The organism is Bacillus cereus group sp. MYBK101-2 (assembly GCF_051918845.1).
GTDB lineage: Bacteria > Bacillota > Bacilli > Bacillales > Bacillaceae_G > Bacillus_A > Bacillus_A paranthracis.
The window spans coordinates 229,216-275,271 of the sequence record NZ_JBQAIE010000005.1; the positions used below are offsets into that span (position 1 = coordinate 229,216).

Genomic DNA, 46,056 nt, shown 5'->3' on the forward strand with positions numbered 1-46,056 from the left:
TTTTACCTTTAAAGTCTTCTACATACACCTTATCATTTTTAGCTAAACCTTCTTTTTTGTTGTATTGATAAAAAGCAATAGTAATTAGAACGATACCTATAAGTAAAGTACTTATTTTCTTCATCACACTCATCCTCATATAAATTTTCTCCTTAGCTACTCTTCGAATAATCTATGGCTTTTATATTTAGGTGATAATTATTTTGCTGTGTATGATAGATTAAGATTCTTACTTTTTATAATGGAATTATATTATCTATAGAGTTGTCCTGCTTAGCTAATTCTTTATTCCTATAATCTATTAATTTATGATTAGATAAAATAAAATTATGCTCTAATATGAATTCATTGTGGAGCACTTCAACTAAAAATTTAGGTATCATCTCTCCTACGCCGTAATTATAATCACTAAGAATCCAAGAAATCTCTTTCCAATCTAGAATTCCTTCTGAGACTTTTTTTGGAGTGTGATATATAAATTCATGAAGTAACTCTACTAGATAAACATACATTCCGCCAGAATATGAAGAATCCTCCCATTTAATGATGCCTTTAAATTGAATTTGATCATGCGTAACTTTTATATTAGTCTCTTCTTTTATTTCACGAATTGCATTTTCTAAAGGTGTTTCTCCCTTTTCTATCTTTCCTCCTACACCATTCCATAACCCTTTTACAGGGTCATATTTTCTATTTAGCATAAGTATCTCTTCATTTCTTTTTATGAAACATAAAGTGTGCTTGTACATAATTTGATTCCTTCCTCCGTTTTTAATAAGCTCTTACTGGAGATATAAGATGGATTGCTGCAGAGTGTGTCCCTGCTTCAACTAATATCGGTCTCATAGAACCGCTGAAACTTAAAGTAACCGTTTCTTCTTTTATTGCCCTTAAAGCATCCAACATAAATCGTCCATCGAAAGATATATTTAATTGTTTTTTACCTTGAATTACATCTATCTGTTGAGTCTCAGATATTTTTCCAATCTGAGAAGCATTAGAAGAAACTTTAATTGTAGATTCATTTACAATTTCTAAGTTAACATTGTTATTTGCCCGTTCACTTGCTAATAAGCTTGATCGATCTCCCCCTTGTAACATTCTTTGTCTATCTATGTTAATGACTGTTTGAAATTCATTTGGAATTAAACTAGATATATTAGGATATTTCCCTTCAATTAATCTTGAATATAATGTAGTTGTACCGAATGTAAAAATAATGTGGCTTTCTGATAGATAAATAGAAACGAATTCTAAATTGCTGTTCATTAATTTTAAAAGTTCATTAATGGTTGCACTTGGTACAATACAATTCGCTTTCACATTAGTAGAAATTAATGTTTCACGTATAGCTAGTCTATGAGAGTCAGTTGCAGCGCATATTAATTTGTTGTGGTCTAACTTGATATGTACTCCAGTAAGAACGGGTCTAGATTCATTTTTCGCTACTGCAAAGACTGTTTGTTTAAACGCATCAATCAATTGTTTTGTTTCTATTTGTATTTCTGCATGATCGTCTATTTGTGGTACGTTAGGAAATTCATTCGCTGGAAAGCCATTTAAGTTTAATGTGATTTCTCCTGATTGTATGGTAATTGTTTGCTCATTCTTACTTTTTATTACTATATCGCTTGGCATTTTCTTTATAATTTCAATGAAGTATTTTGCAGGTACAACAATTGTTCCTACTTTTAAAATAGTCGTAATTTGTTCGTCATCTATGGAACTAGGGATAAATTTTTTGATGAAAATATTTGAATTACTTGCGATTAAAGTAATTCCAGATTGATCTGCAGTTATTTTTATACCGGATAGTATAGGAATTACAGCTTTCGTAGATATTGCTTTACTTACTTCTGAAAGTGCTTGAGTAAACTGTTTATGATTGACGATAAACTCCATTTTTTCCCCGCCTTACATGAAATGATAATTTTATGAAGATTGATGAATGATTGTTCCATTAAAAAAGTAAGGTACTGTTTCTTTCCTTTGTAATGTATTTAATAAGTGTACTGGTATACGTAAATGCGGTGCTGCTCTATGTAATTCCATCCAAGTAATCTCTTCAATTTCTTTTGGCCTTGTTATATTTGTTTCCCCGCCAATTATTTCACCTAAAAAATTAAAGAATATTGCATGGTGTCCTCTCTCCTCGAAAAAAGCTTCGCTAATGTAACAAATACCGTTTACAGTTATATGTAGACCGGTTTCTTCTTTCACTTCCCGAATGACTGCCTCTTCTAACGTTTCTCCCAATTTAACCGCGCCACCTGGTAGTGTGTAATAAGAACCATTCTTCCCTTTGTTTTTAACCATTAAGATCTTTTCGTTTGTTTTATCGTATAAAAGTGCATATGTAACATTTACTTTCTTCATCTAAGTCCACCTCTAATAATGGGAATTTTCTATCTTTGTTACATTCTACCATTTAATCGTTTTAAAATATAAAAAAATTAATAGAGTATTTCATTTATCTATCCTTAGTAAAGGTAATAATTGATCCCCCTTCATTTCTAAATAAAAAGAACGTATTTTGAAAGTAATTATTCAACGTACGCTCTTTATGGTTTGATTGATTTTGGGATTCTATATATTTTCTAACCTTTTTTCCAAATAGTATCGATTATGCCCTTTAGGGTGATCTTCACTTACTCCAATTACTTTATACCCATGTTTTTTATAAAAAGCAGGTGCCTGAAAGCTAAAAGTATCTAAATTGATTAGGCTACACTCTTTTTCAATTGCAAATTCTTCAATAAGTTTTATTAACTTGGTTCCATAACCTTCGTGTCTATATTCTTCAGAAACCCACAGAAAATCAACATGTACGTGATGCCAAAATGTAATTGCAGTTATTCCACCTACTATTTCTTCATCTTCATTTTTCACTATAAAACTAATTTTTTCTGAAGGCTTTTTCTCTTCATCTGAAATATGTTTTTGATTATATTCAATTACTTTTTCTCTTATGTAATCACTATCTTCTTGGACCCATTGTTTTACTATTTTCATTGTAATCATCACGCTCCTTTTAAAGTATCTATTCAATTTAATAATCGTAATATCCTGTCTAACTTAATAGTCGTAGTGCACTGTTTCATTTCACTAAAATTGTAAAAAGCCGTACTACATTTTATTTGTAGTACGGCTTTTTACCGCGTTTGATTCTTTTTAATTAAAACTTCCGTTAGTTTGAACGTATTAGTAAAATAATTCTATTGTATTACTGCGAAAAAGAATGAACATTCCTAAACCAATTAGAACGATTGGAACGATATTATGAGGACTCTTTTTAAAATTAAGCTACTTTCCGATATAAATGTTGTGTTTCTTTTTTCTTCTCTGCTTTAGGTGGACGAATTAATATCGAAATGATGAAGGAAATAACGCTTAAAACACCGATTATAATGAAGGTCGGTCGAAATCCACCAAGTAACGCTCCAATGAACGCTCCTGCAAGTGCACCAAACCCGAAACCTTGATATACAATCCCGTAATTTGTACTATGGTTTTTTAATCCGAAGAAATCCCCGACAATTGCTGGGAATATAGTGATATTACCACCGAAACAAAAGGCGACACTTGCTACACAAGTAAAATAAATTCCATAATTTAGAGGAATGTAACTTAAAGTAAAGACTGACAATCCAATAATAATAAACGTTGCAGAAACGATTTTCATGCGGCCAATTTTATCTGATAACGTTCCAAGAACAATACGACCTACTGTATTAAAAATTGCAATCATTGCAACGGCGTTAGCAGCAGTTGCTGCACTAAGTCCAACGAGTTGTACCCCAATATCTTTTACCATACCGATTAAATACAGACCACCCATACACGACGTAAATAGCATAAAAAACAAAAGATATACTTGTTTCGTTCTCATCATTTCACGCGGAGTATAGTCATTGTGTAATGTTTCAGTTACAGCATTACTTACAATTGCCTCACGTAAGAAGAACGATCCGATTAATACTAAAAGCAAAACGATAATGCCCCAATATAAAAAGGCTTGTGATACACCAAGGCTGTCGATAAGATTTCCGTTTATATATCTAAAGATTAAGCTGCCCATTCCATATGCTGATACAGATATACCTGAAATAAGCCCTTTCCGATTCGGAAACCATTTAATTAAATTAGATAGTGATGTAATATAAGCAGTCCCATCTGCATAACCAACTACGACTCCGGCTAATAAATATAGTAATGGTAAGGAAGAAACTTGCGAACTAAGTATTAAACCGAGTCCCAGCACAATCCCTGCAGTAGCGATAAGTTTTCGAAGCCCTAATTTTTGCTGTAACTTTCCTGCAAATAATGTTGAAAATGATAAAGAGAAGCTTGTAATGGAGAAAGTTATAGCAACTGAATTAAGGTTCCATCCAAACTTACTGACAAGGGGCTGATTAAATAAACTCCATGTATAAATTGTTCCAAGGCCAATTTGAACAATGATTGTACCTAGAACAATTAGTAACGGATTTGTAGAAGTTTGTTTCATACTAACTGTCCCCTTCTTTTATCGTGACATGAAGTTTCACAGTTAGTATAACCATCATAAAAAGCAAGATACTGCATGAAAAATGGAAATTGAATTCATGTACACAAAAAGACACTCCATTATGAAGTGTCTTTCTGCAGGTTATATTAGATTTACTTAAAGAAAGCTTTGTTAAGATAAGACATTTTCAAATGCTTATGTATATAGAGTACCAAAATTTTTCAATCATGTGATGGGACTTAAGATGTATTTTTGATTCATCATATGGTCGGATAAACGAAAAATTAATATTCAATTTCATCAAAATCTTTCGGCTGCGGTACCGTTTGCATATTAGCTGCATCTTTTGGATCGCTATAGATCGCATTTTGCTCTGTATTTACATCTTTTATATTTTGCTTTTTATTTTTGTTCACTTTATCTTTCACTTTCAATCACTCCTTTTTGTTATAGGAGTAATTATGCCCTATTACCGTTACGAAATGTATCAGCGACTAAATTACTAAATTCACGTAAATAATATAAATAATTATCACCGCCGTAGTTGTATCTTTTATTATACATTTTCGCAACAACTACATTATATTCAGGTATTACTAATATAGTTGGTCCCGTAATTCCTAATATTTGATACGAGCCTTTTGGTACACGTTCACCTAGTTCACTTAATTGTGCAGGTTCATTTTGAACGAACCAAAACAAGCCATTTTGCGGTAGCTCTTTATTTGCATATGTTGGACTCTGTAAATTCGTAGCGATTTTTATAACTTCTTTTGGAACAATTTGTTTATCATCTATCATACCTTGATTTAAATGAAGATTGCCCCACTGCGCAAATTCTTTAGCTGAGACAAATAGATTTTTTTCAGTACCGTCATCTACTGTACCAATTTCACTAATCGCGTCTTCATTTGGATTATTAACAACGTCAACTAAATTTTCATCTTGCTGTATTCTCCATCCTGTTTCTTGGAAATTAGCAGGTTTAAACACACGCTCTTTTAACAATTCAGGAAAACTTTTGTTATATAGCTGATAAATAAGACGTGTCATCATTCTTACATTAATATCTCTATACGCCCATCCTTGCCCCGGTTCAAATTCACGAAAAATTGTCCCGTCATTCGTTTCTTCTAATCCGTGCGAATGTGTTACTAAATGTTTTATCGTTGTTTTACCGAGCAATACAGGATCAAAGTCTTTAAAATATTTTACCGCTTCATCATCAATAGAGTTTATTTTCCCCTCGTAAAGTGCATACGCTATCATTAATCCTAAATAACTTTTTCTAGCAGAAGCAACGTTAAATTGTGAAGATGCTGTTACTCTCTTGTTTGTAGATGTATTTGAGTGATAACCACTATAATACTCTAGTACGATTTTATTATCTTTTATAATACAAAGTGCTGCTGCAGAGCTATGGTTTTGTTCTTTTATATTCTCTACCCAAGAAATCAACTTATCATATGTATACAAATAAATCCCCCTTAATACACATAAAAACTACAGCTTGAAAGAAAAGTGCAAAATAGTTTTCACACCTTTCCTTCAAGCAAAATATCTTTGATGTTCTATACTTAAATGATCCACCAGTTCCAGCAGTTAAAACAACCGAAACATCCAGCGCATCCTATGCATCCGCCGCAACGACCTGCACAACCACCACATCTGCCGCCACATCCGCCACAGCGTCCACCACAACCTCCGCATCCACCGCAACGACGTGCATCGTCTTGAATGTAGTAGTATGGATATTGATTTTGTTGTTGATCCCAATACACAACATTACCAGTTTGATAATCATTAAGGTTCAATGATTGTAATTCTTGTTGAAACTGATTCATTATGAAACCCTCCATTTATAAATGTAAATTCCGCTCAAATATGAAAAGTAATATATTTTTGCAACCAAAGTAGAAACAAGGCTATAGACTAAATGCGTACATCAACAAAATATGAAATTACTCTAGGTGATGTACCTTGTTTTTTAGCCTATTTTCTTACTTTCCTTTTGGCAGACGGATTTACTATTGATAGAGGCGTTTAAAAATTGCTAATCCAACAGTTTAATAGTTCATCACTTAACTTTCTTTCTAGTAACTCTTTAACTGAAGGTGCGGGCATGATTTTATACGTATGTAAAGCTTCTTGATTATAATCTATCCAGTGAAACGCTAAATGGGATTCTTTAGATTTTGGTATGAAATCAATGTGTAACTCTTGTGAATCTATTTCAAAAATGTGGTTAATTTCATGATGAAGAACTTCTCGGCCTTCCCATTTGTTTTCTATTACGCCTAAAAATTGTTTTATACTACATTTAACTCCGAGTTCTTCTCGCAATTCTCTTATTAATGCATTCTCAGCAGATTCGCCAACTTCAACGTGACCACCTGGTAAAAAATAATGATGGCCGATATATTCTGCCACTAACAATTTTTTATCCTTTACCATAACAGCTCGAACAATATGATGAAATTTATTTTCCAATTGTTATTCCTCCCATTCATTTACTGTATATTTGATTAAAATATTCATTTAATATCGGGATAATATAAATCATAGGTGTTTCATACGGATGAATTTTATTGATAACTTCAAGAGCATTTTTTACAAGTTCTCGTTTACACTTTATTTCAATTTTACATTCTTGTCCTTCGCATATTTGACCAATTTCTCCGTTAAAAGGTGCTGCATCGTCTAATGGTCTCCAGTATCCTTTCACGGAACTATAGGAAAGACAATGGTCATATTTTCCTGTTTTACAAGCACCAATTTTATTTAACTCATTCCTCAACATTTCAATGTATTCTTCAGGGGTGAATACTTCAATTTTCACTTCAGTAAATTGCATAATTCATTTCACCCCTTTACTACATCATAGTTAAACGAATAAACGATATACTTGCTCACCATCATAATCATGTCCCAATGATTGAAAACCGTAACTTTCATATAGTTTCTTTGCAGAGATATTATCTTTATGTACTGTTAATCTAATTTCTTTACACGCCTTAAACGTATTTTTTATTAAATAGATACTTTCCTGTAAGGCCGCTTTTCCGTAGCCATTCCCTTGCTGATTTTGATCGATAATAAATCCATTTATCCAATACATATCAGTTGTTTCTTTTACAACAGCATGCATAACAAAACCAACCATTAGATCGCCGTTGTATATCGCAAATGGTATATATTCTACATTATCACCATCTGGTTTTATATATACCTTAGCAAGTGAAACTGCTACAGATGGAACAAATTTCGTCTGATTATCTTTAACTTGCAGCTTTAAAGCATCTTCCCAATTCTCTCTCGTAACAACCTTTAACTGGATATTCAATATGGTAAGCTCCTTTATAAAAAGAATGTATTTATATATTCAACGCAGTAAAATAATTCCCTGTTTCTTAATTTTAAGAAATGTGTTGAATTATCACTTCTAAAAAATCTATCCAGTTATATCGCTGTACATTTCACTTCGAGTATCTTTCTTTAATGATACATGCGCTATTAAAACTCCAAGTATAGTAATTACTCCACCAACTACCGAAATAAAAGTAGGTACTTCACCTAACCATACCCAAGCTATAAAACACGCAATTACTGGCGTTAAATATAAAGAACTTGTTGCCTCGGAAGCGCCAGTATGAGATATAATATAGGCCAATGCAATATACGGGAGTACTGTTGGGAATAAACCTAAATATATAACGCTCAAATTCACTTCAAGAGGAGCTACTAGTATTTCTTGATACATTCCTGGTAAGAAAATAAGCATACATACCGTACTAGATAAAATTGTATATATGGTAAATGGTAAGAAGCCGTACTTTTTTAAGTAAGATGTTTGAAAAACGAAAAATAGGCTTTCTGAAACGGCTGCTAATAATATAAATAATCCCCCGCTATTAAATTGAATAGAACCCCCTTGACTAAATGATATGAAAGCAATTCCTATAAAGCTAATTACACCACCGATCCATCCATTTAATTTCATTTTTTCATTCAAAAAAACAAAAGCAAGAATTGCCGTTACTATAGGTGTGACGGAAACGATTAAACTTGCCGATCCAGCATTTACTGTTTTTTCACCATAGTTTAGTGCAATGTGATAAAAAGTAAATCCTAAAGCACCAAATAAAAAAATCGCTGGAATATCTTTTAGATCAGGTAATCGTAGTTTGTATATAAACGAAAACAAAAGAAGTATGAATGAAGCAATTAACAAACGAAGTAAAGTAAGATGTTCAGGTGTGTAAGATTCAAGACCCATACGAATTGCCGGAAAGGCCGTTCCCCAAATTAAAATTGTAAAAGAATGAGCACATATAATTCGATAATCCCATTTTTTATAATTCATGTTTTCTCTCCCCCTTCAAACCAACCACTTTATAATTACCAATTATTTCTTTTCATCATATTTAATAGTTGATACAATGTCTTCAACCAGTTTATTATCGTAAAAACCAACCACTTGGTATTTTTCAAGTGAACGAAGGAGTTTTTTGATGACAACTAGTAAAAAACTGCCTAAGTATCGGCAAATAGTAGATTATATGAAAGAAAAAATTGAAAATGGAGAATGGCCAATTGGAAGTAAGACCCCTAGTCAAAGGCAGTTAGCGAAATTATTTCAAGTAAATCGTAGTACTGTAATAACTGCACTAGATGAACTTATGGCTGATGGATTGATTCAAGGGAAAATTGGAGCAGGAACAATTGTAACGAATAATACATGGTCACTATTAGCGACGAATCCCCCGCCCGATTGGAGTGAATATGTAAAAGCCGGTATTCATAAACCAAGCAAGTTAATGGTACGAGAAATAAATGAAGCAGAAGCAAATAACAAACTTATCCATCTTAGTAAAGGCGAACTTGCTCCTCATCTTTTTCCGCTAGAAACGATGCAGTCCATTATGAAAAAAGTAAGTGAGGAATTAGATTATTTTGGATATGAGGAACAAAAAGGGTTTTATCCGTTACGTAAAGCAATAAGTAAATACGTAAAATCATTTGGAATACATGCATCACCGAGTTCTATATTAATCGTCTCGGGTGCATTACAAGCATTACAATTAATATCAATTGGTCTTTTACATAGAGAGTCCACCGTTTTACTTGAACAACCTTCTTACTTATATTCGCTTCATGTATTTCAATCAGCAAATATAAATTTATCTGGTATAGCTATGGATTATCACGGTGTTTTACCTAACGAATTATTAAAACGCATTAAATATAGTAAAAAGAAAAACATTTTATATTCTATCCCTAGTTTTCAAAACCCAACTGGGATATTAATGTCTCAAGAACGAAGAAAAGAAATAATAAAAATATGTGAAAAGGAACAGTTACCTATTATTGAAGATGATATTTACCGCGAGTTATGGATTGATGAACCACCTCCAGCTCCTTTAAAGTCGATAGATAAACATGGACATGTATTATATATTGGGAGCCTATCTAAAACACTTAGCCCAGGACTTAGAATTGGGTGGATTATTGGACCTGAACCAGTTATTGAAAGATTGTCAGATATAAAAATGCAAACAGACTATGGATCAAGCTCTTTATCCCAAAGAGTTGCTGCTGAATGGATAAAAAAAGGTTTTTATGAAGAACATGTAGCAAATGTAAGAATTCAATTAAAAGAACGAAGACAAATCATGATACAAGCTTTACATAAGTATTGTGCAGATATTGCCACCTGGGATATACCTAGTGGTGGAGTTTTTATATGGCTAAAGGTAATACCTAGCATTCCGATGAAGAAATTATTTTCAGAGGCGCTATCAAAAGGAGTTCTTTTAAACCCGGGACGTATCTATGAAGAAGAATCAGATCGATACATTCGTTTATCATACGGATATGCTTCTCCAGAGCAAATGACTAACGGGGTTAAATTACTGAGTGAATTAATTCGTAAGCTAACGGCATAACAAAAACTCCTCTTTTTCTATAGAGGAGTTTTTGTGTATTTTATTTACCACAACCGCATTTCCTGCCCCAACACAATAAGTCCTTCATAAGGATCCCCGTCAATGTTTAATACTTGAGCAAAAGCAGGTTCTGTTTTTAAACCGTTCTCTTTTAAGAGAAGAATTTCTTCCCTTATATGAGGATGCTGCATTAATAACATGTGCTCTACTATCATATGTCTATATGCATTTTGGTTACGAACTGGCTTAGGCTGAGCAAATAATTCAAATTCAAAACCTTCAAATTTAAAATTTACCTTTATCGATTCAGTATTTTTAATTTTTTTCTTTTTTATTTTGAACCCTTCATAAGAACCATATAAAGATCTCATTTCTTGTTCAAAAACATCAAAGTTATGTACTTCCATTACTATATCTAAGTCAGATTGAAGCGTATCAATTCTTATAGGGATTGTCCCACAAAGTACGGGACTATACAAAGCTAAATCCTCCATTATATTTAGTTTGTTCAAAACATTATACACTTTTTGTTGCTTTTCATTCCCTGATTGTAAATATGTAATAGATGTAAACATGGAAGTCTCTCCTTCATTTCACGTAATACGTATCTCACTAAATGCAAGAAAAATTTGTCCGTTTAAACTTGTTCTTGGAGTACCTTTATTTCAATATATTAAAGTGAACAAACAATATGTTTCAACTTTTCTCCTATGCTGCAATACTATAAAAATAAAAAGGGAGGAATTATGATGAGCATTTTTAACATTCTTTTAACCATCCACATATTATTCGGAACAATATGCTTAATTACCGGTATTGTAGCGATGGTTGCTCAAAAGAAGAAAGGAAAACATACGGAATGGGGTGAAATATATCATGCATCCTATGTTGTGATCACCCTTACTGCAATTATACTATCCATTATAAACTGGGATAAAATCGCATATTTATTTTATGTAGCAATTTTCTCTTATTCATTTGCGATTTATGGCTACCTTGCACGAAAAAAACGTTGGAAAAATTGGCTTCATCACCATATTAGAGGTATGTTAGGTTCTTATATTGGTGCCGTTACCGCGTTATTAGTAAACATCGGTATTCATATTCCAATTATTAATTTATTGCCGCCTATATGGTTTTGGTTTTTACCTACATTAATCGGTATTCCTCTCGTAGCCAGTGTATCAAAAAAATATAAAAAGCGTAGTTAAAATTCATTACATTTTCGTTACTTTCTGATGATTATTATAAAAAATTATACTCAATGTAATATTTTATTAATAAATTCAAAATTGTACTGCTTTAAGTTAGTCACTTACAGCTAAATAAAAAGAATCCAATACTTTTATTGGATTCTTTTTCGGATTTCATTTCAATGTCGGCTCTATATATTCAATGATATTACCATCTGGATGACGAACTATCATTTTTATACCTGTGGGTACTTGTATTCGTTCAGTAATCATTACGCCGTTATAGTTTAAGATTAGTTTTCTTACTTCGTTGAGATCATCAATTATAATCGTTGCAGCAACATGATTCTTAATTGTTTCATTTAATTCTTCAATTAAAAGTAAATTTGTAAATCTAATCACATGCGTTCCATTCATTTGAAATTCATGTGGTGTTTCTTGTTCCAATAGTATTTTGTAAAATTCTAGATGAGTTTGTAAGTCTGAAACATAGAGGCGTGGAACAACAGCTAATATATTCATCCTACTTACACTCCTCTTTAGTTTAAATAGATTAATTTAATTATATATTACTCGGAAACCTCTATAAACTATTACATTAAAAATAATATCTTTAATTAAGACTTTAATAATGAATATAATCGATCCGGATAATTCGTAAACATCCCGTCAACGCCCCATAAAATTAGCTTTTTCATGTCTGTTTCATTATCTACAGTAAATGGATGAACTTCTAATCCATGTTTCTTTATTTTCTTTACATAAGCTGCATCAATATATTTGTAGTTCATACCAAGACCAATGCAGTATGTTTTATACTTTTTTATCTCTGATTCAGTTAATTGAACTACCTTTTTGTAGGATAATAATTGTACTAGAGGTATATTAACATTTAAACTATGAACCTTTTGCAGACTTTCTTCACTAAATGATTGAATAATAACTTTATCCGGTATTTCATAGTGATTGATAATTTCTAATAACTTTTCTTCCATTCCTGGATATTCATCAGGTGATTTGGTTTCAATATAATAGTTCGCGTCATGCCCAAACACTTCAATTACTTCTTCTAGTGTTGGAACTTTAGCATTTTCATATTCTTTCTTTGCTAAAGTTGGATGTTTTTCATTAAAAAAAGAACCTGCATTTAATCTCTTTAATTCTTCTAATGTATGTTCCTTAACTAGCCCTGTACCGTTTGTAGTACGATTTACTGTTTCATCATGCATAGCTACTAAATGTCCATCTTTTGTCATTTGAAGATCTATTTCTATATAATCGCCTTTTAATTGTTGTCCCAATTTATACGCAACAATTGTATGTTCCGGTGCATACGCCGAAGCCCCTCTATGTGCAATGTTTTTTATATAATTCGATTGATTAATAGCTTTTGTGTACTTAAGTTCATTTACTTTATGAAAAACAAAAGTACATGTACAAATGATTGTAACGATATATATCTTTTTCATAATGATGTATTAACCCCTACATGAAAGCAATTTGGCTTGGATAATTTATTCAAATAAATGTCGATTTTCAAATACCGTCATTTGTCCAACAGATTGAAAACCAGCCTTTTTATAAATAGTAATCCCATCAGGTGAAGCTTGTAATACGCATTGAGCAACGTTTAATTCCTTTGCTTCTTGCAGCAAGTAATGAAACATAGTAGAGCCAAATCCTTTTCCTCTCATTTCTTCTTTCGTTGCTATATCATAAATACCAATACTATCTTTTGTACATACTAATGAACCAACCGATATGACTTCATCTTTATAAAGTCCTAAGTACAGGTTCATATTCCCACTATTCCATAAGTCGAAAGAAGCAGTTTGATTGTAGAATGCTTGTACATGTATACCTTCCTCTGATGAACCAAACAAATTAGCTAACGTTTCTCCAAACTTTTTAATTTGTTCTGGTGAAGATGCTTTTTGTATTGTAAAACCTTCTGGCATGTTTATTGTCGGATGAATTGTATTTAATTCTGCGACCATTGCAATATTTTGTTCTGCTTCTTTTAAGTCCAGTTTTATTAATTCGCTTTTTATAGTCTGCTCGTACCTATCATCCCAAAACCAAACACTCATTGGAAATTTCTTTTGATTATAGTTGTTTACCTCTTTATATAATTTCTCGATCCCTTCTGTTACATTATTGTTTAGTAAAGTAATGATATTAAATGTATCTGCAGGTAAACCACAGTCGACAGCAATGTAATCCTTCGTTTCTTTCACATTCATTCCCTGTGCCTGCCGCGCAATATATGAAGTTTTATATGTAAAATTATCTATTAGTAACTTTTTAAAATTCATTCATTTTGCCCCTTTCATAAAAATTCAAATTCGAATCTTTCAGTATTAAATATAACATATAAGAAATATACCTATTTCTATAAAAATATCTCTATAAATCACACTTTGTCTTCTAAAAGAATTAAATATGATATAACGTTGTCGGAATGAAAAAAGTGGTATATAATAAATATTAACATTACTAGTAATTATTTTAGGTATTCCTAGAATAAAGGAGCGATACATATGAAAATTACTATTTATTTCGGAAGTCATGAAGATCAAGATGTTCGTACAATGGACTGTCATTTAGATGTAGAAGATACGGAAGAGATCGTTTCTGTATCATAATATAAATAGTTGGGATGAACCCTCTTCCCTACAACGTTTAAGGCACCTTTTATAGGTGTCTTTTTTGTTGTTTTTTCGTCAAAAACCCTTTACTTTATAGCGTTTTAATAGTAAAATATAAATATACGAACAAACGTTCTTTTTTATTTTAATTGTACATGAAGGGATGATTTTTACAATGGCTCAAGCAAAGCGCAGAGGAAGAAAAAAGCAAACACCTATCATTTCAAATACAGGCTTTATCGGCTCTGTCTTTATTGATACATTGGAGTTACAAAAGAAATCCTATTATTTCGCTCGTAAAAAACTTCAAATTGTGCATCACGTACTAGATGGTCTCTCTGGAGCAACGAGTTCTCTATTTAAAGAACATAACATTTCAGCATATATGTCTTGTGTGTATTTACATAAACAAAAGAAAATCGGCTTTGTTCTTTCAACGAAGCCTTTTGAACAAAGTGACGGTGTTGCTTACTTTATAAATTATTTAATCGAAAAGAATTTTTACGGTAACGAGGAAGTAGAATATCAAGAAGTATATAATACAGGTTTTATTGGTGTAGTATTCGCTGATTTATGTAGTATAGATCGATTTAATTTCGAGTTTGAAATGGGTATGTTAACAAAATTAATGAAAGATATGATTATTCCGGTTAAAGAACTCTTTTTACGCCACAATGTACCGGCATACATTTCCACTTCTCATTTAGAGGAACAAAACAAATTAGGTTTCGTTCTATCTGTAAAACCATATGATGAACGTGCAGAAGCAGATTTATATTTTGAGGCGTATTTAAAAGAACGTGGGTTATTTATTGGTGATGAAGAAGATGATATTGATAAGATTGTGATAAGAAAAACAGCTGAATTACGATAGAAAAGCGCAGGATGATGATCCTGCGCTTTTTATAATTTATGAAACCGATTTACCAAATAAATTTTCGTTTTATAGTATTTGTTTTTCTTAGCTTGAAAGAAGTAGCAGTATCCATTCTAAAAATAATCTAAGAATCTATTAAGCACTATAATCTTTCGAATGAACCTCTAATATGAAACGATTTGATGAAACTTTAATTACTATTAAATATAAGAATCCCCCTACAATTGGAATGGTGTACGCTGGGATATAATTTAATAATAGACCGGATAGTGCCATTGCTATAGGGAGCATCATTTTACCTATACTTATTCCAATACTGAGAACCCTTCCCCTGTATTCATCGGGAATCTCATTTTGCATGAAATAAATTAAAGGAATATCAATTAGCGCTATAATAAACCCTAAAAAGATCATAACAAAACAATACGTAATAACGAATACTAAATCATTCACTTCAAAACTTTTGAATAAAACTGGAATTCCTAAAATAATCATAAAAACTGACAACATAGAACTTAGTTTTTTCAAAAGATAAGAGTAAGAAAAACGATCAGTTATCTTTTTTACTACAATTGCACCGATTATCATCCCTACTGGAAAAGTCCCTTGAATGATACCAAATTGCTTAGAACCAAGATTGAGTACTGTGTTAATAATATATGGCAATGGAACAGTTACAGCAAAGCCTAAGAAGAAATTAAACGAAATTAAAATATGAAACGTATTCTTTAAGCTTTCCTTTTCAAGTAAGTAAGAAAACCCCTCTTTTATATCTTTAATAAAATTAACTTCTCTTTTTGAATTTCGCTCATTTATATTGTACTCGAACAGTCTAAAATGAATAAATAGTAATGCTATCCCTGAAAGAATAAAAGAAATACCGTTTATAATTATAAAAGTTTTAATATTAAATATTGAAAAAACGATACCACCTAACATAGGGCCAAGAATTAAAGATACAGAATCGATAATTTTACTTATAGAATTAATACTCATAAGCCTCTCTTTAGAGACGATATTCGGTTTCGCAGCTTCTAACCCTATTCCAAAAAAGGTTGTAAATACCGTCATAAGAAAGGTTGTAGTATAAATGATGAATAAGTTTAATCCATAGTGGCTGCTTACTACATAAACAGTTATTAATGAGCAGCCACTAAGTAGATCCATACAAACGACGAGTTTCTTTTTATCAACTTTATCAGCAATGACACCAGCAAATGGATTCAAAACAATCATAGGAATTGTTCCTAAAATGAGCGTAATCGCGAAATTCAACGCAGATCCGGTGATTTGTAAAACATATAATCCTAATGCGAAACTATAAATAGAGCTACCGAGTATTGATACTGTTTTCCCAATGGAATAGAGACAAATATTTTTTAGTTCTTGGTTGCTTTTTTTATTTTCTATATGTAATCGTAAACTTCTCATCACTTTTCCCCCTGCCTAACTATATGTTACGTACATTGTAAGTTCTTGGGTCAACCCAATAGCAATATGTACAATTTGAAAAGTTTTAAGGGAAAATAAATAAAAGATAGGGTTAACCCCATCTTTATCAACTAAAGATTTTTGTCGTTCTCTATGTTGGTAAAAATAAATAATAGGATTACGTGTACAAATACAAAATTTTTTATTGAAATATAGAATTTAATATGGTATCTTCTATTACATTGATTAATTACATATGAGAATCATGTATAACTCCAAGAATATGGCTTGGGGGTCTCTACCAGGAACCAATAACTCCTGACTACAAAATGCGTATTATAGCGTTTGTAGTCAGGAGTTTTTTTGTTCTACGGTAAATAATGACGAGAAGGGAATACATAAAATGAATTTCAAAGTATTTATATTAGCTCTAGCAACAATAGCAGTAGGACTTGTAGAGCTTATTGTTGGAGGAATATTGCCAGACATCGCTAAAGATTTTAATGTTTCATTAAGTTCCGCTGGGCAATTAATTACAATTTTCGCCTTTACTTATGCAATAGCAGGTCCTGCATTATTAATTTTCACAAGTAAAGTGGAAAGAAAAAAATTGTATGTTATTTCACTTTATATTTTTCTAATTGGTAATATACTTACGTATTTCAGTCCAAACTTTACTTTTATGATGATAGCAAGAATTTTAACTGCTATGAGTACAGCTTTAGTTGTAGTACTTTCCCTTACAATTGCAGCAAAGATTGTTCATCCCTCTTACCGAGCAAAAGCATTAGGATTAATTTATATGGGTATTAGCTCTTCACTTGTTCTAGGAGTACCACTAGGGATTTTAATTTCAAACACATTTGGCTGGAGAGTTATTTTTTTATGTATTGCTATTTTATCATTGGGATCCATCATCTTAATCTCAGTATTTTTAGAGAAAATACCTGGAGAGGAAAACCGAACTCCTCTATCTATTCAATTAAAGGCCGTGTGTAGTCCAAAACTAGGCGCTGCTCATCTAGCTACCATGTTTATGTTAGCGGGACACTATACTTTATATGCTTATTTTACTCCTTTTTTAGAAGATAAGTTTCACCTAAGCCCTTATTGGATTAGCATATTTTATTTAGTGTTTGGTATAGCTGCAGTAAGTGGCGGAGCGTTCGGTGGTGTTTTATCAGATAAAATAGGCGCACCAAAAAGTATTGTGATAGTTATTACTTTATTTGCTCTAATCTTATTTATATTACCATTCACGGCAGTTTCTATTATCCTGTTTATTCCTGTTATGATAGTTTGGGCTGCTTTGAGTTGGGGGCTTGCACCACCTCAACAAAGTTATTTAATCCAAACTGCCCCAGATACGTCAGATATACAGCAAAGTTTTAATAATTCAGCCCTACAAATAGGAATTTCACTCGGCTCTGCAGTTGGAGGTATAGCATTAAAACAAGTACATAATGTCGCCAATATGGCCTGGGTTGGTGGATCTCTAGTTTTATTATCTTTAGGTTTGGCTATCTTTTCTCTTACTAGACATATACCGACAAGAGACTGTCCAGTGAGTGCTAAACATTTAAATTAACATTCTCTTTTTCTTTTAATCACTAAAGTATAAATATGTATCGTCATAAAAAGTTCAGTGATAAAAACGGACTTTTTATGACAGGTTTAACCTCATCTTTTTCCAAAAAATGAATATGTATAAATTTCTTCTCCTTCAATAAAGAAATTCTCGTACTTTCCGCCTCGTTTCAAATAATTTGAAGTACTTTCATCAATGGATTGAAACTGTAGATTTTGGAGTTCTTTCTTTATTTTTGAAAGTGTAAAATTTGCTCGAAAGTTATTTGTAATTTGGCTATTTAAGCTGAAATTTTTAAATAAAATAAATAAACTTAATAAATAACAATCAGATTTAAAAAGTGGGTTTAATTCGTGAAGTAAAAAATCCTCATGTTCAAAACTATAATTGCTCGTACCAGAGTGATCAATTACAATATCTACTGACCGATTTTGAATAGGGATGTTCAAAAAATCCGCACAGATAAAGAGAATATTTCTTCTCGGATTTCTTCTCGCTAATACATCTTTTAAAAATAAAAGTTTATTGAAATCTCGATCCACTGCGATATATAGGCAATCTTCGGGTAGTTCTTCATAAATGCTCCTCAAAAAGAACCCAAGTCCTGATCCTATATCTAGTATTAATTTGTTATTTAAATCTAAATGTATTAGTTTCTTTTTCGCCCATTCCCCTTCTCTATGCATATTTTCCAAATATGCATTATCAGTTTCATGAATATAATCCGAAATAATATTTTCAAGTGACGTTTGCTCATTTGCTTTAAATAATTTACCAGCAGATATAATTCCTGAAGTAATAATGTATTCTTCTCCACAATTACAAATTAACTTTCCTTCAATAATTTGATTGTTATTAATAATTCCATCTTGAAGAATTAATTTTTTGCTACACTTAGAACATGTGAGTAAATGTAGTACACTTAAATCTATCCCTATCATTGTATTGGAAGTTTCATTTGTTAATAATAAATCATGTAACACTCCCTTTAATTTATCCCGTTTCTTCTCCAAAAGTTCTATTTCCTGTTCCATCTTGTCATATTTCAGTTTAAATAAAGATTGGTAAAAAGTATCTTTTTCGTAATTCATAGATTTCGCTAAATTTTTATAAAAAAATAGTTCTTTAATTTCATTCAAGCTAAACCCTAGGTCTTTGTAATGTAAAATAAGTTCTAAATCTGTTTGACAATACTCATCAAAAAAATAGTGGCCTCCCTTTTTTTCAGGAATAATAAGACTGAGATCCATATAATGTCTAATCGTATCAATACTTATATTATTTACTTCTCCAAACTTACCGATTTTCATAATATCCCTACCATTTAAATATTTTTTTATATAGATTTCTATTTTTACCTTTAAAAATCCTTTCCCCTTTTTTTATCAACATTATTTATGGAATGAAAAGAGGGTATTTTTTATATAGGTGTACCTAATAATATAGTACCAAGCTTTAAAGCTTGGTCAATTCTTTCCGAGATAGGTTGATGAATTTCTTCACTCCAGTAATTTGTATGTGTAATAAATTACACCTATTTCCTTGAGAATTTTAAAGATTCTCATCCCCAATACCTTACGAGTTATTGCTACAGATCTTGGTTTTGTACACAAAATCTATAGAAACCAAGAAAAAGATTTTATATCTTTTTATGTTTAGAGGCGTTAAAAAATCACTACACCTCCTTCATATACGTGTAATATACAGGGATTTATAACTGGATATAGAACATAAAAAAGAGATGTTTATATTATTAATAAAATGATATACATAAGTGGAGGGTTAGAAAATGAAAATTGCAATAGTCTGTTTCGATAACTTTACCGATATAGATGTTTTTCTACCATGGGATTTATTAAATCGTGTACGTTTAGTCGGTGGTATTTCCGATTGGGATGTCCAGCTTTTAGGGACAGAACAATCTCATATATCTATGTCTGGCTTGCGTATTCCCATGACAGGAAGCATATCTGATATCCCTTTTGCCGATGCTGTAATATTTGCAAGCGGTAAAGGTGTAAAGGATTTATATAAAAATCAACAATATATTAATAGCATTCATGTAGATCCTCAAAGACAATTAATAGGATCTATGTGTTCTGGTTCACTACTATTAGGAGCTAAAAAATTACTAACTGGTAAAAAAGCTACTACATATCCCTCAGCAGTAGAACAGCTAAAAGAATTTGGTGTAGACGTTATTGAGAAAAGTTTCGTAAACGAAGGAAATATATCGACTGCTGCGGGTTGTTTTGCTGCTCAAGAACTATCGGCTTGGATTATAAGGACCCTACTTAATGAAGAAATGGTTGATATTGTACTAGAAACTGTTCAGCCAGTAGGAAAAGGTTTATATTTTTAATCTCAAATCAAGTCAAGAAATTGTGGTTCCTCCCCAAAAATGATAAAATAAGATTTTTGTTTCGAGTTAACACAAATTTCGTTCTAGAGTGCTATAAAACTTCAACTTGATGGTGGCGTGGTATGCGCCATTTATAAATAAAAAAACCCGCGTATCATTCACGGGTTTTCTTCTTAATAACTAATTGCTATTGTACCTTCACCTGCATGTACCGCAAATGAAATAGGTAATGGATATAATTTGAAATCCATTTCAGGGAATGCTTGTCTAATATCTGCAATCCATTCTTCAGCTCCATCTTTATCGTTAGCATGGAACATGTGAAGTACTTTTGGCAATTCTTTTTCAAGTTCATTTTTAATGTATTCTCGACATTTTTGGATTTTACGAACTTTCTTTTCAAGTAAAAGCTCTCCGCCTTTTACTTCTAATATTAAGTTGACACTTAATAAACTTCCAAGTAAAAATTGAACTCCCTTTACACGTCCACTTGCATAAAGGCCTTTTAAACTTTTCGGGAATACGTGGAAAGGTCTTCTTTTTTCATCTACTAATGTTTTGTGTATATCTTGTAAAGTCATACCATCATTGTATAACGATTTTGCTTTTCTAATTAGTTCGTCCATTGGATAACTTGTTGTTTCACTATCTAATACCGTTAATGGGAAACCTGCCATTTCTGCAGCTAACTTCATATTTTGATAGGTTCCACTTACTTTTCCGCTAATAGCAACTGCAAATCCTTCTTCATATTCTTCTTTGCATTTCGAAAATAACTCTACCATTTCCCCTATGTTAGGTTGTGATGTAGTGACAGTTTTACCTTCGTTTAAAGCATTATAAACGCGCTCACGCACACCTTCTTCACAATCTTTGTACGACACACCATCAATAATAACTTCAATTGGGATAACAAAGTTATCTCCTTCTGTTGTAAAACTCGCAGTTGTACTATCAGTAATCCAAGCAACACGCTTCATGTTGTTCCTCCCTTAATTCAATTCCTCTTTTCTAATTTTTCTATATATTTATGTTATGAAAAGAGAATATCCCTGTAATAGTAACAGGACTTTATTGTTTTGGCTATAGTAGATAGATGATAAATGTGAATATTTCTTGTCTTTTTCACAAATTAAAAAGAAAATCAAGAAATTTGCTTGATTTTCCTTTTATCTTACGTTATTTAAAAGTTTCATTATCTAAAATCACAACATAATCATTTGTTAATCGTCCGGCTTCTTTCGTATAACTAACAAGTCTTTGTACATTATCACAGCTAAGTTTTGCACCCCATACGAGTAATGGTACACCAATAAAGTCGATGTGAAACCTTCTAGAAAACAGACCGCCAAAAGTCATTGGTAAAGGTACTGTTGGTGATGTATTAGAAAAAATAAGCTTTTCATGACTTTGATAATGTTTTTGCAGAATCTCTCCTAAATGCTTCATCGCAGGTACAACGATTTTTGATGCGCCGCATCCAATCGTATAAACCGGGTTACCATTTTCATCTACTCCATGAAAAATAATTTTCCCCATATCTTCAGTTTTCAATTTATTAAAGTAATCCACATTTAATATTTCTTCTTTTGTTAGCTTACGATCCATTGGTAATTTATTTAAATGATAAGCTGCAGCAAGTGCAGTTGAATGCGTTCCACCGAAATCCGTGTAAATGAATATCATATTATCATCCCTTGTTATAAAAGTTCAATGTTATTTAGTATTACCGTTCACAGCATTGATAAACAAGGGATGAATGTATTTATACTTTTTTATTAATGTATTATTCATTTCCGATTATACTATTGTCTATTTATTATGTTACACCATGTAATAGCCATAAGCTTATTTATAAAAGTAAAAAGACGTACTTTTGACTCGTACGTCTTTTATCATCTTTATTCAAAATAAATGTATACTTTAACACGTATGAATTGTTAGTTAAAATACTTTTCAAAACAAAAACAATCATGCACTCGTTTAAATTGTTTTCTTATGTCTTCTTTATTTTCACCTGTATAATGAGCAAATGTTTGAATTGGATATAACTGATCTATATTACTTTTCATTACACCTTTTATCTCATCTGTATGATTGGAATATACATGTAAATATGAATCTACGTTTACAAATCCGTTCTTTTCATACCATCCATGTACCCATAGATTGTCCCTAGTCCATGCTTCTAGGCGATTTAGGTTACGTTCATTCGCTAACTTCTCCGCTTCCTTTAATAGCTGATTACCAATCTTCATTCTACGGAAATCCGGATGAACTGCAATATGCCAAATCATGCCGCCAAGACCAGTTCCTCTTGAACAAACTGTACGTTCTTCTAATTCATATTCAATATCTATTAAACCCACAATTTGATTTTCATATAGAGCTACTAATTCAATAGCAGGATTTTCATATTTTTCTTTCTCTCTAAATACGTTATCGTAATATGCTGTATCTAGAAAAGATAACACACGGCAACGTACCCAACCGGTTTCATCCTCTTTTCTATACGATCTAATTTCTATATCCATATAATTAAAAAGCTCCTTCTATTTCTATCATTAATTTTTCGGGTCCTGCTCCTTTATTTGACGGAATAACTAATGTAATCTCTAAGTCTGGATTTTACTTGGATGTGAGGAGTTAAAAGTATTTTTGTATATTCTTGGCTTATGATTTCATAGTTAAATAACGCTTCCCAAAACTTCATCATGTCTGGCGCAGTAATAAAAGCTCCACCATCAGAACCACCTTTTATCGGAATAGAGTAAGCATTTATTCTCCATGTCTGGCTAATTTCATCTTTTATATATCCGAGAGCTGTCTGCTTTGGTAATCTATCTAAAGAAAAATAGCCAGAATCATTCATACCAATTAGTTTAAATATATTTGTTTCTATATACTCCGTAAATTTAAGTCCTGTCTGTTCTTCGATTATTAACCCGAGTATGATAAAACCAGCATTGTTGTAGTGAAACTTACTTCCAGGCGCAAACATCATATCTCTGTTTTGAAATAATGGTAAAAAGTCTTTTAAATTTTTTAATAGATACATAGGAGTTTCTTTCCAAAGATCCTCAAAGTTACCCAAAATACTTTCATCAAAATAATCCGGAATACCCGAACTATGTGTCAGAAGGTGATGTATTGTAATATCTTCATTGAAATTTGAAAATTTAATACTTAAACAATCTTTTAACTTTGTATGAAAAGTAATTACACCTCTTTCAACAAGTTGACAAATGCCAATTGCTGTGAATATTTTACAGCCGGAGGCAATTCCAAACCTAGTTTGTAGCGTATTGTTTATACACTCATTTCGATTTGCATAACCAAACGCTTCTTCATAAACTATGCCCTTTTTTTCTTTCACTAAAATTACCCCAGAGAAATCTATATGACGATCTGTTTCTTTTACAATGTTATCTATTTGATTTTTTGTTTTCATTACAAAAATCACCCTCGTTTATCAATTTTGTTCTCCTTTTTTATATTTCCATATATAGGAGGGATAACCCTCCTATTGAACATCGTAAGATTCAAATCAAAACTAAGAGAATTATTTCGAATGTATTGACTCAGAAGAATGCACTTTAGAATGTGATGGCAATAAAGTAAACACACACAAGATGATAGTAATCAATAACATTACTAAAGAACCTACAATAACCACAAGTTGTATAGAAATAAATTGAGTGGCAACTCCAAACAAAATCGTAATTAAAATGGTGATACCTGCAATAAATAATCCATATATGCTCCCAATCCGTCCCATTATATGGACAGGGACATTATTTTGATAAAAGGTATTAAACCCTGTATTTGCATATGCCATAGAGAAAGATAAAATAAAAAATCCGATAGCAGCTATTAAAAACTCATTTGAAAAAGCATAAATTATATAACCGATTGCAATGAATAATGATCCTATCCCAATTAACAATGAAGGTATTAGTTTTTTTGATAAAATTGTATTTGTAATTGCTCCTAAAATAAATCCAGCTCCAGCAATACTAACTAAAAAACCATATTCACTATCTGTTAACAATAAAACTTCTTTCGCAAATGACAATTCAAGTGAATCATTTGCGGCAACTAACACCATCATCCCTTGAAATAAGAAGTACACGAAAACGATATACAAAGATTTTTTACTGAAATTTAAAACGATGGTCCAATCTTTTTTTAGTACAGCTAAAGACAACCTGTCATTTGATGTATGAATATCAGATTTTTTATCAAGATTAGGTAGCAGCAATGTAATTACTCCTGATAAAAGAAATGCTATAGCATTCATATATATAGCAAACTCTGGTGTACTTGCTATTAACAATGCTCCCGCTATCGATGGACCAATTACAGAGGCACCAGACCCTATTAAACTACGCAATGAGTTGAAACGTTGTCTTTGTTCAACTGGTATTAATTTCGTCATATACGTCATCGCAGTTGGCTCATACATTGCATTTGCCATACTAATAAAGAATACAAATACATAAACCATCCAAAGTGATGGAAGTAAAGGTAAAATAGCGATACATACCGCGCGATATATATCGAGGTGAATCATTAATTTCCGTTTATTTAAACGATCAATCATACTTCCTGACCAAGCGTTTGTAAATAGAGTAGCTAATGGTTTAATTACATATAAAGTAGCAACAGCTAAGGCTGAGCCACCCATATGATAGACAAGTACATTCAGTGCTATTAAGTAAATCCATGCCCCTAAATTTGCAATACCAACCCCGGACAGTAGTAATAAAGGATATTTCCAATCTTTAAGTACGTTTTTCATTTTAGGCCCCCGCTTTCCAAAGTGTTTTAAACCAATAAAAAAATCCCACCCCCAAGACTTTTAGTCTTAGGGACGAGATTTATCATCGCGGTGCCACCCTAGTTTGTTAATATGTCACCATATTAACCTTATCTGGTACTGCATTCTAATTCATGCTTATACCATAGCTCTATAACGGGAGCTCCCGTCACACCACCCCCTAATTATAGGTTCCGATGCGCTGCTCAGAGGCTTGGTTCAATAAAGAATTTTTACTCCTTTTCAGCTAAATGGAGCTCTCTGTGAAAAATTCATTTTATTTACTCTTCTCTTCACTGCATTTGATTTTTCCCATATTATCACAGAAATATTTAACTGTAAATAAAAAATAATCAGAAATTTAATAACTTCTGTTAATTCTTTTATTTATTATTTTTTCTAAAAATTACGGTGCGTGAAATTACTTAAACCTATAAAATAAAGAGCCTATTGTATATAGACCCTTCACTTTGTCCGAATTAATTTGTATTCGCCTCTACTAACGGTTGTAAAGGTGGTTCTAAGTTCAGTTCTAATGCATCGCCTTCTTGTATATCTTGTCCATTTTCAATACTTTGACTCGTTACATAGCCCGTACCTGTAGTTTTTAAATCTAATTTTAATAGCTTAGAGAAATACATAACATCACGCATGGACCACCCTTGTAAATTAGGCATTTTTGCGTTGTTTCCTAATAAAAATATACGATCACCTTCACTCATTACTTCACCAGACTGCGGATATTGTTTTTTTATTTTTCCTTCTCCTAAAATTATCGGCTGGAGTTTCTCTTTTTTCACCTTATTCTCTACCGTATCTATTGATTGATTCACATAGTTTTGCACTTTTAATTGGGATTTTTTCGTTGCATCGGCCATTTGTTGTTCTGTATATGGTTTCACCTTTAAATATTCAAGGCTATTTTTCACAACTGGTTTAAATATTTCAGCGAGTGGCTGAGCTCCATATTCATCTCCCTTTAACTTTGGCTGCTTAATAGCTAAGTATACAATTAACTCTGGGTCATCAATTGGAGCCATACCTAAAAATGAAAAAATATAATTTTCTTTCCCTTCCATATATCGTCCATTTTCAGGATTCGGAATTTGAGCTGTTCCTGTCTTACCTCCTATTGGGTAACCATCCACTTTATACATTGTACCAGTACCTTTTGAAGACGTAATAACACGTTCCATTAAGTCTCTTACCTTGTCCGCTGTCTCTTTTTTTATCGGATTCCCAATTTCTTTCGGTTGATTTTCCATAATAACTTGCTTATTTGTTGGATTTACAACTTTGTCAACGATATATGGTTGCATCATTTTCCCGTCATTTGCTATAGCCGTAGCAGCTTGGATTAATTGAATTGGAGTTACTGTAGAACCTTGTCCGAAAGAAGTTGTTACTTGTTGAATTTGTGTATTTAATAATAAAGTATTTTTACTTTCACCAGGTAAATCTATTCCCGTTTTTTGGTTAAAACCAAATTTATTCATATATTGCTTAAATTTATTTGGTTTTAATAACTGATCTTCTAAAATAGAAAAAGCTACGTTTGATGACCTTTCAAAACCTTCATCAAATGTTATAGATCCCCATCCAAACCCACCATTATGATCTTTTATATCCGCTGAACCTACTGAATACTTGCCGGATTGAAAATATTCTTTCCCGTTATATACACCTTCATTGATTGCAGCAGCTAACGTAAATACTTTCATCGTTGAACCTGGTTCATATGCATTTGCGATTGGATCATTTAAAAAGTATTCAATATCCCCTTTATTAGGATTAAAACTAGGTTTACTAGACATAGCTAAAACTTTCCCCGTCTTGGGATCCGCTATAATACCTACTAGCATAGAAGGGTCATAATGCTCTTGCGCCTTATTCATTGCTTCTTCTAAAAAACTATTAATTTGTTTATCGAGCGTAAGATATACGTTATTTCCATGTTTAGCGGGTTCTATTTTTCCTATATCATTTGTAAGCGGGATACCTCCTCGCGCTCCCACATATTCTATATTCCCATTTGTCGAGCGCAAATATTTATCCAAACTTTTTTCAAGCCCAAATTTCCCTTCTGTATTTCCTTTATCGTCTGGTCTAGCAAAACCAAGTATATAAGATGCAAAATCTTCATTTGGATACACTCTTGCTTTCTCAGGCATAAAAGAAACACCTGGGATTTTCAATTTTTTTATTTGTTCTTTCTTTTCCCTAGACAAATTCCGGCCAACTTTTCCGATTTCAACTTGCGTACGCCCCTCATGGAAATTTTTTAATACGTCCTCTTTATCAATTTCAAGCGCATCAGCTAACTGCGCTGCGGTTTCATCTTTATTTTTCAATTTGCCATTACCTTTCAAATTCACAACAACACGATACGTTGTTGAATCTTGAACGAGCACTTTTCCAGTTTGATCATAAATCGTACCACGATTCGCTTCCAAAACACCATTTTTATTATGTTGTTCATTTGCTAAATCCTTTACATTCACATTATGCACGACTCCTACTGCTTGAATATAGAAAAAACGCAAAAGCATAATAAGAAACAAAACAATAAAAGCAATCATAAAATACCGCGCGCCTTTATTCGTTTGAAGTTTATGCATATTTCGCTCCTTTCTTTTTATTGATACATGCAAGGATGTGCTTTAAAATATGTAATTTTTACTTTCAATACTATATGTTTCGAAGTTTTCGTATAAATTCCTTTAAAACAGTGTGAAACTAGTTATAGTTATTGTCAGTTATTTAAATACTTAAAATACAGTACGTGAAATTCAAGAATATTCTTTCTTTTTTCATAACACTCAAATTGTTATTGCAAGTAATCTATTCACTTGTATACAACAAAAAATCCTCCTCTGAATTTCCAAAGGGGGATTTTTTCCTAAGCTATAAAAGGCTAGTTATGAAATTTAAGCTACATGGTTATATTTCTCTAAAAAACGAATTCGTTTCGCTACGAATGCATACATTTTGAAAACAAGTTTTGCTATTGGTTCAAAAATACGTTTTTTCTGCAATAATAAACAGCTTGTTAAAATCGTTATGACAGCCGCACCCATTACATCTAAAGGAAAATGAACACCTACATACAAACGTGATATACAAACTAATACTGCCCACAAAAGTGTGATATATCTTAACTTTTCTCCTCTAAGAATAAACATGAATGCAATCGATAATACAAGTACAGAATGATCACTAACAAAGGATGAGTTTTCTGCGTGGGGTACTAATTGATTCACATCATATGATACAAAAGGACGTGGATGATAGTATACTAAATGAATAAAAACATTTACTAGCAATGCAATTATTACTGAAAGTGTCGTATACAACACTGTATATTGTTTTCTTATCGCATTCTCTTTCTTTCCGTTATGAAACCATAAGATAAGCATGAATAGAATAGCCACATATGCAGCACTATTTGTAATAGCAATCATTACCTTATCTAAGAGTACAGATGTACCTGCTAAATTGTTTATCCATTGAAATACTGCGTAATTCACATTACTCTCTCCTTATAATTTCTTATTTCACTTGAAATTAAGATACAAGTTTACTTGATTTACACAGTATACAACATTGACACACATTTAGATTTTCACTTTATTCATGTTACTATTTTTCATTTGACAATTATGTAACTATTTACACGCATTAAAAATATATAGGATGGAAAAACCTTTAAAATCATATAACCCACTAACTACAAGTGTATATATTACATAACATATACATATAAAAACATAGGTTATTAAATCATATTTTTATTCCATACGTAGAGCGATATTACCGAACTGTTCTCCCTGCTCCATACGTCTTAACGCTTGAATCGCTTCTTCCAACGAATAAACTTTATCCATAATTGGTTTGATCTTATATTTCTCTATAAACTTAATCATTTCATTAAATTCTTCACTGCTACCCATAGATGTCCCCATAATATCGATTTGATTATAAAATAACGCTCGTAAAGGTAATTCAATTTTATCTCCGGAGCTTGCACCAAAATTAACAATTCTCCCATTTGGTTTTAATACATCAAAGTATTTTAAGAATGTTGCTGGACCTATACTATCGATTATTAGATCTACTTTTCTTTCGCATAAACTCTCTTCCCAATTTCCGGAACTATTAAAAGAAAAATCTACGCCATATGTTTCGGCAAACTTTCTTTTGTTCTCTATCCTTGAAGTAACACTTACTTTTGCGCCAATTGCTTTCGCAAATAACATGGCAAATGTCGCTACACCGCCGCCTATCCCCGGAATTAAAACATGTTCTCCACACTTCAATCTACCCTTTGTAAAAAGCGCTCTATATGCAGTCAGTGCCGATAAAGCCAAAACGCCAGACTCTTCCCAAGTAAGATATGACGGTTTTCCTACTACATTTTCAGCGGGCACTATTACATATTCAGCAAACGTTCCATCTTTTGGTCCCCCTAACACCTCTGGTAATTCTGGTACTTCGGCAATATTCTCCCATCCAATACTAGGATTAATAATAACCTCGGCTTGTAATAAATCAGCTGAAACACCTTCTCCTATTTCTGTAACAATACCTGCACCATCTGACCCTATTACTAACGGTAGATCCATTTCTTTTCTATTGTTTATAATAAATAAATCCCTATGATTTAATCCTGCTGCTTTTAACTTTACTTTTACTTCCCCGGCATTAGGATTTGTTTCAGATAAAAATTTATATTCTAACCCCTCTACCCCTTTTTTATATTGATGTACAATTGCTTTCATTGCTTCATTCCCCCTTAATATTTTCAATGTACTAGAAATATCGAAATAAATAAACTAATCTGTCTCCAATAATTAGATGTATATCGTTATGACAAAAGAAAAAATCCCTCCCTATAAATAACGTAGGAAGGGATTTTTTAAATTTTTTCAGATAAAAATCTGTAATGTTAATTCTTTTGAGTTTTAGCTAATTCTAATATCTTTTGAATAAATGGTGCTTTTGCATTTGTATAAGAAACACGATCAAAAGGATATGTAGCTGCAAGTCTCTCTTTTAGTTCTCTATATTCTTTACGTGCCCATTCATGCTTTATTAGAAAGTCTCGAAATAAAAGATTGTTTTTCCATTCGTCACTATTATAAATATAAACATGTAAATGATGAGTACCCGCTCTCCATTTTCCCTTTCTAAAAAAACGCCAATTAGGTGTTTCTTTTGGAACATACTCATATCCAATTTTTAATAAATCTTCAATCCACTTTTTGATAATTTGCAAATCTGTTACGCCAATCATCATATCAATTAAAGGTTTCGCTCCTAACCCTTGTACAGATGTGCTCCCTATATGTTCAATAGCAATACAATCTTCCCCGAATAAAGAAATAAATTTCTCTTTTTCTATTAAATACTCTTCGTGCCACTCTTTTTCATATGGTTTAATAACGATTTGTTGTTCCATTTTATCCACCTTTTTATAATTATTTATTATTATATTTATATAAATTTCATGTGATTCACATAGGATTTTTACAAAATGTGTCGAATACTGAAATATATAACTTAATTATAATAAATGCGAGGTATAATATGAAAGATATTCCAGTTGAAATTCAGTTGAATCAAGTTACATTCCAGTTAAAAGAACATCATAATTTTGATTGGCTATTGAAATTAGGAACCGTATTTGCGGTTTTTGACCAACAAGATTCAGGTAATATAAGCTTTGGTGTAGAAAAAAATGGGCATAAGAAATTCATTAAATACGCAGGAGCACAAACAATTGCATACGAAGGAACAATAAACGACGCTATTGAACGTTTGAAAAATTCAGTTTTCCTATACGAGGAATTAAAACACAACTCGCTTATAAAACTAATTGAACACTTTCCAGTTCAATCTGGATATGTATTAATTTTCGATTGGTTTGATGGTGAATGTCTTCATTCGCACTGGAGTTTCCCGCCTCCTGAAAAATATAAAAATCCAAACTCTCCATTTTATAAATTTAAACATTTACCTGTTAGAAAACGAGTTCAATCCTTAAATTCCATTTTTTCTTTCCATACATATGTCGAAAAGAAAAACTATGTAGCGATAGATTTTTATGATGGTAGTATTATGTATAATTTTAATACAAATGAAACAAAAATTTGTGATATTGATTTATATTCTAAAAAACCATACGTAAATAAAATGGGAAGATTATGGGGTTCCTCACGTTTTATGTCTCCTGAAGAATTCGAGCTAAACGCTATAATTGATTCGAGAACAAATGTATTTAATATGGGGGCAATGGCTTTCGCGATTTTAGGTGGTGGAAAAGATCGCTCCTTTACAAAATGGGAAGCAAGTAGGGATTTATATGAAATAGCGTATCGCGCTGTAAATGAAAACCGAACCGAACGATATGCATCAGTTGAAGAATTTTATGAAGAGTGGGTAAACGTGTAAAATACTAAAAAGATATAAATCTATATTATTCAAACAAATATATAGTTTATACTATTATCATGATAATATATATGAAAAGGAAATTAAAAATAACGAGGCAAATATTATGAACTTTGTGTATATCAATCAACACGTGTTAAATAATCTTTTATACATTTTAAGTAGTATATTTATTTTTTATTTTATATATGATAGCGGGCGCTATGTGAAGAAATATAAAAAACTACTTATTATACTTTGTACAAGTATCCCTCTTATTTTATGTATGCGCTATCCTATCTATATGGATGAAAATTGTATTCATGATTTAAGACAAATACCGGTTATAGTAGGTACGCTTTATGGTGGCTTCCCTGTCGGTATAACATTGTTTGCTATTTTATTAATTACAAGATTTTCATTTTATGGATTTAGTATGTTAACAATAGTAGTGTATGGAACAATGTTTATCATTACAGCATTCGCATCCGCAAAATTTAATACGTATAATAGAAAAATTAAAGTAGCTTATGCAATGTTTTTAACATTTTTCTTAGCAATATTTACAACTGTAATTGTATTAACTTTATCAGATTTTGAAGTGAATAATTTGTACATCATTTATTTCATAATATTACCAACCGTTTTAATGTTGTTTGTAGTTTATTTTAATGAAGTTTTAAAAGATGCAGTATGCATGCGATCGAAGTTAATTAAAATGGAAAAAATGGAGATTGTTAGCCAACTCGCTGCTAGTATATCGCACGAAGTAAGAAATCCCTTAACTGTTGTAAAAGGATTTACACAACTTTTAAAAACACCAAATTTAACTCCAGAATCAAGAGACGAGTATATTAAGCATATACTGGAAGAATTACATCACGCCCAAGGAATTATTGATGATTATTTAACGTTTGCCAAACCTGCTTCAGAAAAATTAGATGAGATTTCAGTAGAACAAGAATTAAATCGAGTTATTAATATGATCTTACCTTTATGTAATATGAATACGATCCATATTACAAAAGATTTCTCTACGGCAACAATAGTTGGTAATAAACAGCACTTTCAGCAATGTTTTTTAAACTTATTAAAAAATGGTATTGAAGCAATGCCTAATGGCGGTACTTTAAATATCTCCTCTTCTATTAGTAATAATAAAGTTATCATACGAATTGAAGATAGCGGAATTGGTATGTCACAAGAGCAAATAAATCGATTTGGCGAACCGTATTTTAGTACAAAAACGAAAGGTACAGGTTTAGGTACAATGGTTGCTGTTAAGATCATTGAAACGATGCAAGGTAATTTGAAAATCCGAAGCGTTATAAATAAAGGTACTACTTTGACAATTACATTTCCGAAATGTAATACAAACGCATCTAACAATAAATAAAAAAGGAGCAATTATGCTCCTTTTTTATTTGTTTCGATACATAAGTATCTTCTATGTTTTTTAGTTTTACATTTGTGGAGACTAATTAAAAATTAGTAACCTCCGCCCCAGCAGCTGCATCCAACGATAATTAATAAAATAAATAACACAACTAATAAAGCGAAACCTCCACCAAAACCACAAGAACCACCGTAACTCATATTTTCTCCTCCTTTTGGTTTGAAAACTAATAGGTAGTTGATCATTTTAACTGGTTCGTATTATACATTATGTAAATATCCTTTTTTTGAGCATGTCTATATAAAAATAAGTAAAAGCACTCATTTGAGAGTGCTTTAAAATGGATACCAAAAATTTTGAAATACATGTAACTTTACATATACTGCCGCAATTAAAATAAAAACACCTACAAATAAAGCAATGAAATCCTGGCTTTTCGCTTTATTTGTATAGAACCACGTACGTGTATCCTTCTTTCCAAACCCTCTTAAATCCATTGCGTTTGAAACTGTATCGATTCTCTCTAAAGAATGAATAATTAAAGGCCAGAAAATTAAGACACGGTTTTGCATGCGAATCCATAAACTTGCTTCTCCTTTTTCAAAAGCTACTCCTCTCGCCTCTTGGGCATGTTTAATAACTTTATATTCGGACTGAATATCAGGTATATAACGTAATGCAATATTTATCGCATAAGTAATTTTATAATGAATTCGAAATTTACTTATGCTACTCACAAATTTGCTTGGATCAGTCGTATAAATAAAAATAAGTGTAAATGGTAATAACGTAAAATACTTTAACGAAAGTGTAGCTGCATAAAATAATGTTTCGTATGTAATTGTTGCATATCCAATATACATAAATGAAGTATACGATCCAATTAATTCAGATCCATGGGTTGGTGTAATAAATAAGATCATGACAGAATTTAATAAACTAAATGTAAATATAACAGTAAAAACAATAAAAATTTTACGAAATGGAATTTTAGCAACTACAAGTCCGATACACCCAATGAACAATAAAAATAACAATACGCGAAAATCAAAAAATAAAAAAGTAAGTGTCATACAAAAAATAAATAACAACAATTTCACTGCTCCGTCCATGCGATGAAAATATGTACTATACACCTTCCTCCCTCCTAATAACATCAAAATAAAGTTCCATAAATCTTTCAGGATTTGCAATACCACTAAATTTAACGAGTTTAAATAAAGAACTCTCCTTTAAGTTCGCTCTTTTTAATGTTTCTGGATGCCCTAATACAGTAGACGCGGTATGATTCGCAATAATTTCCCCTTCATGTAGAACTATTGCTCTGTCCGCATATTCTAATGCGAGATTCATATCGTGTGTGATGAAAATAAAAGACATTCCCTTTGCAGCTAGTTTTCTAATAAACGTCATAAATTGTTTATAATGATAATGATCTTGTCCGGCTGTCGGCTCATCTAAAATAATAAGTTTTGGATTTGTTGTTAGTACAGATGCAATCGTTAATCTCTTTTTTTGCCCATAACTTAATGCCTGAATTGGCCAATTTCGAAATGGAAACAAGCCACAAATTTTTAATGTTTCCTCTGCTCTAAGCTTAATTTCTTCCTTCGAAAATTTTTTTAATTTTAATGAAAATGAAATCTCTTCCATTACAGTAGCTTGTGTAATCATATGATTTGGATTTTGCATCACATAAGATATAACTTCACCGCGTTTACGAATAGACCAAGAATTGATATTTACTCCATCAATTAAAATCCTATCATTTTTTGTTTTATTTATCCCTATAAGACTATGAGCTAATGTTGATTTTCCAGCTCCATTATGGCCTAGAAGTGCTACTATTTCCCCTTTATATAGAGAGAAATTTATATTGTCTAATACTTTTTGTTTATTAGGATATGAGAATGACAAATCCTCTACTTTCAATAATTCTTTTTTTGTAGGAGTATCTTTACAAAAAGTTTGCTTCTCCATCCACTCATTTATTACTCCACTAACATTTTCCCTTTGAAGATTTTCAAGTGGGTATATTACGTCATTATTACTATCAAATTGCAATCTCTTTAATCCTTCTATGTACATAGGTTCTCTTAATCCGATTGAGGGTAATATATTTGACGCTAAAATCTCATCTGGTGTCCCTATCGCAACAATTTCCCCTTCATCAATTAAAATGATCTTATCTAAATCCAGATTTAACATTTCTTCTATTCGATGTTCAATAATTACAATTGTTTTATTATATTGCTTATGTATATTTTTAATAAGTTCAATTGTATGTAAGCTGCTAGCTGGATCTAAATTTGCTAACGGTTCATCGAACAATAATATAGGAGCATTTGTTGTTAACAAACCCGCTAAAGAAACAGTTTGTTTTTGCCCTCCTGATAATTCATGAGGACTTTGTTTATGAAAAGTATGCATCCCTACCTTTTTTAATGACTCCGAGACAATCTTTTTCATTTCATCCTGATTTACACATTCATTTTCTAAATAAAAAGCTACATCTTCTTCTACTGTAAGACCAATAAATTGTGCATCTTGATCTTGCAAAATTGTTCCAACCTGTTTACTCTGTTCAAAAATACTCCCTTTCCTCGGGTCTTTTCCGTCAATCAAAATAGTACCAGTACTAGTCCCTTCATAAGAAAACGGGATTAGCCCATTGATACAATGAGCTAACGTTGATTTTCCTGAACCACTTCGTCCAGCAATTAGCACTTTTTCTCCGGGATATATATGAAATGTAACGTTTTTAACAGTAGGCTGCGCCGCATGCTTATATTGAAAGCTGAATTGTTCAAAAGAAATAATTGGTTGCATGTTAACATCCCTACTTTTCAATTTTTAATTGTGTATGTTTCTTATTCGATTTAGCTAGGCCTATTGTAATTGGCAATCCAAGAACTAAAAATACGATAACATCAGCAATTGTTGCACCTAATACTTGTATTACAATTTTGTCAAACGGTTCTCCCATGACAATAATATCGAATGCACCCGCAAATATAATAGCAATGACGATACCAATTAACCCAGTAATAGCTAAATAAGAAATATCGCCTTTATTATACGTCCCGTTTTTCACACTAAATCCAACTCTTTTTTGAATGAGTCCCATTGCAAAACCGATAATGCCTGAACTAATAACCCATCCCCACCAAATACCCCATCCAGCGATTGTATCTGTTACGGTATGACCGATAAGCCCTATTAACAGTCCTGCCACTGGACCAAATAACGCTCCAAAAATGGTTAAAATAGCTAACGCAGGTTTAATAAATGTATTTGGTGCAATAGAAAATCCCCAAAGTCCTAATATGCCGTATAATGCTGCTCCAATTCCGATTGCCACTACTAATTTTGTTGATAATTTGTTCATTACAATTCTCCTCTCATATGAGTCAACTTTTATTACTCTATATTTATTTTGAAAATGAATTATGCATCGACACTCCCTTTCTATACAACAAAAAATGACCTCTTACATAAGAGGTCATTTTCTTTCACGTTCAAGAATCCTCTTATCTTTCAAAAAACACATCGTGTCCTCTGCGGAATTAGCACCTTCCTATACATTTACATAGGGGTTGCTGAGGTTTCATAGGGCCGTTCCCTCCACCTCTCTGGATAAGTATTAATTTGTAATTCGTATTATGGCATTAAGAAGTATAAATTTCAATACTTTTCTAATTATTTTTATTTTTTTGTTTAATAGTACATTTAAATCATTGTATTCTTATAGGAATTATGGAATAATAAATTCAAAATAGTTACGGGAGGAATATACGATGAAAGTAATTGGTTTAATTGGTGGACTAAGTTGGGAATCTACATCATTATACTATAAACATATTAATACACTTACACTCTCTCAATACGATCAAAATGCAAAGCTTGTTTTATATAGCATGGACTTTGGTGAAGTAACTACTTTATTACAAAATCATCAATATGAAGAAGTGAAAAACGAATTAGTTACTGTTGCAAAGAAGGTTGAAAAATCCGGAGCTGAATGTTTATTAATGTGTTCCAATACGGTCCATTTATTTGCTGAAGAAGTAGAAAGTGCAATATCCATTCCACTTCTTCACATCGGTGATGTAAGTGCTAAAGAAATGGTAGAACAGAATATAAAGCGTATCGGATTATTGGGTACGAAACAAACGATGGAACAAGACTTCTATAAATCACGTCTAGCACACTATAACATTGAGACAATCATTCCAAATGAAGAGGAAAGAAATTTTATCCATCATGTTATTTTAAATGAATTAAGTAAAGGAATTATTTCAGAAACATCCAAAGAAAAACTATTACAAATTACAAAATCATTAATTCAAAATGGCGCAGAAGGTATACTGCTAGGTTGCACCGAAATACCGTTGCTCATTTCCCAAAACGACCTTACTGTTCCTGTTTTTGATACCGCTTTTTTACATGCAAATACTGCTGTGCAGTTTGCGGGATAATCATATAAAAGCATAAAGGTGCCGCCTCTATGCTTTTATATTACCCACACTATTTATTTAAAAGAGATGTAATCACTGTGATTGCTTCATTTGAACCACCACAATCTAAAAAACTATCTTTCAGTTTTCGTATTCCATGCTTATACTTTTCATTTGAAAGAACATCGGTTACCGCTTCTTTTAACGTTTGCACATTAACATTCTCTTTCAATAACCGATGCGCTGCTTCAAGCTCAGTTAATCTTTGTGCTATCATTGGCTGGTCTTTATCGTGTGGAATGATGACAAATGGGACATTAAAATAAATAGCGTCGTGTACACTGTTCATGCCGCCATGTGTAATAAAAACATCTGCTTCATTTAATATTTCTGATTGAGGTACGTATGAAGTAATTATAAAATTGTTTGGCGCTTCCTTAATTTTAGAACGATCATTTCTATCACCAATTGCCATTACAACTATTCCATCAAAATCTGAGAAAGTATCAATGCACATATTAAAGAATGGTTCAAGTCCTTCAAGCAGTGTTCCCATTGAAATATAAATAACTTTCTTACCTTTAAGCAATTCAAGTGGAAACTCTACATTTGTTTTACGCTTTGAAATACTTGGTCCAATAAAAATGTTATTTTCTCCAAACAAATCGCTATTAGGTTGAAAATAGCGACTTGTGTACACAAGAGTAATATCTCCCTTGTTATGCATAAATTGAAGATTGTTTTTAGGCTTTACTCCAAATTCATGTTCCATTTGATATAGTAACTGTTCAGAAATTTCATCAGGTTGGAATGGTATTTCTGCATTAGGATGAAAAGGTAAAGTCTCCAAAAATTCAGTAGGAATTAAAAATATAGGAGAAGAAACTATGCCTGGAATTTGTAAATACTCCTTTACTAACTCCCCAGCACCAAATATATCATACATTACGAAATCAAAATGTATGCTGTCACATAATTGTTTCGTAATTTCTAATATATATAAAGAAGTTTGAACATGTACATGAAAGAAAGAGTTCAGTCCATATGAAGTTTCAGTATCAATAGAAATATCCTTTAATAAATCTGGATGGGTATATACAGTAGCTCCCAAATCTTCAATTCTGCCTTTAAAGTGTTCTGTTGTAATATAGTGTACGTGATCCCCCCGTTCAGTAAAGGCTTTGACTAAACTTAATGTAGGATTTACATGTCCCTCTGCTGGAAAATTAATCATTAAAATATTTAGCACTTCTTTCTCACTCCTTACATTTCAACGCTCTTAATAATCATACTGTAATGATTACCGCCAATCTTCCCCTAATAGTCCTAATATACTTGCTACTTTAGATTGATAAATAATTATCAGTTATTTAATTAAAAAAGCATCTACATAAGTAGATGCCAAACCGTGATAAGGAGTGTTCTGTGAGGTTAGAATAAGCTTTTCAGCTTGTCCTATGCTATCAATATATGATTTATTTTATAAAACGTGAACAATTGATAGAATGATTTTACCTTTCTATCACCCATTTTGAATCTATCCCTAAATTAAATGACTCTAGTTTCTATATTATTTCATATGTTTTAACCTTCTTGAGAGCTATCTATTTGTAAATTTTCTCCAGTCAATCTCTTGTTTTTCAATTCAAAATAAGCATCTAAAACTTCTTTTCCAATATCAGAGTTAATACCAGATTTATCATTCATAACCCACGGCACAACTACAGAGAATGCTACTTCTGGATTATCATATGGCGCATACCCTGCTAACGTTAAATTATAACATTTTCTTCTTTCACCCTTTTCATTTCTTCCGATATCACTTTCTCCACCGTAAACTGTCTGTGCTGTCCCTGTTTTACCTGCTGGTTTATAAGAGGCTTTTTGGAACGCCCTTACTCCTGTTCCATCACCTTCTTGGAATACCCTTCTAAATCCTTCTTTTACTTGATTTATATATTCCTCTTTCATATCTATTTTATTTAGAACGATTGGCTCTACTGCATGTACCACTTTACCAATCTCATCTTTTTGCGACGTTTGCTCTCTTACCTCTTGAACAATTTGTGGCTTCATTCGATATCCACCGTTTGAGATTGTTGAAATATACTGTACGAGCTGGAGTGGTGTATATGTGTCATACTGGCCAATTGAGTAGTCTAATAAAAACCCAGGTTGATTATCTTTTTTACCAATTTGTCCAGCTGTTTCATTCGGTAAATCGATACCCGTTGGAACACCTAATCCGAATTGTCTGAAATAGTATCTCATTTTATTAAAGTATTCCTGTTTAATATTTAATGAACTATTTTTCACATAATCCACACCTGCAATTTTTAATGCTGTATGAAACATATAAACGTTTGAAGAGACTTGTAACGCTCTTAAATCATCAATGTTTCCAAACTCTTTCCAAGATTTCTTCTCCCTAGTACCTTTAAACTTCATAGGTGCATCATAAAAATAAGTACCTGGTGTTATAGCTTTCGTTTCAAATCCAGTTAAAACGGTGGCACCTTTAACTGTTGATCCCAGCTCATATGAACTAGTCATTGTACCTAATGCATAGTCTTCAATTTCTGTTTTCCCGTCTTTTTCTACAAGTCTTTTCCCAGCCATTGATAATACTTGTCCGTTTTTCGGATTCATCATTACAACGAAAGCACGGTCCAACATGGATTCTGATCCTTTATATGCTTTTAATATTTTTTCTATACTTTCTTCTACTTTTTTCTGTAATTCCATATCTATTGTTAAAGTTAAGTTCTTACCGCTCTTTCCCTCCGAAATTGTTTCCGTTCTAATTGTAGTACCTTGTTTATCTGCAACGCTTCTTACTTCTTTTTTTGTACCATGAAGTACATCTTCATATTGCTGCTCGATATAACTTTTTCCAACCCTATCATTTCGGCTATAATCACGTACTAAGTAATAATCTAATCGTTCACTTGGTAATCCTTCATCAGAATTAGAAACATTTCCAAGAACGGATCGGAATAATCCATCATTCACATACACTCTCTCCCAATCAACCGACACGTCTACACCTGGGAGATTTGCTAAACCTTCACTAATTATAGTAAATTCCTTTTCACTAACGTCTTTTTTAATAATTTGTGGAGCCATTTGATAACCAGAAGTCATTTTACTTTTAATAGCTAGCACTTTTATATCTTTATCTGTTAAATCCTGAAGATTTTTATCTGTAACTCGTTTTCTTTTTAACTCTTCAATTTTTTTATCTAAATTTTTTCCGGTAATATCTTTATCTCTGAACTTATTTATTTCTTTTTTAGATACTAATTTTTCAGTTAGTTTCGGATTTAATTGCATCCAAAAATCTTTCTTATCCGTCTCAGTTAGCTTGTCTATATCTTCTTGTGGTATTTCAATTATGTCTGCAAGTTGTCTTGCTGTTTTTAATATTTCTTCTGATTTTACACCTTTCATCTTTGTATATGTAATTGTACGTAAAGACTTATTATCAACTACTGGATTCCCTTCTCGGTCAAATATTTTTCCCCGCGGCACAGAAAGGCTTACGGTTGCATTTTCTCTCTTCTCCACTTCATTTTTATACGTCTCACCATCGATAATTTGTACTTTACCTAATTGTATAATCATGGCAGAAAACAATATAAATACACATAAGAATAAAATGTTTAACCGCATCGGTACTGCTCTACCGCTTTTTTTCTCTTGTTTTTTCACCTTGTCATAATCTCCTCCTTACTGTATTTCTATTAATAATTGAATCTATATATTAAAAGTAATGCACATTTTCTATACATTACTTTGCACAAATACTAATATATTGATAAAAACTTAATAGAAATTAAAGCAAATCTAAAGAAAAGGTAAAGTTTTCTAAATTAAATACAAAAATACCCAATAACCAAAAGCTTAGCTTTTGGTTATTGGGTATTTAATAATTTAAGAGTTAATAATTGGACGTATCGATTCAAATCTATCATCATAATTTGATAAAGGCTTTTTACTCTGAAATTTTGGCAAATAAATCGTTACTGTTGTTCCGACGCCAACCTCACTCATAATACTTATATTCCCTTGATGACTTTCAATAATTTTATAACTTAACATCAATCCAATACCGGTACCTTTTTCTTTCGTACTATAAAAAGGTTCACCTAATCTTTTAATTCGTTCTTCAGGTATTCCTATTCCTTTATCAATTACACTAATAATGATACCATCTTTGCCTATTTCTTTTATGTGAATTGAAATTCTCCCACCATCTGGCATAGCTTCGATTGAATTTTGCAAAATGTTAATAAATACTTGTTTCAGTTGATTTTCTGAGCATTCAATGATTATATCTTTAGAATCTGTATATAATTCAACTTGAATATTTGTCATAATTGCTTTTGTATTTATTAACGAAACGACATTTTTAAATATTTGATAAAGATTTTTCTTTTCCGTGCTTAGTTCATCTGTTTTAGCAATCGACAAAAATTCTTGAAGAATCGCTTCTATTCTTTCAATTTCAGAAAGCATTAGATCAAAATATTTTTCTTGATCTTCTTTATTAATTTGAAATAGCTGTATAAAGCCTTTAATGACTGTTAATGGATTCCTAACTTCATGAGCAACACCAGCTGCTAATTGACCAATTGCTGCAAGTGTATCTGATTTATTTAGCAATTCTTCTGTCTTTTTCCGCTCTGTAATATCACGTACAATAATCATAATTTTATCATGCAATAACGGTAAACATCTAGCTTCGAAGAAATCGATACTTTCATTAATTGTAAGTGGATATTCCACAATTACATTTGTCCCTTTTTCTTTCACTTGACAAATTGCTTCTTGAAATTTTTTTGCTACTGTAGATGGTAATACTTCGTAAAACTTTTTTCCCATAAAAGTTTCTGCGGGTACGTAAAATTTTGTAGGGGATCCTGCTTTATAATCAATAATTGTTCCATCATCTTCCGTTAAGAAACATAAATCTGGTAAAGCCTGAAAAATTACTTCTAATTCAGACGTTTGTTGTTTTAATTTCTCTTCTATTGCTTTTAAATGTGTAATATCCACACCAACAGCCCAATAACTAAATCCACTTACAGGAAACTGTTCTGATATATTGGACCACATTATCGTTTTAATTTCACCATTTTTACAAGTTAAACGCATTTCCCAGTCTCTAAAGTTCTTTCCACGAGTCAAAAATTTCTTTTGTATCTCGTGACGATAATCATGATCCGGATACAGTAATCGAAGTGCGTTTGGATTTCCAATTACCTCTTCCGCAGTATAGCCTGTCACAATTTCACATTCGCGATTCCACAAAACAAAATCTCCATTATAATCAAGTGCATCAACCATAACAGGCATGTTTTGTAAGATTGTATGTAGTTCCTCCTCTTTTCGAGTAAGTAACGTTGTATTTTTATTTTGAAATCCTTTCATTACTCCATCTATAATTAAATTTGAAAGCATTTCAAAGTATTTTTGGCAATTGAAAATTTCGCTTTTCTGAGACCATACAACAAAAGATCCTAAATATTGATTGTATAAAAAAATGGGGATTTCAATTTTGGGAAGTTTACATATTTTCTTTTCATTTATTCCAAATGAAAATATACATTCTTTTTCAGCATCAAGAAGTTGATGTGATATGTTGGTTAATTGATAAAATTGTTCTGCCATGGTTTCTATTGTACTCACATCAATAAGTTCCATTAGCCGCGCATTCATTCCTTTTTCACCTCAATATGTAAAATTCATACAAATTTAAAATTCATACTTCTCCATTATACGAAGAATGTGCCTGTAGGTATATAGCTGAAGAATAATTATTCAAACAAATTTTATTTTTCAATTAAAAACAAAAAATATATCCGTGCAAAATTGAAACTCTAATTAGTAAGTTTTTTCATCTCCGATTAATTATTAGCTGTGCCAATCATGATCTTTTATGTTGCACAAACTCTCCTTAGCTCCTTACATTTGTTAAGTTTTGTCATGAATTCATACGTATTAGTTGTATTATAAAAATGGATTAAATGTAAAGTTCATAAAATTTTCACAATTACTATGAAAAATATAAACATTTATTCCAATATATTCTATATAATAAAATGTAATAAGGCTTCTATGAATCTCATAGAATACCTTACCCCTAATAAAAAGAAAAAAAGAATCTATTTAGATTCTTTTTTTCTTTTTATATTACATTACATATTTATATAAAGCATGTGCAACACCATGTTCTTCATTAGTCAAAGTTTCATATTGACACATCGCTTTTATTTCTTCGACTGCGTTCCCCATTGCAATTGATAGGTTTGCTTTTTCCATCATGGATACATCGTTTAGCCCATCACCTATCGCTACAGTATTTTCAACTGGAATATTTAAATGTTCCGCTAAAGTATATAGTCCATTTCCTTTTTGAGCGTCTCGATGATTAATCTCTAAATTATGCCAATATGAAGATGTAATTGCTAAATCCGTATTATGCAGAAACGTTTCTTTTAACTTTTTTAATTTTTCCATGTCATAAGAAAATGGTAAAAGCTTATGAACATGTATATCTGTTTCTACAATTGGTTTACAACTTTCTGCACTAAGAAATGCTGTATGTTCAAGGTATAATGCTGCGATCGTTTCCAACTCTTTCAAATCGGTATTTTCATTTGAATTTTTCACATAATCGATTTCATTACGTACACTCTCTACTCCATATTCCGGTACGTACACACCTTTATTAGTATAAAGCTGATAATACAATCCATTTTCTTCAAGATAATTCACAATCTCGAGTGCCTGCATATTTTGAATTGGATATCTCTTCATCATTTTTTTATCATTATATATAAGCGCACCATTTTCGGCAATAATTGGACACTTCAAATTAACTTCTAACAACAATCGTTCAATATCGACGATAGAACGACCTGTACAAATTGCTACAACGTGGCCTGCTTCCTGACATTTTCGAATCGCTTCTGCATTCTCTTTACTAATCATTTTATTTCCCGAAAGAAGAGTTCCATCTAAATCAATTGCAATTAATTTCATTATTTCTTCACCACTTTCTATATATATACACGAATTTATATTAAACGAAAGGTATCGTTTTCATACTAATTTCGTGAAGTACTCCTTATTTATAATTTATGAAAAGCGTTTCAGGTCAAGAAATAATGAAAAATAAAATCAAAAGCTTTTCTTTTTAAAGAAAAGCTTTTGATTTTAATCTATGAACTATAACTAATATATTTCGTCTCACACATGTACACATTCTTTTCTTCAGTTGGGACATATATTTTAAACTTTTCTAAACGTTTTCCGTAAATATGAATTGTGACAACGCTTTCATTTTTAGCTATTTCAAGGATATGACAATCAGCTGGTGGAATGACTTTATCTGTTTCTCCTTCTCCCAAATAAAGATTTCCTGTATGAGTTAAATAAACAAGTGAATTTTCAAGCTGCTTAGTTTGTATATAGTTTTGCACCATTATTTTTCCTGTAAATACGCCTTCTACTCCCCATGTGCCATCATGATCATGCAAAGGAGTCGATTGTCCATCTTTCCATACAAGAGCTAATACTTCAAAACGATTTAAAGGATCTTCATAAAGCAAGTGTCGTGCATATTGAGCCGAATTCGCCTTCTGTTTTTCTAACGGAAGCCATGTTTTCTTTTCTAAAAGTTCTTCTAGTAATTTTTCAATCCCACAAACAATTTGATCTTCTAACAAATTACTATTTATTAAATCCGTTACAGCTTTAATAAATGTTTGGAACGTCTTACTTCCATTACACGTTAACATAAGCATCCTCCTCTACTCTTATTCACACACTTCCATACTAAATAACCAACTAAAATTTTACAATTGAGAAATAAAAAACAAGGTACAGTAAATTTGCACCTTGCTGAGCGATTTACCTAGTTTTCAAAAGAATAGGTAAGTAATTTAACGTTTGTTCATTTTCCAATAGACATTTTTCTAAATTGAACGATGGAGATAACTCTATTTTTTCAAAGGCATTTATGAAAGTTCTTAATGCAATCTCAGCTTCTAAACGTGCAAGTGGTGCCCTAAGCAAAAGTGAGCACCTTTACCAAATGTTAAATGCTTTTCATTTCCTATATTTTCTTTATGAGTTATTAGAAAAATAATTGTCTATACAAGTCTTTATTTTTTCAAAATCCTTTTCCATAAATAAGATTGCTGGTACTTCAATTATTGGAAGATTATTTTCATTATCAAAAGGTGGACACGGTTTGGGAACTACCAAATAGTCAACTGAGTTTTTATGGTTCCGTCAAGAAGTCTGTGTAATTTGATAAGGCCCAATACATTGGTTTATCCAGTATGAATTTATAATGATTTGGTATGTGAAAAGTGAAGCTAGCTTCACTTTTCAC

44 protein-coding genes, 4 pseudogenes, 2 riboswitches and 1 other annotated feature (1 of these 51 only partly in view) are annotated in these 46,056 nt (G+C 31.8%); of the genes and pseudogenes, 8 read left to right on the forward strand and 40 right to left on the reverse strand.

Annotated features, from left to right (window positions below; genetic code table 11):
- From ACTFSI_RS13625 to ACTFSI_RS13690, 14 genes and pseudogenes are all read right to left on the reverse strand, one after another.
- Nucleotides 1–139, reverse strand: partial view of a hypothetical protein gene (locus tag ACTFSI_RS13625; RefSeq protein ID WP_440045430.1) — the 5' portion only. 800 nt of this gene lie to the left of the window's left edge; the window shows 139 of its 939 coding nt (coding positions 1–139); the start codon lies at nt 137–139; its stop codon lies off the left edge, out of view.
- A 97-nt stretch (nt 140–236) separates the two neighbouring features.
- Nucleotides 237–749, reverse strand: a complete 513-nt coding sequence (locus tag ACTFSI_RS13630; protein WP_138321924.1) for an NUDIX hydrolase — start codon at nt 747–749, stop codon at nt 237–239.
- Nucleotides 750–771: 22 nt separating this feature from the next.
- Nucleotides 772–1,902 (reverse strand): DNA polymerase III subunit beta, encoded by a 1,131-nt coding sequence (dnaN, locus tag ACTFSI_RS13635; protein ID WP_138321925.1) that lies wholly within the window; start codon nt 1,900–1,902, stop codon nt 772–774.
- Between the two features lie 30 nt (nt 1,903–1,932).
- Nucleotides 1,933–2,376 (reverse strand): NUDIX hydrolase, encoded by a 444-nt coding sequence (locus ACTFSI_RS13640; RefSeq protein ID WP_138321926.1) that lies wholly within the window; start codon nt 2,374–2,376, stop codon nt 1,933–1,935.
- Between the two features lie 210 nt (nt 2,377–2,586).
- Nucleotides 2,587–3,012, reverse strand: coding sequence for a GNAT family N-acetyltransferase (locus ACTFSI_RS13645; protein WP_038357105.1), 426 nt, complete (start codon nt 3,010–3,012; stop codon nt 2,587–2,589).
- 189 nt (nt 3,013–3,201) lie between these two features.
- Nucleotides 3,202–3,282: pseudogene (locus ACTFSI_RS13650) on the reverse strand (cadmium resistance transporter); the annotation flags it as partial.
- Nucleotides 3,283–3,298: 16 nt separating this feature from the next.
- Nucleotides 3,299–4,507, reverse strand: coding sequence for an L-lactate MFS transporter (locus ACTFSI_RS13655; RefSeq protein WP_138321927.1), 1,209 nt, complete (start codon nt 4,505–4,507; stop codon nt 3,299–3,301).
- A gap of 284 nt (nt 4,508–4,791) precedes the next feature.
- A complete protein-coding gene (locus ACTFSI_RS13660; RefSeq protein WP_000653680.1) occupies nt 4,792–4,935 on the reverse strand; it encodes a hypothetical protein in 144 nt (47 codons plus the stop codon).
- Between the two features lie 31 nt (nt 4,936–4,966).
- Entirely contained in the window at nt 4,967–5,983 is a 1,017-nt protein-coding gene (locus tag ACTFSI_RS13665) for a serine hydrolase domain-containing protein (RefSeq protein WP_410560774.1), read from the reverse strand.
- A gap of 101 nt (nt 5,984–6,084) precedes the next feature.
- Nucleotides 6,085–6,351, reverse strand: coding sequence for a heterocycloanthracin/sonorensin family bacteriocin (locus ACTFSI_RS13670; protein ID WP_001071384.1), 267 nt, complete (start codon nt 6,349–6,351; stop codon nt 6,085–6,087).
- Nucleotides 6,352–6,550: 199 nt separating this feature from the next.
- Nucleotides 6,551–6,997 (reverse strand): NUDIX domain-containing protein, encoded by a 447-nt coding sequence (locus ACTFSI_RS13675; RefSeq protein ID WP_044792260.1) that lies wholly within the window; start codon nt 6,995–6,997, stop codon nt 6,551–6,553.
- A 16-nt stretch (nt 6,998–7,013) separates the two neighbouring features.
- Nucleotides 7,014–7,361 carry a divalent cation tolerance protein CutA gene (gene cutA / locus ACTFSI_RS13680; RefSeq protein WP_138321929.1) on the reverse strand — a complete coding sequence of 116 codons (348 nt, stop codon included), beginning with the start codon at nt 7,359–7,361 and terminating at the stop codon, nt 7,014–7,016.
- 30 nt (nt 7,362–7,391) lie between these two features.
- Nucleotides 7,392–7,850 carry a GNAT family N-acetyltransferase gene (locus ACTFSI_RS13685; protein WP_138321930.1) on the reverse strand — a complete coding sequence of 153 codons (459 nt, stop codon included), beginning with the start codon at nt 7,848–7,850 and terminating at the stop codon, nt 7,392–7,394.
- A gap of 108 nt (nt 7,851–7,958) precedes the next feature.
- Nucleotides 7,959–8,870: a DMT family transporter gene (locus tag ACTFSI_RS13690; RefSeq protein ID WP_044792263.1), complete on the reverse strand. Its 912-nt coding sequence runs from the start codon at nt 8,868–8,870 to the stop codon at nt 7,959–7,961.
- A 145-nt stretch (nt 8,871–9,015) separates the two neighbouring features.
- Between ACTFSI_RS13690 and norG the strand changes: the two genes are divergently transcribed.
- Nucleotides 9,016–10,452 (forward strand): efflux pump transcription regulator NorG, encoded by a 1,437-nt coding sequence (gene norG / locus ACTFSI_RS13695; RefSeq protein WP_440045431.1) that lies wholly within the window; start codon nt 9,016–9,018, stop codon nt 10,450–10,452.
- A gap of 44 nt (nt 10,453–10,496) precedes the next feature.
- On the opposite strand, the gene ACTFSI_RS13700 is transcribed toward norG, so the two are convergent.
- Entirely contained in the window at nt 10,497–11,027 is a 531-nt protein-coding gene (locus ACTFSI_RS13700; RefSeq protein ID WP_000495203.1) for a DUF4269 domain-containing protein, read from the reverse strand.
- A gap of 174 nt (nt 11,028–11,201) precedes the next feature.
- On the opposite strand from ACTFSI_RS13700, the gene ACTFSI_RS13705 reads away from it, so the two are divergent.
- Complete coding sequence (locus ACTFSI_RS13705) at nt 11,202–11,663, forward strand: DUF2306 domain-containing protein (protein ID WP_000021743.1); 462 nt, start codon at nt 11,202–11,204, stop codon at nt 11,661–11,663.
- Between the two features lie 156 nt (nt 11,664–11,819).
- Here the strand turns inward: ACTFSI_RS13705 and ACTFSI_RS13710 are convergent, their stop codons facing one another.
- The 3 genes from ACTFSI_RS13710 to ACTFSI_RS13720 all read right to left on the reverse strand — a co-directional run bounded on the left by ACTFSI_RS13710 (nt 11,820) and on the right by ACTFSI_RS13720 (nt 13,960).
- Complete coding sequence (locus tag ACTFSI_RS13710; protein ID WP_001022861.1) at nt 11,820–12,167, reverse strand: VOC family protein; 348 nt, start codon at nt 12,165–12,167, stop codon at nt 11,820–11,822.
- Nucleotides 12,168–12,262: 95 nt separating this feature from the next.
- Nucleotides 12,263–13,114: a glycerophosphodiester phosphodiesterase gene (locus tag ACTFSI_RS13715; RefSeq protein ID WP_440045432.1), complete on the reverse strand. Its 852-nt coding sequence runs from the start codon at nt 13,112–13,114 to the stop codon at nt 12,263–12,265.
- Nucleotides 13,115–13,159: 45 nt separating this feature from the next.
- Nucleotides 13,160–13,960: a GNAT family N-acetyltransferase gene (locus tag ACTFSI_RS13720; protein WP_001009624.1), complete on the reverse strand. Its 801-nt coding sequence runs from the start codon at nt 13,958–13,960 to the stop codon at nt 13,160–13,162.
- A 508-nt stretch (nt 13,961–14,468) separates the two neighbouring features.
- Between ACTFSI_RS13720 and ACTFSI_RS13725 the strand changes: the two genes are divergently transcribed.
- Nucleotides 14,469–15,167: a hypothetical protein gene (locus tag ACTFSI_RS13725; protein ID WP_000035797.1), complete on the forward strand. Its 699-nt coding sequence runs from the start codon at nt 14,469–14,471 to the stop codon at nt 15,165–15,167.
- 138 nt (nt 15,168–15,305) lie between these two features.
- On the opposite strand, the gene ACTFSI_RS13730 is transcribed toward ACTFSI_RS13725, so the two are convergent.
- The gene (locus ACTFSI_RS13730) at nt 15,306–16,601 is read right to left on the reverse strand and encodes an MFS transporter (protein ID WP_001257236.1); all 1,296 of its coding nucleotides are present in this window, start codon (nt 16,599–16,601) and stop codon (nt 15,306–15,308) included.
- Nucleotides 16,602–16,846: 245 nt separating this feature from the next.
- Nucleotides 16,847–16,946, forward strand: a riboswitch (purine riboswitch).
- A 58-nt stretch (nt 16,947–17,004) separates the two neighbouring features.
- On the opposite strand from ACTFSI_RS13730, the gene ACTFSI_RS13735 reads away from it, so the two are divergent.
- Entirely contained in the window at nt 17,005–18,189 is a 1,185-nt protein-coding gene (locus ACTFSI_RS13735; protein ID WP_044792270.1) for an MFS transporter, read from the forward strand.
- Between the two features lie 92 nt (nt 18,190–18,281).
- Here ACTFSI_RS13735 and ACTFSI_RS13740 read toward each other — a convergent pair whose 3' ends face one another.
- Nucleotides 18,282–19,499, reverse strand: a complete 1,218-nt coding sequence (locus ACTFSI_RS13740) for a MerR family transcriptional regulator (RefSeq protein ID WP_138321931.1) — start codon at nt 19,497–19,499, stop codon at nt 18,282–18,284.
- 128 nt (nt 19,500–19,627) lie between these two features.
- A pseudogene (locus ACTFSI_RS13745) lies at nt 19,628–19,696 on the reverse strand (glutamine amidotransferase); the annotation flags it as partial.
- Between the two features lie 282 nt (nt 19,697–19,978).
- Between ACTFSI_RS13745 and ACTFSI_RS13750 the strand changes: the two are divergent.
- Nucleotides 19,979–20,551, forward strand: coding sequence for a DJ-1/PfpI family protein (locus ACTFSI_RS13750; protein WP_000684439.1), 573 nt, complete (start codon nt 19,979–19,981; stop codon nt 20,549–20,551).
- Nucleotides 20,552–20,724: 173 nt separating this feature from the next.
- On the opposite strand, the gene ACTFSI_RS13755 is transcribed toward ACTFSI_RS13750, so the two are convergent.
- From ACTFSI_RS13755 to ACTFSI_RS13795, 9 genes and pseudogenes are all read right to left on the reverse strand, one after another.
- Entirely contained in the window at nt 20,725–21,531 is an 807-nt protein-coding gene (locus ACTFSI_RS13755) for a DegV family protein (RefSeq protein WP_000831945.1), read from the reverse strand.
- Nucleotides 21,532–21,730: 199 nt separating this feature from the next.
- A complete protein-coding gene (locus ACTFSI_RS13760) occupies nt 21,731–22,237 on the reverse strand; it encodes a DUF3189 family protein (protein WP_197225412.1) in 507 nt (168 codons plus the stop codon).
- A 254-nt stretch (nt 22,238–22,491) separates the two neighbouring features.
- The gene (locus ACTFSI_RS13765) at nt 22,492–23,085 is read right to left on the reverse strand and encodes a GNAT family N-acetyltransferase (RefSeq protein ID WP_000350640.1); all 594 of its coding nucleotides are present in this window, start codon (nt 23,083–23,085) and stop codon (nt 22,492–22,494) included.
- Nucleotides 23,086–23,089: 4 nt separating this feature from the next.
- Nucleotides 23,090–24,002, reverse strand: a pseudogene (locus ACTFSI_RS13770) (serine hydrolase domain-containing protein).
- 111 nt (nt 24,003–24,113) lie between these two features.
- On the reverse strand, nt 24,114–25,352 hold the full coding sequence (locus ACTFSI_RS13775; protein WP_138321932.1) for an MFS transporter: 1,239 nt from the start codon (nt 25,350–25,352) through the stop codon (nt 24,114–24,116).
- A 65-nt stretch (nt 25,353–25,417) separates the two neighbouring features.
- Nucleotides 25,418–25,676: a binding site (T-box leader), on the reverse strand.
- 173 nt (nt 25,677–25,849) lie between these two features.
- Nucleotides 25,850–27,988, reverse strand: a complete 2,139-nt coding sequence (locus ACTFSI_RS13780; RefSeq protein ID WP_138321933.1) for a penicillin-binding protein — start codon at nt 27,986–27,988, stop codon at nt 25,850–25,852.
- 309 nt (nt 27,989–28,297) lie between these two features.
- Nucleotides 28,298–28,897 carry an undecaprenyl-diphosphatase gene (locus ACTFSI_RS13785; RefSeq protein WP_138321934.1) on the reverse strand — a complete coding sequence of 200 codons (600 nt, stop codon included), beginning with the start codon at nt 28,895–28,897 and terminating at the stop codon, nt 28,298–28,300.
- 261 nt (nt 28,898–29,158) lie between these two features.
- Nucleotides 29,159–30,148 carry a zinc-binding dehydrogenase gene (locus ACTFSI_RS13790; protein WP_440045433.1) on the reverse strand — a complete coding sequence of 330 codons (990 nt, stop codon included), beginning with the start codon at nt 30,146–30,148 and terminating at the stop codon, nt 29,159–29,161.
- 167 nt (nt 30,149–30,315) lie between these two features.
- A complete protein-coding gene (locus ACTFSI_RS13795; RefSeq protein WP_000437687.1) occupies nt 30,316–30,828 on the reverse strand; it encodes a GrpB family protein in 513 nt (170 codons plus the stop codon).
- Between the two features lie 128 nt (nt 30,829–30,956).
- Here ACTFSI_RS13795 and ACTFSI_RS13800 point away from each other — a divergent pair, with 128 nt between their 5' ends.
- Nucleotides 30,957–31,820, forward strand: coding sequence for a serine/threonine protein kinase (locus tag ACTFSI_RS13800; protein WP_000651949.1), 864 nt, complete (start codon nt 30,957–30,959; stop codon nt 31,818–31,820).
- A 106-nt stretch (nt 31,821–31,926) separates the two neighbouring features.
- Complete coding sequence (locus tag ACTFSI_RS13805) at nt 31,927–33,195, forward strand: sensor histidine kinase (RefSeq protein ID WP_001012267.1); 1,269 nt, start codon at nt 31,927–31,929, stop codon at nt 33,193–33,195.
- 92 nt (nt 33,196–33,287) lie between these two features.
- Here ACTFSI_RS13805 and ACTFSI_RS13810 read toward each other — a convergent pair whose 3' ends face one another.
- The 4 genes from ACTFSI_RS13810 to ACTFSI_RS13825 all read right to left on the reverse strand — a co-directional run bounded on the left by ACTFSI_RS13810 (nt 33,288) and on the right by ACTFSI_RS13825 (nt 36,583).
- On the reverse strand, nt 33,288–33,395 hold the full coding sequence (locus tag ACTFSI_RS13810; protein WP_000120182.1) for a YjcZ family sporulation protein: 108 nt from the start codon (nt 33,393–33,395) through the stop codon (nt 33,288–33,290).
- A gap of 135 nt (nt 33,396–33,530) precedes the next feature.
- On the reverse strand, nt 33,531–34,331 hold the full coding sequence (locus tag ACTFSI_RS13815; RefSeq protein WP_000287573.1) for an energy-coupling factor transporter transmembrane component T family protein: 801 nt from the start codon (nt 34,329–34,331) through the stop codon (nt 33,531–33,533).
- A complete protein-coding gene (locus tag ACTFSI_RS13820; protein ID WP_139895396.1) occupies nt 34,324–36,024 on the reverse strand; it encodes an ABC transporter ATP-binding protein in 1,701 nt (566 codons plus the stop codon). Before ACTFSI_RS13820 ends, ACTFSI_RS13815 begins: the two co-directional genes overlap by 8 nt.
- A gap of 10 nt (nt 36,025–36,034) precedes the next feature.
- On the reverse strand, nt 36,035–36,583 hold the full coding sequence (locus ACTFSI_RS13825) for an ECF-type riboflavin transporter substrate-binding protein (RefSeq protein ID WP_440045434.1): 549 nt from the start codon (nt 36,581–36,583) through the stop codon (nt 36,035–36,037).
- Nucleotides 36,584–36,722: 139 nt separating this feature from the next.
- Nucleotides 36,723–36,838, reverse strand: a riboswitch (SAM riboswitch).
- A gap of 154 nt (nt 36,839–36,992) precedes the next feature.
- On the opposite strand from ACTFSI_RS13825, the gene ACTFSI_RS13830 reads away from it, so the two are divergent.
- On the forward strand, nt 36,993–37,673 hold the full coding sequence (locus ACTFSI_RS13830) for an aspartate/glutamate racemase family protein (protein WP_440045435.1): 681 nt from the start codon (nt 36,993–36,995) through the stop codon (nt 37,671–37,673).
- Nucleotides 37,674–37,722: 49 nt separating this feature from the next.
- Here the strand turns inward: ACTFSI_RS13830 and ACTFSI_RS13835 are convergent, their stop codons facing one another.
- The 6 genes and pseudogenes from ACTFSI_RS13835 to ACTFSI_RS13860 form a co-directional block, all read right to left on the reverse strand.
- Nucleotides 37,723–38,901, reverse strand: coding sequence for a macrolide family glycosyltransferase (locus tag ACTFSI_RS13835; protein WP_000932123.1), 1,179 nt, complete (start codon nt 38,899–38,901; stop codon nt 37,723–37,725).
- Between the two features lie 335 nt (nt 38,902–39,236).
- Nucleotides 39,237–41,363 carry a peptidoglycan D,D-transpeptidase FtsI family protein gene (locus ACTFSI_RS13840; protein ID WP_138321937.1) on the reverse strand — a complete coding sequence of 709 codons (2,127 nt, stop codon included), beginning with the start codon at nt 41,361–41,363 and terminating at the stop codon, nt 39,237–39,239.
- Nucleotides 41,364–41,585: 222 nt separating this feature from the next.
- Entirely contained in the window at nt 41,586–43,373 is a 1,788-nt protein-coding gene (locus tag ACTFSI_RS13845; RefSeq protein ID WP_440045436.1) for an ATP-binding protein, read from the reverse strand.
- Nucleotides 43,374–43,847: 474 nt separating this feature from the next.
- Nucleotides 43,848–44,699: a Cof-type HAD-IIB family hydrolase gene (locus tag ACTFSI_RS13850; RefSeq protein WP_440045437.1), complete on the reverse strand. Its 852-nt coding sequence runs from the start codon at nt 44,697–44,699 to the stop codon at nt 43,848–43,850.
- A 179-nt stretch (nt 44,700–44,878) separates the two neighbouring features.
- Nucleotides 44,879–45,457 carry a cysteine dioxygenase family protein gene (locus ACTFSI_RS13855; protein WP_000954450.1) on the reverse strand — a complete coding sequence of 193 codons (579 nt, stop codon included), beginning with the start codon at nt 45,455–45,457 and terminating at the stop codon, nt 44,879–44,881.
- Between the two features lie 112 nt (nt 45,458–45,569).
- Nucleotides 45,570–45,778: pseudogene (locus tag ACTFSI_RS13860) on the reverse strand (cytochrome P450); the annotation flags it as partial.
- Nucleotides 45,779–46,056 lie beyond the last annotated feature (278 nt).

Excerpts from the sequence above, each read along its gene's own strand:
- ACTFSI_RS13630 (WP_138321924.1), bottom strand. The coding sequence starts at position 749 with ATGTACAAGCACACTTTATGTTTCATAAAAAGAAATGAAGAGATACTT.
- dnaN (WP_138321925.1), bottom strand. The coding sequence starts at position 1,902 with ATGGAGTTTATCGTCAATCATAAACAGTTTACTCAAGCACTTTCAGAA.
- ACTFSI_RS13640 (WP_138321926.1), bottom strand. The coding sequence starts at position 2,376 with ATGAAGAAAGTAAATGTTACATATGCACTTTTATACGATAAAACAAAC.
- ACTFSI_RS13645 (WP_038357105.1), bottom strand. The coding sequence starts at position 3,012 with ATGAAAATAGTAAAACAATGGGTCCAAGAAGATAGTGATTACATAAGA.
- ACTFSI_RS13655 (WP_138321927.1), bottom strand. The coding sequence starts at position 4,507 with ATGAAACAAACTTCTACAAATCCGTTACTAATTGTTCTAGGTACAATC.
- ACTFSI_RS13670 (WP_001071384.1), bottom strand. The coding sequence starts at position 6,351 with ATGAATCAGTTTCAACAAGAATTACAATCATTGAACCTTAATGATTAT.
- cutA (WP_138321929.1), bottom strand. The coding sequence starts at position 7,361 with ATGCAATTTACTGAAGTGAAAATTGAAGTATTCACCCCTGAAGAATAC.
- ACTFSI_RS13690 (WP_044792263.1), bottom strand. The coding sequence starts at position 8,870 with ATGAATTATAAAAAATGGGATTATCGAATTATATGTGCTCATTCTTTT.
- ACTFSI_RS13700 (WP_000495203.1), bottom strand. The coding sequence starts at position 11,027 with ATGTTTACATCTATTACATATTTACAATCAGGGAATGAAAAGCAACAA.
- ACTFSI_RS13705 (WP_000021743.1), top strand. The coding sequence starts at position 11,202 with ATGAGCATTTTTAACATTCTTTTAACCATCCACATATTATTCGGAACA.
- ACTFSI_RS13710 (WP_001022861.1), bottom strand. The coding sequence starts at position 12,167 with ATGAATATATTAGCTGTTGTTCCACGCCTCTATGTTTCAGACTTACAA.
- ACTFSI_RS13715 (WP_440045432.1), bottom strand. The coding sequence starts at position 13,114 with ATGAAAAAGATATATATCGTTACAATCATTTGTACATGTACTTTTGTT.
- ACTFSI_RS13720 (WP_001009624.1), bottom strand. The coding sequence starts at position 13,960 with ATGAATTTTAAAAAGTTACTAATAGATAATTTTACATATAAAACTTCA.
- ACTFSI_RS13725 (WP_000035797.1), top strand. The coding sequence starts at position 14,469 with ATGGCTCAAGCAAAGCGCAGAGGAAGAAAAAAGCAAACACCTATCATT.
- ACTFSI_RS13730 (WP_001257236.1), bottom strand. The coding sequence starts at position 16,601 with ATGAGAAGTTTACGATTACATATAGAAAATAAAAAAAGCAACCAAGAA.
- ACTFSI_RS13735 (WP_044792270.1), top strand. The coding sequence starts at position 17,005 with ATGAATTTCAAAGTATTTATATTAGCTCTAGCAACAATAGCAGTAGGA.
- ACTFSI_RS13740 (WP_138321931.1), bottom strand. The coding sequence starts at position 19,499 with ATGAAAATCGGTAAGTTTGGAGAAGTAAATAATATAAGTATTGATACG.
- ACTFSI_RS13750 (WP_000684439.1), top strand. The coding sequence starts at position 19,979 with ATGAAAATTGCAATAGTCTGTTTCGATAACTTTACCGATATAGATGTT.
- ACTFSI_RS13755 (WP_000831945.1), bottom strand. The coding sequence starts at position 21,531 with ATGAAGCGTGTTGCTTGGATTACTGATAGTACAACTGCGAGTTTTACA.
- ACTFSI_RS13760 (WP_197225412.1), bottom strand. The coding sequence starts at position 22,237 with ATGATATTCATTTACACGGATTTCGGTGGAACGCATTCAACTGCACTT.
- ACTFSI_RS13765 (WP_000350640.1), bottom strand. The coding sequence starts at position 23,085 with ATGGATATAGAAATTAGATCGTATAGAAAAGAGGATGAAACCGGTTGG.
- ACTFSI_RS13775 (WP_138321932.1), bottom strand. The coding sequence starts at position 25,352 with ATGAAAAACGTACTTAAAGATTGGAAATATCCTTTATTACTACTGTCC.
- ACTFSI_RS13780 (WP_138321933.1), bottom strand. The coding sequence starts at position 27,988 with ATGCATAAACTTCAAACGAATAAAGGCGCGCGGTATTTTATGATTGCT.
- ACTFSI_RS13790 (WP_440045433.1), bottom strand. The coding sequence starts at position 30,148 with ATGAAAGCAATTGTACATCAATATAAAAAAGGGGTAGAGGGGTTAGAA.
- ACTFSI_RS13795 (WP_000437687.1), bottom strand. The coding sequence starts at position 30,828 with ATGGAACAACAAATCGTTATTAAACCATATGAAAAAGAGTGGCACGAA.
- ACTFSI_RS13800 (WP_000651949.1), top strand. The coding sequence starts at position 30,957 with ATGAAAGATATTCCAGTTGAAATTCAGTTGAATCAAGTTACATTCCAG.
- ACTFSI_RS13805 (WP_001012267.1), top strand. The coding sequence starts at position 31,927 with ATGAACTTTGTGTATATCAATCAACACGTGTTAAATAATCTTTTATAC.
- ACTFSI_RS13810 (WP_000120182.1), bottom strand. The coding sequence starts at position 33,395 with ATGAGTTACGGTGGTTCTTGTGGTTTTGGTGGAGGTTTCGCTTTATTA.
- ACTFSI_RS13820 (WP_139895396.1), bottom strand. The coding sequence starts at position 36,024 with ATGCAACCAATTATTTCTTTTGAACAATTCAGCTTTCAATATAAGCAT.
- ACTFSI_RS13825 (WP_440045434.1), bottom strand. The coding sequence starts at position 36,583 with ATGAACAAATTATCAACAAAATTAGTAGTGGCAATCGGAATTGGAGCA.
- ACTFSI_RS13830 (WP_440045435.1), top strand. The coding sequence starts at position 36,993 with ATGAAAGTAATTGGTTTAATTGGTGGACTAAGTTGGGAATCTACATCA.
- ACTFSI_RS13845 (WP_440045436.1), bottom strand. The coding sequence starts at position 43,373 with ATGAATGCGCGGCTAATGGAACTTATTGATGTGAGTACAATAGAAACC.
- ACTFSI_RS13850 (WP_440045437.1), bottom strand. The coding sequence starts at position 44,699 with ATGAAATTAATTGCAATTGATTTAGATGGAACTCTTCTTTCGGGAAAT.
- ACTFSI_RS13855 (WP_000954450.1), bottom strand. The coding sequence starts at position 45,457 with ATGTTAACGTGTAATGGAAGTAAGACGTTCCAAACATTTATTAAAGCT.